58 protein-coding genes and 1 tRNA gene (2 of these 59 only partly in view) are annotated in these 57,671 nt (G+C 39.4%); 28 read left to right on the top strand and 31 right to left on the bottom strand.

Annotated features, from left to right (window positions below; all coding sequences use genetic code 11):
- Positions 1–421, bottom strand: partial view of a murein DD-endopeptidase MepM gene (gene mepM / locus EL121_RS10320; RefSeq protein WP_039196520.1) — the beginning only. 1,046 nt of this gene lie to the left of the window's left edge; only the first 421 of its 1,467 coding nucleotides appear in the window; its start codon is at positions 419–421; its stop codon lies off the left edge, out of view.
- Positions 422–631: 210 nt separating this feature from the next.
- On the opposite strand from mepM, the gene znuC reads away from it, so the two are divergent.
- From znuC to sucD, 6 genes are all read left to right on the top strand, one after another.
- Positions 632–1,432, top strand: coding sequence for a zinc ABC transporter ATP-binding protein ZnuC (znuC, locus tag EL121_RS10315; RefSeq protein WP_039196519.1), 801 nt, complete (start codon positions 632–634; stop codon positions 1,430–1,432).
- A 249-nt stretch (positions 1,433–1,681) separates the two neighbouring features.
- The gene (sucA, locus tag EL121_RS10310) at positions 1,682–4,492 is read left to right on the top strand and encodes a 2-oxoglutarate dehydrogenase E1 component (RefSeq protein WP_039196518.1); all 2,811 of its coding nucleotides are present in this window, start codon (positions 1,682–1,684) and stop codon (positions 4,490–4,492) included.
- 116 nt (positions 4,493–4,608) lie between these two features.
- A complete protein-coding gene (gene odhB / locus EL121_RS10305) occupies positions 4,609–5,838 on the top strand; it encodes a 2-oxoglutarate dehydrogenase complex dihydrolipoyllysine-residue succinyltransferase (protein ID WP_039196515.1) in 1,230 nt (409 codons plus the stop codon).
- A 134-nt stretch (positions 5,839–5,972) separates the two neighbouring features.
- The gene (locus EL121_RS10300) at positions 5,973–6,839 is read left to right on the top strand and encodes a VirK/YbjX family protein (protein ID WP_039196514.1); all 867 of its coding nucleotides are present in this window, start codon (positions 5,973–5,975) and stop codon (positions 6,837–6,839) included.
- 170 nt (positions 6,840–7,009) lie between these two features.
- Complete coding sequence (gene sucC / locus EL121_RS10295; RefSeq protein WP_039196512.1) at positions 7,010–8,176, top strand: ADP-forming succinate--CoA ligase subunit beta; 1,167 nt, start codon at positions 7,010–7,012, stop codon at positions 8,174–8,176.
- A 1-nt stretch (position 8,177) separates the two neighbouring features.
- Complete coding sequence (gene sucD, locus EL121_RS10290; RefSeq protein WP_039196510.1) at positions 8,178–9,050, top strand: succinate--CoA ligase subunit alpha; 873 nt, start codon at positions 8,178–8,180, stop codon at positions 9,048–9,050.
- Positions 9,051–9,196: 146 nt separating this feature from the next.
- Here sucD and pckA read toward each other — a convergent pair whose 3' ends face one another.
- On the bottom strand, positions 9,197–10,807 hold the full coding sequence (gene pckA / locus EL121_RS10285) for a phosphoenolpyruvate carboxykinase (ATP) (RefSeq protein ID WP_039196508.1): 1,611 nt from the start codon (positions 10,805–10,807) through the stop codon (positions 9,197–9,199).
- A gap of 275 nt (positions 10,808–11,082) precedes the next feature.
- Here pckA and ftsB point away from each other — a divergent pair, with 275 nt between their 5' ends.
- Genes ftsB through ispF form a run of 3 tightly spaced genes read left to right on the top strand, consistent with a single transcriptional unit; the run spans position 11,083 to position 12,530 of the window.
- Positions 11,083–11,361 (top strand): cell division protein FtsB, encoded by a 279-nt coding sequence (gene ftsB, locus EL121_RS10280; protein ID WP_039196505.1) that lies wholly within the window; start codon positions 11,083–11,085, stop codon positions 11,359–11,361.
- A gap of 9 nt (positions 11,362–11,370) precedes the next feature.
- Entirely contained in the window at positions 11,371–12,051 is a 681-nt protein-coding gene (gene ispD / locus EL121_RS10275; protein WP_197050933.1) for a 2-C-methyl-D-erythritol 4-phosphate cytidylyltransferase, read from the top strand.
- Positions 12,052–12,053: 2 nt separating this feature from the next.
- Entirely contained in the window at positions 12,054–12,530 is a 477-nt protein-coding gene (ispF, locus tag EL121_RS10270) for a 2-C-methyl-D-erythritol 2,4-cyclodiphosphate synthase (protein ID WP_014991338.1), read from the top strand.
- 354 nt (positions 12,531–12,884) lie between these two features.
- Here the strand turns inward: ispF and EL121_RS10265 are convergent, their stop codons facing one another.
- The 7 genes from EL121_RS10265 to gap form a co-directional block, all read right to left on the bottom strand.
- Complete coding sequence (locus EL121_RS10265; protein WP_039196501.1) at positions 12,885–13,685, bottom strand: class II glutamine amidotransferase; 801 nt, start codon at positions 13,683–13,685, stop codon at positions 12,885–12,887.
- Positions 13,686–13,879: 194 nt separating this feature from the next.
- A complete protein-coding gene (gene znuB / locus EL121_RS10260) occupies positions 13,880–14,665 on the bottom strand; it encodes a zinc ABC transporter permease subunit ZnuB (RefSeq protein ID WP_039196499.1) in 786 nt (261 codons plus the stop codon).
- Between the two features lie 90 nt (positions 14,666–14,755).
- Positions 14,756–16,096 carry a replication-associated recombination protein A gene (locus EL121_RS10255; protein ID WP_039196497.1) on the bottom strand — a complete coding sequence of 447 codons (1,341 nt, stop codon included), beginning with the start codon at positions 16,094–16,096 and terminating at the stop codon, positions 14,756–14,758.
- Between the two features lie 11 nt (positions 16,097–16,107).
- Positions 16,108–16,596: a rod shape-determining protein MreD gene (gene mreD, locus EL121_RS10250; RefSeq protein WP_039196495.1), complete on the bottom strand. Its 489-nt coding sequence runs from the start codon at positions 16,594–16,596 to the stop codon at positions 16,108–16,110.
- Positions 16,596–17,648, bottom strand: a complete 1,053-nt coding sequence (gene mreC, locus EL121_RS10245) for a rod shape-determining protein MreC (protein ID WP_039198960.1) — start codon at positions 17,646–17,648, stop codon at positions 16,596–16,598. The genes mreD and mreC overlap by 1 nt, the downstream gene beginning before the upstream one ends.
- Positions 17,649–17,752: 104 nt before the next feature.
- On the bottom strand, positions 17,753–18,805 hold the full coding sequence (locus tag EL121_RS10240; protein ID WP_039196493.1) for a rod shape-determining protein: 1,053 nt from the start codon (positions 18,803–18,805) through the stop codon (positions 17,753–17,755).
- Between the two features lie 245 nt (positions 18,806–19,050).
- Positions 19,051–20,055: a type I glyceraldehyde-3-phosphate dehydrogenase gene (gene gap, locus EL121_RS10235; RefSeq protein WP_039196490.1), complete on the bottom strand. Its 1,005-nt coding sequence runs from the start codon at positions 20,053–20,055 to the stop codon at positions 19,051–19,053.
- Between the two features lie 222 nt (positions 20,056–20,277).
- On the opposite strand from gap, the gene msrB reads away from it, so the two are divergent.
- On the top strand, positions 20,278–20,673 hold the full coding sequence (gene msrB / locus EL121_RS10230) for a peptide-methionine (R)-S-oxide reductase MsrB (protein WP_018652265.1): 396 nt from the start codon (positions 20,278–20,280) through the stop codon (positions 20,671–20,673).
- Positions 20,674–20,795: 122 nt separating this feature from the next.
- Here the strand turns inward: msrB and leuB are convergent, their stop codons facing one another.
- Complete coding sequence (gene leuB, locus EL121_RS10225; protein WP_039196487.1) at positions 20,796–21,878, bottom strand: 3-isopropylmalate dehydrogenase; 1,083 nt, start codon at positions 21,876–21,878, stop codon at positions 20,796–20,798.
- Between the two features lie 114 nt (positions 21,879–21,992).
- On the opposite strand from leuB, the gene EL121_RS10220 reads away from it, so the two are divergent.
- Positions 21,993–22,223 carry a YceK/YidQ family lipoprotein gene (locus tag EL121_RS10220; RefSeq protein WP_039196486.1) on the top strand — a complete coding sequence of 77 codons (231 nt, stop codon included), beginning with the start codon at positions 21,993–21,995 and terminating at the stop codon, positions 22,221–22,223.
- 91 nt (positions 22,224–22,314) lie between these two features.
- Here EL121_RS10220 and EL121_RS10215 read toward each other — a convergent pair whose 3' ends face one another.
- The 16 genes from EL121_RS10215 to EL121_RS10135 form a co-directional block, all read right to left on the bottom strand.
- Positions 22,315–23,094, bottom strand: a complete 780-nt coding sequence (locus EL121_RS10215; protein WP_039196485.1) for a factor H binding protein domain-containing protein — start codon at positions 23,092–23,094, stop codon at positions 22,315–22,317.
- 1,450 nt (positions 23,095–24,544) lie between these two features.
- Positions 24,545–26,716 carry a DUF927 domain-containing protein gene (locus tag EL121_RS10210; RefSeq protein WP_039196484.1) on the bottom strand — a complete coding sequence of 724 codons (2,172 nt, stop codon included), beginning with the start codon at positions 26,714–26,716 and terminating at the stop codon, positions 24,545–24,547.
- Complete coding sequence (locus tag EL121_RS10205; RefSeq protein WP_039196483.1) at positions 26,694–26,918, bottom strand: hypothetical protein; 225 nt, start codon at positions 26,916–26,918, stop codon at positions 26,694–26,696. Before EL121_RS10205 ends, EL121_RS10210 begins: the two co-directional genes overlap by 23 nt.
- Complete coding sequence (locus tag EL121_RS10200) at positions 26,911–27,252, bottom strand: hypothetical protein (protein WP_039196482.1); 342 nt, start codon at positions 27,250–27,252, stop codon at positions 26,911–26,913. Before EL121_RS10200 ends, EL121_RS10205 begins: the two co-directional genes overlap by 8 nt.
- A gap of 10 nt (positions 27,253–27,262) precedes the next feature.
- Positions 27,263–27,487: a hypothetical protein gene (locus EL121_RS10195; protein WP_039196481.1), complete on the bottom strand. Its 225-nt coding sequence runs from the start codon at positions 27,485–27,487 to the stop codon at positions 27,263–27,265.
- Positions 27,480–28,112, bottom strand: a complete 633-nt coding sequence (locus tag EL121_RS10190) for an ash family protein (protein WP_039196480.1) — start codon at positions 28,110–28,112, stop codon at positions 27,480–27,482. Before EL121_RS10190 ends, EL121_RS10195 begins: the two co-directional genes overlap by 8 nt.
- A 142-nt stretch (positions 28,113–28,254) precedes the next feature.
- Complete coding sequence (locus EL121_RS10185) at positions 28,255–28,638, bottom strand: hypothetical protein (RefSeq protein ID WP_039196479.1); 384 nt, start codon at positions 28,636–28,638, stop codon at positions 28,255–28,257.
- A gap of 17 nt (positions 28,639–28,655) precedes the next feature.
- Positions 28,656–29,357 carry a Rha family transcriptional regulator gene (locus EL121_RS10180; protein ID WP_039196478.1) on the bottom strand — a complete coding sequence of 234 codons (702 nt, stop codon included), beginning with the start codon at positions 29,355–29,357 and terminating at the stop codon, positions 28,656–28,658.
- Positions 29,358–29,644: 287 nt separating this feature from the next.
- Complete coding sequence (locus EL121_RS10170; RefSeq protein WP_039196476.1) at positions 29,645–30,025, bottom strand: hypothetical protein; 381 nt, start codon at positions 30,023–30,025, stop codon at positions 29,645–29,647.
- A 9-nt stretch (positions 30,026–30,034) separates the two neighbouring features.
- Positions 30,035–30,253, bottom strand: a complete 219-nt coding sequence (locus EL121_RS10165; protein WP_039196475.1) for a helix-turn-helix transcriptional regulator — start codon at positions 30,251–30,253, stop codon at positions 30,035–30,037.
- Between the two features lie 155 nt (positions 30,254–30,408).
- The gene (locus EL121_RS10160) at positions 30,409–31,449 is read right to left on the bottom strand and encodes a hypothetical protein (RefSeq protein WP_052190376.1); all 1,041 of its coding nucleotides are present in this window, start codon (positions 31,447–31,449) and stop codon (positions 30,409–30,411) included.
- A gap of 291 nt (positions 31,450–31,740) precedes the next feature.
- Positions 31,741–32,685 carry a hypothetical protein gene (locus EL121_RS10155; protein WP_039196474.1) on the bottom strand — a complete coding sequence of 315 codons (945 nt, stop codon included), beginning with the start codon at positions 32,683–32,685 and terminating at the stop codon, positions 31,741–31,743.
- A 468-nt stretch (positions 32,686–33,153) separates the two neighbouring features.
- Positions 33,154–34,371 (bottom strand): tyrosine-type recombinase/integrase, encoded by a 1,218-nt coding sequence (locus EL121_RS10150; protein ID WP_039196473.1) that lies wholly within the window; start codon positions 34,369–34,371, stop codon positions 33,154–33,156.
- Positions 34,372–34,567: 196 nt separating this feature from the next.
- Positions 34,568–34,644 (bottom strand) — tRNA-Ile (locus EL121_RS10145).
- 96 nt (positions 34,645–34,740) lie between these two features.
- Positions 34,741–35,478 carry a peptidoglycan editing factor PgeF gene (pgeF, locus tag EL121_RS10140; protein ID WP_039196472.1) on the bottom strand — a complete coding sequence of 246 codons (738 nt, stop codon included), beginning with the start codon at positions 35,476–35,478 and terminating at the stop codon, positions 34,741–34,743.
- A gap of 27 nt (positions 35,479–35,505) precedes the next feature.
- Positions 35,506–35,895 carry a RidA family protein gene (locus EL121_RS10135; RefSeq protein ID WP_039196471.1) on the bottom strand — a complete coding sequence of 130 codons (390 nt, stop codon included), beginning with the start codon at positions 35,893–35,895 and terminating at the stop codon, positions 35,506–35,508.
- Positions 35,896–35,986: 91 nt separating this feature from the next.
- Between EL121_RS10135 and yejK the strand changes: the two genes are divergently transcribed.
- From yejK to EL121_RS10115, 4 genes are all read left to right on the top strand, one after another.
- A complete protein-coding gene (yejK, locus tag EL121_RS10130; protein ID WP_039196470.1) occupies positions 35,987–36,988 on the top strand; it encodes a nucleoid-associated protein YejK in 1,002 nt (333 codons plus the stop codon).
- Between the two features lie 70 nt (positions 36,989–37,058).
- Entirely contained in the window at positions 37,059–37,406 is a 348-nt protein-coding gene (bamE, locus tag EL121_RS10125) for an outer membrane protein assembly factor BamE (protein ID WP_039196469.1), read from the top strand.
- Positions 37,407–37,735: 329 nt separating this feature from the next.
- Positions 37,736–39,076: an NADP-specific glutamate dehydrogenase gene (gene gdhA, locus EL121_RS10120; RefSeq protein WP_039196468.1), complete on the top strand. Its 1,341-nt coding sequence runs from the start codon at positions 37,736–37,738 to the stop codon at positions 39,074–39,076.
- 99 nt (positions 39,077–39,175) lie between these two features.
- The gene (locus tag EL121_RS10115) at positions 39,176–39,631 is read left to right on the top strand and encodes a DUF5358 family protein (RefSeq protein WP_039196467.1); all 456 of its coding nucleotides are present in this window, start codon (positions 39,176–39,178) and stop codon (positions 39,629–39,631) included.
- Between the two features lie 138 nt (positions 39,632–39,769).
- Here EL121_RS10115 and purF read toward each other — a convergent pair whose 3' ends face one another.
- The 4 genes from purF to argG all read right to left on the bottom strand — a co-directional run bounded on the left by purF (position 39,770) and on the right by argG (position 43,863).
- On the bottom strand, positions 39,770–41,287 hold the full coding sequence (purF, locus tag EL121_RS10110) for an amidophosphoribosyltransferase (protein WP_039196466.1): 1,518 nt from the start codon (positions 41,285–41,287) through the stop codon (positions 39,770–39,772).
- A gap of 13 nt (positions 41,288–41,300) precedes the next feature.
- Complete coding sequence (locus tag EL121_RS10105; protein ID WP_039196465.1) at positions 41,301–41,804, bottom strand: CvpA family protein; 504 nt, start codon at positions 41,802–41,804, stop codon at positions 41,301–41,303.
- Positions 41,805–41,960: 156 nt separating this feature from the next.
- Positions 41,961–42,422 (bottom strand): ribonuclease HI, encoded by a 462-nt coding sequence (gene rnhA / locus EL121_RS10100; protein WP_039196464.1) that lies wholly within the window; start codon positions 42,420–42,422, stop codon positions 41,961–41,963.
- A gap of 109 nt (positions 42,423–42,531) precedes the next feature.
- Positions 42,532–43,863: an argininosuccinate synthase gene (gene argG / locus EL121_RS10095; RefSeq protein WP_018651803.1), complete on the bottom strand. Its 1,332-nt coding sequence runs from the start codon at positions 43,861–43,863 to the stop codon at positions 42,532–42,534.
- Between the two features lie 245 nt (positions 43,864–44,108).
- On the opposite strand from argG, the gene EL121_RS10090 reads away from it, so the two are divergent.
- Both EL121_RS10090 and EL121_RS10085 read left to right on the top strand, forming a co-directional pair.
- Positions 44,109–45,146, top strand: a complete 1,038-nt coding sequence (locus EL121_RS10090; RefSeq protein ID WP_039196463.1) for a glycosyltransferase family 9 protein — start codon at positions 44,109–44,111, stop codon at positions 45,144–45,146.
- Positions 45,147–45,223: 77 nt separating this feature from the next.
- Complete coding sequence (locus EL121_RS10085; RefSeq protein ID WP_039196462.1) at positions 45,224–46,054, top strand: D-alanyl-D-alanine carboxypeptidase family protein; 831 nt, start codon at positions 45,224–45,226, stop codon at positions 46,052–46,054.
- A gap of 60 nt (positions 46,055–46,114) precedes the next feature.
- Here EL121_RS10085 and EL121_RS10080 read toward each other — a convergent pair whose 3' ends face one another.
- On the bottom strand, positions 46,115–46,873 hold the full coding sequence (locus EL121_RS10080; RefSeq protein WP_039196461.1) for a glycosyltransferase family 2 protein: 759 nt from the start codon (positions 46,871–46,873) through the stop codon (positions 46,115–46,117).
- A gap of 120 nt (positions 46,874–46,993) precedes the next feature.
- Here EL121_RS10080 and yhbY point away from each other — a divergent pair, with 120 nt between their 5' ends.
- From yhbY to fabZ, 11 genes are all read left to right on the top strand, one after another.
- Positions 46,994–47,311 carry a ribosome assembly RNA-binding protein YhbY gene (gene yhbY / locus EL121_RS10075; RefSeq protein ID WP_005622694.1) on the top strand — a complete coding sequence of 106 codons (318 nt, stop codon included), beginning with the start codon at positions 46,994–46,996 and terminating at the stop codon, positions 47,309–47,311.
- 87 nt (positions 47,312–47,398) lie between these two features.
- Entirely contained in the window at positions 47,399–48,103 is a 705-nt protein-coding gene (locus EL121_RS10070) for a phosphatase PAP2 family protein (RefSeq protein ID WP_197050942.1), read from the top strand.
- A 2-nt stretch (positions 48,104–48,105) separates the two neighbouring features.
- Entirely contained in the window at positions 48,106–49,023 is a 918-nt protein-coding gene (gene nagK, locus EL121_RS10065; RefSeq protein ID WP_039196459.1) for an N-acetylglucosamine kinase, read from the top strand.
- 58 nt (positions 49,024–49,081) lie between these two features.
- Positions 49,082–49,789, top strand: a complete 708-nt coding sequence (gloB, locus tag EL121_RS10060) for a hydroxyacylglutathione hydrolase (RefSeq protein ID WP_039196458.1) — start codon at positions 49,082–49,084, stop codon at positions 49,787–49,789.
- A gap of 172 nt (positions 49,790–49,961) precedes the next feature.
- On the top strand, positions 49,962–50,675 hold the full coding sequence (gene uppS / locus EL121_RS10055) for a polyprenyl diphosphate synthase (RefSeq protein WP_039196457.1): 714 nt from the start codon (positions 49,962–49,964) through the stop codon (positions 50,673–50,675).
- Positions 50,676–50,695: 20 nt separating this feature from the next.
- Complete coding sequence (locus tag EL121_RS10050) at positions 50,696–51,565, top strand: phosphatidate cytidylyltransferase (RefSeq protein ID WP_039196456.1); 870 nt, start codon at positions 50,696–50,698, stop codon at positions 51,563–51,565.
- A 6-nt stretch (positions 51,566–51,571) separates the two neighbouring features.
- Positions 51,572–52,885 carry an RIP metalloprotease RseP gene (gene rseP, locus EL121_RS10045; protein ID WP_039196455.1) on the top strand — a complete coding sequence of 438 codons (1,314 nt, stop codon included), beginning with the start codon at positions 51,572–51,574 and terminating at the stop codon, positions 52,883–52,885.
- A gap of 62 nt (positions 52,886–52,947) precedes the next feature.
- Positions 52,948–55,329 carry an outer membrane protein assembly factor BamA gene (gene bamA / locus EL121_RS10040; protein ID WP_039196454.1) on the top strand — a complete coding sequence of 794 codons (2,382 nt, stop codon included), beginning with the start codon at positions 52,948–52,950 and terminating at the stop codon, positions 55,327–55,329.
- 113 nt (positions 55,330–55,442) lie between these two features.
- Complete coding sequence (locus EL121_RS10035; RefSeq protein WP_039196453.1) at positions 55,443–56,219, top strand: OmpH family outer membrane protein; 777 nt, start codon at positions 55,443–55,445, stop codon at positions 56,217–56,219.
- Complete coding sequence (gene lpxD, locus EL121_RS10030; protein WP_039196452.1) at positions 56,219–57,244, top strand: UDP-3-O-(3-hydroxymyristoyl)glucosamine N-acyltransferase; 1,026 nt, start codon at positions 56,219–56,221, stop codon at positions 57,242–57,244. The genes EL121_RS10035 and lpxD overlap by 1 nt, the downstream gene beginning before the upstream one ends.
- A 100-nt stretch (positions 57,245–57,344) precedes the next feature.
- A protein-coding gene (fabZ, locus tag EL121_RS10025; protein ID WP_039196451.1) for a 3-hydroxyacyl-ACP dehydratase FabZ crosses the window boundary here: on the top strand, positions 57,345–57,671 show its 5' portion. The gene runs 138 nt beyond the window's last position; 327 of the gene's 465 nt are visible here — the first part of the coding sequence; its start codon is at positions 57,345–57,347; its stop codon lies beyond the right edge, outside the window.

Genomic DNA, 57,671 nt, shown 5'->3' with positions numbered 1-57,671 from the left:
CTTGAATACGTAATGCTTCATCTGCAACTTCTAAGATCTCATCTAATAACTTCTCAGCTTCCGGCGATAATTTTTCTTCTGGCTTTTCAGGTTCTTTGCTAACGGTTGTCCCTTCTTGTCCTTCAACCTCATCATCTTTTTCATTCAGCAAATCTTCATAAGAAGTTGCATTAGCATCCTCTTCTGCGCCCTCTGCCACACTAGAATCAACCTCTGTTGATTCATTTTCTATAGTTTGCTCTGTAGAAGCTTGCTTTATCTCATTTTCAGCCGGTGTAACTTCTGCTTGTTCCGGCTCGTCTTTATGTTCCTCTGTTTGCTCATCCAGTACAATATATTGTTCTTGATTTGTTGTACTGCTAATAGAGGGTTGATTTTTTAAAGCAAGTACAATACCGATAAAAATCGATAACAACGCCATAAGGAAAAACAATCCCTTTAAACGAGATTTCTTCCGGCGGCGATCTCTTGCTAGAATAACGTGTTGCAAAATATGTCCTATCTATCTTTTATTTATTACAGAAAATTCGACAAAGTTTCTTTTAGAAAATTCATTCTTGTCAGCGCCATAAAAATCAGCTAACTTGTTCACCTTTACATTATACCCTTAATTTTTTTAATTTTTAAAATAATGCAAATAAAACAACTTACTCCCGTACCACAACCGAGAAAAAAAGGATTACCTCTTGTAGAACTTCAACAAATTGAAGTAAGTTTCGGCGGTCAAAAAGCTTTGCAAAATATCAATTTAACGGTATATGCGAATTCTATTACGACGATTGTCGGTCCAAATGGCGGCGGAAAATCGACGTTACTTAAAGTATTACTCAAATTACTTGCTCCAACCAAGGGCAAGGTTATTCATCAAAAAGGGCTTAAAATCGGTTACGTACCACAAAAATTGCATCTGGATCATTCCATGCCGATCACGGTACAAAAATTTTTATCATTAAAACCGCATTGTACTGCGCAAACAATTCAAGAGGCTCTCGCACTCTTTTCTATTACACACTTAGCGGAAAATAGTATGCAGAAATTATCCGGCGGTGAATTGCAGCGCGTTTTACTTGCCCGTGCCATTTTAGATCGCCCGCAATTATTGGTTTTAGACGAACCGATGCAAGGGGTGGATATTACAGGGCAAACCGAACTCTATCAACTATTAAATAATACTCGTTCGTGGTTAAATTGTGCAATTTTAATGGTTTCGCACGATTTAAACATCGTAATGGCAAATACTGATGAAGTTTTATGCGTAAATAAGCATATTTGTTGTGCCGGCACGCCGGAAATGGTGACCAATGATCCGCATTTCATCCATTTCTTTGGTGACCAATTTGCCAAAAATGTTGCCTTTTACTCTCACCACCACAATCATCATCATAACTTACACGGTGATGTCTGCAGCGGACAATGCCATTGCAGCCATTAATGCCAAATATAAGCGGTCTTTTTTAGCTAAAAATTTGCAAAATAAATGCTAAAAAAGACCGCTTATTTGTTATCAATCTGTTAAAAATCTGACGTAGCTCACATTCTTCTCTTAAATTTTCAGGCATAATAGCATCATTGATTTATAAATCGCCTAATAGAATGGTGTTTTAATCCATTTTATTTACATTAGCGTATATAATATTCGTCATAACTCAATAAACACACAAATATACAAGGTTAGGTCTGTATGCAACATAAAAATTTTGAAGACTGGTTAGCCTCCTCGCCTTTCGGTGGTTCAAATCAGGCTTATGTTGAAGAAATCTACGAACAATATCTTGAAGACCCAACTAGCGTTGATGCTAGCTGGTGTGCCATTTTTGATACCCTTCCGAAAACACAAATCGTAGAACAACCCCATTCACAAGTACGTGATTATTTCCGTAAACTCGCCCGTGAAAATGTCCCTGAATCCGTTACTGTTATCGATCCTGAAGCAAGTGCTAAACAAGTTCGTTTATTGCAATGGATTAATGCTCACCGTTTCCGTGGCTACCTTGAAGCAAAGCTCGATCCTCTTGGTTATTATCGCTGGAAAACCTCTCAAGTACCTGAATTAGATTATCGTTATCACGGTTTTACCGATGCGGATCTGAATGAAACCGTTACGATCGGTAAATATGTTTATGGCAAAGAAACGATGAAATTCAGCGAACTTGCCGATGCATTAAAACAAACCTATTTAGGTACAATAGGTTTAGAGTTTATGCACGTGCAAGATATGGAACAACGTAACTGGCTACAAGCAAAAATTGAAAGCACCTTAAATAAACCGTTATTCTCGCACGAAGAAAAAGTCAATTTACTCACCGAATTAACCGCCGCAGACGGTCTTGAACGTTATCTCGGTGCAAAATTCCCCGGTGCAAAACGCTTCTCACTCGAAGGGAGTGATGCGTTTATTCCAATGATGAAAGAAATCATTCGTCATGCAGGCCGCCAAGGTATGAAAGACGTGGTGATGGGTATGGCGCACCGAGGTCGCTTAAATATGTTGGTAAACGTATTGGGTAAAAAACCGACGGAATTATTTGATGAATTTGCAGGCAAACACGCCGATGATAACCGTACCGGTGACGTGAAATATCACCAAGGTTTCTCATCTGATTTTGATGTGGACGGCGAACGTGTACATTTAACCCTTGCATTTAACCCATCGCATTTAGAAATCGTAAGTCCGGTGGTTATCGGTTCGGTACGTGCACGTCAAGAACGTATGCGTGATACTGAGCATAATAAAGTATTGGCCATTACCGTACACGGTGATTCTGCAGTAGCTGGACAAGGCGTGGTGCAAGAGACATTAAATATGTCAAATGCTCGAGGTTATAAAGTCGGCGGTACGATTCGGATCGTGATCAATAACCAAATCGGTTTTACCACCTCTAACCCGAACGATACTCGTTCAACCGAATTCTGTACCGATATAGCGAAAATGATTCAGGCGCCGATTATTCACGTTAACGGTGATGATCCTGAAGCGGTCGCATTTGCCGCTCGTATGGCAGTGGAATATCGTACCTTATTCAAACGCGATATTTTCATTGATCTGATTTCTTACCGTCGTCATGGTCATAATGAAGCGGATGAACCGTTAGCTACACAGCCGATGATGTATGGCATCATCAAAAAACACCCGACACCACGCAAGGTGTATGCAGATCGTTTGGTTGCTGAAGGCGTATTAAACCAAGATCAAGCCACTGAAATGATGAATAACTATCGTGATGCATTAGATAACGGCGATCGTGTTGTACCGGAATGGCGTGAAATGGATATGGCAGCGGTTGATTGGTTGCAATACCTCAATTATGACTGGACAGCACCGTATGAAAGTAAATTCCCGTTAGACCGTTTCCAAACTTTGGCAAAACGTGTATGTGAATACCCTGAAAGTTTACGTCCACACTCTCGTGTTGAAAAAATCTATAACGACCGTAAAGAGATGTACGAGGGCAAAAAATTATTAGATTGGGGTATGGCGGAAACGATGGCATACGCAACCCTACTAGATGAAGGTACGCACGTGCGTTTGTCAGGCGAAGATGCCGGTCGTGGTACATTCTTCCACCGCCATGCGGTTGTACATAACCAAAATGATGGTACAGGTTATGTGCCGCTTGCTCATTTACACGCAAATCAAGGGCGCTTTGAAGTGTGGGATTCGGTACTTTCCGAAGAAGCGGTATTAGCCTTTGAATACGGGTATGCGACAACTGATCCGAAAACTCTCACTATTTGGGAAGCGCAATTCGGTGACTTTGCAAATGGTGCCCAAATTGTGATCGACCAATTTATCAGTTCCGGTGAGCAAAAATGGGGCAGGATGTGTGGTTTAGTGATGTTGCTTCCTCACGGTTATGAAGGTCAAGGGCCGGAACACTCATCAGCGCGTGTAGAACGTTATTTACAGCTCTGTGCTCAACAAAATATGCAGGTTTGCGTACCAAGTACACCGGCACAGGTTTACCATATGTTACGCCGCCAAGCGATTCGCAAAATGCGTCGTCCATTAGTTGCGATTTCGCCTAAATCGTTATTACGCCATCCATTAGCGGTTTCTTCCTTAGCAGAATTGGTTGACGGTGAATTCCAAACCGTGATCGGTGAAATTGACAGTAATATCAAGGCGAAAAAAGTAAAACGTGTGGTGATGTGTTCTGGTAAGGTTTACTACGATTTGCTCGAACAACGTCGTCAAAATGAACAAACTGACGTGGCGATTATTCGTATCGAACAACTTTATCCATTCCCATATGAGGATATGAAAAAAGTATTGGAACCTTATGCGCACGTAAAAGATTTCGTTTGGTGTCAAGAAGAGCCGCTTAATCAAGGCGCATGGTATTGCAGTAAGCACAATTTTGAAGCATCAATCCCTGAAAAGGCAAAATTAACTTATGCAGGTCGTCCTGCTTCCGCATCACCGGCAGTAGGCTATACCTCGTTGCATACTCAGCAACAAAAACAATTAGTGGTAGAGGCTTTAACGCTTTAACAAATAAGCGGTCAAATTTCAGCAAAATTTTGCAAAAAAATCATCAAATCTGACCGCTTGCTAAATTATCGGCACAGCTAAAACGCTGTGCGAGCGAATATAAAGGAACATAAATCATGACTATTGAAATTTTAACGCCGGACTTACCCGAATCTGTAGCAGATGCAACCGTTGCTACTTGGCACAAAAATGTAGGTGATGCGATTAAACGTGATGAAGTAATCGTTGAAATTGAAACGGATAAAGTCGTATTAGAAGTACCAGCGCCACATGACGGTATTTTAGCCGAAATCACTCAAGCGCAAGGTGCAACGGTAATTTCTAAACAATTACTCGGTAAAATCTCAACTGTTCAAGCAGGCGATTTTACCCAAGAAACGATTAAACCGGCTAATGAAGCAACACCGGCGGATCGTAAATCTGCCGCTATCGAACATGACCATTCCGATGCGGATTCTCAAGGCCCGGCGATTCGCCGTTTACTGGCTGAACATAATATCGAAGCTCATCTCGTCAAAGGTACTGGTGTAGGCGGTCGTATTACCCGTGAAGATATTGAACATTATCTTGCCCAGCAGGAACCTCAAGCGAGAAAACAAACTACGGTTAGCGAGCAAAATACGGTAAGTACCGTCGCTTACTCAGCTCGTAGCGAAAAACGTGTTCCAATGACACGTTTACGTAAACGTATTGCAGAACGCCTGTTAGAAGCGAAAAACACAACGGCAATGTTAACCACATTCAATGAAGTGGATATGCAGCCGATTATGACACTACGTAAAACTTACGGTGAAAAATTTGAAAAACAACACGGCGTACGTTTAGGCTTTATGTCGTTCTATATTAAGGCGGTTGTTGAAGCGTTAAAACGTTATCCGGAAATCAATGCTTCGATTGACGGTGATGATGTGGTATATCATAACTACTTTGATATTAGTATTGCGGTCTCAACCCCTCGCGGCTTAGTCACACCGGTTATCCGTAACTGCGATAAATTATCGATGGCGGATATTGAGAAAACGATTAAAGAGCTTGCTGAAAAAGGTCGTGACGGTAAATTAACCGTAGAAGATTTAACCGGTGGTAATTTCACGATCACAAACGGCGGTGTATTCGGTTCATTAATGTCCACTCCAATCATCAATCCGCCGCAAAGTGCGATTTTAGGGATGCATGCAATCAAAGATCGCCCTGTAGCAGTAAACGGCCAAGTGGTTATTCGACCGATGATGTATCTTGCCCTCTCTTATGACCACCGATTAATTGATGGACGTGAATCTGTTGGTTTCTTAGTTGCAGTAAAAGATTTATTAGAAGATCCGACACGTTTATTACTTGAAATCTAAAAACAACAACCTTAATAACCAAACCGCTTATAACTCGTTTTATAAGCGGTTTTCTAATAAAGCCCATACAATTTTTGTAAATTAATTGTTCCTGATATATCATAATGTCATTATTGAGCAAACCCTAAAAAAATATGACTGATTATAATTACCCGAGTGCATACCAAATATATCCGGATACTCCTCAAAAATCTTATCGTCTTAAGCGCTTACGCTTCTGGCTACGTTCTCGTTTACATCAAAAACAAATTAATCTATTTACGCAATTTGTAAATAAGAATCCATCTCTTATTCCGTTACTGAATCAAAGAGCTAACTATAGCTATCCTCTTGTTCATCGTTTCTTGGATAAGCGATTTAATGCTACACAACGTTTCCAAGCAATTTGTGATAACTTAACTTTTCTCCCTCATGCATTATCTCAATACCAATTACCCCCGTTATGGGAAAAATCAATAAGCTTTGGCGAAATCACACCCGATTTTGAACTTCGCTTAAATATTAATGAGCACCAACCGATGGAAGGTTTTTGGGCATTAGAGCTATATCAAAAAAGTTCACAACAGCTTGTGTATCTATTAACCTTCGGCCTGGTTGCAAATGCACTACTTATCGGTGTAATTCAAGGTTCTAACCAAGAGAATGCAAAAGAGTTAATGAAACAATTGACCAAACAATGTTATGGCTTACGTCCCGCTCATTTGATGGTTGAAAGCATGAAGCTACTTGCTTCGGTACTTGGTTATAACCAGTTACTTGGTATTCCGCATAAATATCAAAATAAATCACGTTTTATTCAAAGCAAACGCTATGTAGTCGATTATGATGCAATCTTCAGTGAGAGTGGCGGTATTCTGAAAGATTACTGGCAAATGTCTGTTATTATGGATAAATCACTTGAAAGAATCCCTAGCAAAAAACGTTCTATGTATCGCAAACGCTTTGCATTACTTGAGCAAATAGAAATCAATATCCGAACAGCGTTTGGAATAAACACATAAATTCTTATCTAAACATCCTTTCATTCTGAACCGCTTATAGCATTTATTATAAGCGGTTAAATTTGCTATTTTTTTGCATTTTTCCTCTATCTTCAATTTGCTTTTTTAGCTTAGATCCATTAAATTTTTGGGACAATTTCTAACAAAAATTATTCCATACAGGAAGCTATATGAACCTACATGAATATCAAGCAAAGCAAATTTTTACACAATATCGACTCCCTGTGAGTAAAGGTATTGCATGTGCTAACACGAATGAAGCGATTGCCGCCATTCAACAATTGAACGGGGATGTTTGGGCGGCTAAATGCCAAGTCCATGCAGGAGGAAGAGGTAAAGCCGGAGGAGTTAAACTAGTCCGCAATGAATCGGACGTTCGTGAATTCTGCAATAAATGGTTTGGGCAACGTTTGATCACCTTCCAAACCGATGCTCATGGACAACCGGTAAATACGATTTATATCGAAGAAACTTGCCAAATTGAGCGTGAATTATACTTGGGCGCAGTAATTGACCGTTCATCACAAAAAGTCGTTTTTATGGCATCCAGTGCGGGCGGTATGAATATTGAAGATGTCGCCCAGCAAACACCCGAACTTATCCACAAAGTAGCTATCGATCCACTTACCGGCGCTCAAGCGTTTCAAGGCAGAGAACTCGCCTTCCAACTAGGGCTATCCGGCGATCAAATCAAACAATTCGCGCATATTTTTATACAGCTTGCCAATCTCTTTATCGAAAAAGATCTTGCTCTAGTTGAAGTAAATCCTCTCGTACTAACCAAACAAGGTCAATTACTCTGCTTAGATGCTAAAATGGTTGTGGACACCAATGCGCTTTATCGTCACCCTGAACTCAAATCCCTACAAGATCCAAGCCAAGAAGACTCTCGAGAAGCTGAAGCGGCAAAATGGGATCTCAATTACGTAGCACTAGACGGTAATATCGGCTGTATGGTTAACGGCGCCGGTTTAGCAATGGGAACGATGGATATCGTTAAATTATATGGCGGTCGTCCAGCAAACTTTTTAGATGTCGGCGGCGGCGCAACCAAAGAACGTGTTGCGGAAGCTTTTAAGTTAATCCTTTCAGATCACAATGTTAAAGCAGTATTAGTCAATATCTTCGGCGGTATTGTCAGATGTGATTTAATTGCAGAAGGCATTATTGCAGCAGTTAATGAAGTCGGAGTCAATCTTCCTGTGATTGTGCGTTTAGAAGGGACAAATGCTGAATTAGGTCGTGACATTTTAGCCAAAAGCGGCTTAAGTCTCATTGCGGCAACGACATTAACTCAAGCAGCACAACTTGCAGTCAAAGCAGCGGAAGGAAAATAGTATGGCGATTTTAATTGATAAGAACACTAAAGTGATTTGCCAAGGCTTTACCGGCGGACAAGGCACATTTCATAGTGAGCAGGCGTTAGCATACGGTACAAAACTTGTTGGTGGCGTTTCACCCAATAAAGGCGGAACAACCCATTTAGGCTTACCGGTATTTAATACCGTGCGTGAAGCTGTGCAACAAACGGGAGCAACCGCAAGTGTAATCTATGTACCAGCCCCCGGCTGTAAAGATGCTATTTTAGAAGCAATTGATGCAGGCATCCAACTTATTGTTTGTATTACCGAAGGTATTCCAACCTTGGATATGCTGCTTGTTAAACAAAAATTAAAAGAAAGCGGTGTACGAATGATTGGCCCCAATTGCCCGGGAGTGATTACGCCTGAAGAATGTAAAATTGGTATCATGCCAGCCCACATTCATAAAAAAGGTAAAATCGGGATCGTTTCTCGTTCTGGCACTCTCACTTATGAAGCAGTCAAACAAACGACAGATGAAGGCTTTGGACAATCAACCTGTGTCGGTATCGGAGGAGATCCGATTCCCGGCTCAAGTTTTATTGATATTTTAAAATTATTCCAAGCCGATCCGGAGACCGAAGCAATTGTGATGATTGGCGAAATCGGCGGTACGGCAGAAGAAGAAGCGGCTGAATTTATCAAAATGCACGTCACAAAACCCGTTGTCAGCTATATTGCCGGAGTGACTGCACCAAAAGGAAAACGTATGGGCCACGCTGGTGCTATCATTAGCGGGAGCAAAGGCACGGCAGATGAAAAATTTAAAGCGTTAGAACAAGCCGGTGTAAAAACGGTGCGAAGTTTAGCAGAAATAGGTTCAGCCCTACGCGAATTACTTAATAAATAATAACAAGCGGTTATTTTTTATTGCCTTTTTGCAAAAAAAGAATGAAATTTAACCGCTTTCATATTAGTTCAATACAAACCATATAAAAAGCGCTAAGTTTTCACTTAGCGCTTTTCTTCTTTCTAACAAACAGGAATCATTTCATTTTAAAGTTTTGGGCCAGCCGCAACTAAAGCCTTACCTTCATCATTTGTGGTATATTTCTCAAAGTTTTTCACAAAACGACCGGCTAAGTCTTCAGCTTTAGTCTGCCATTGTGCTTTATCCGCATAAGTATCACGTGGATCTAAAATCGCAGTATCTACGCCCGGTAATGCATCCGGCACAGCTAAATCAAAAATCGGTAATTGATGCGTTGTCGCCTCTTCAATTGAACCGTCTAAGATTGCATCAATAATACCACGTGTATCTTTGATAGAAATACGTTTACCTGAACCATTCCACCCCGTATTTACTAAGTATGCTTGAGAACCTGCTGCTTCCATACGTTTCACTAATACTTCCGCATATTTGGTCGGATGAAGAGATAAGAATGCCGCACCGAAACAAGCTGAGAAAGTTGGTGTCGGTTCGGTAATACCACGCTCTGTACCCGCTAATTTCGCTGTAAAGCCGGATAAGAAATAATATTTGGTTTGTTCCGGTGTTAATTTAGATACCGGTGGTAATACACCAAACGCATCCGCTGTTAAGAAAATAACTTTTTTCGCATGACCCGCTTTTGATACCGGTTCCACAATATTATCAATATGGTAAATCGGATAAGACACACGTGTATTTTCTGTTTTTGATTTATCCGCAAAATCAATTGAACCATCTTCACGAACAACCACATTTTCTAATAAAGCGTCACGGCGAATCGCACGATAAATATCCGGCTCATTTTCTTCCGAAAGATTAATGGTTTTCGCATAGCAACCACCTTCGTAGTTGAACACGCCTTCATCATCCCAACCGTGCTCATCATCACCGATTAATTTACGTTTCGGATCGGTTGAAAGTGTTGTTTTACCTGTACCGGATAAACCGAAGAAAATTGCTACATCACCTTCTTCACCTACGTTCGCCGAGCAGTGCATTGATGCAATATCTTTGAAAGGTAATAGATAGTTCATCATAGAGAACATACCTTTTTTCATTTCACCGCCGTACCACGTACCGCCGATTAATTGCACAGCTTCAGTTAAGTTAAATGCCACAAAGTTCTCTGAATTTAAGCCCTGCTCTTTCCAATTCGGATTGGTTACTTTAGAGCCATTCATCACCACGAAGTCCGGTACGAAATTCGCCAATTCTTCTTCAGAAGGTCGAATAAACATATTTTTCACAAAGTGCGCTTGCCATGCCACTTCGGTAATAATTCGTACCGCTAAACGGTGGCGAGGACTTGCACCGCAAAATGCATCAATCACAAATAAACGTTTATTTGATAATTGGTGAGTCACTAACTCTTTTAAACTTTGCCAAGTTGTTTGACTCATTGGTTTATTGTCATTTTTAACCGCGTCTGATGTCCACCAAACGTGATCTTTTGATGTTTCATCATAAACAATATATTTATCTTTCGGCGAACGACCTGTAAAAATCCCCGTATCTACGGCAACTGCACCGGAATTCGTCAGTACGCCTTTTTCAAAGCCCTCTAATTCCGGCTTCATCTCCTCTTCAAATAATTGCTCATAACTAGGGTTACGTACAATCTCTTTTACGTTAGTAATACCTAGTTGTGCTAGTTCTTGTTCAATACGGCTTAACATAGAATCACCTCTTTATGATTGTAAAAGTTGAAAATTAATAACTGTGGCGATTCTAACTAATTCGAGGAATAAAAAATGTTAACTACTTCAAATTTTGAAGATTTACTCTAAAATTACTTGAAAAATTTGCGTGAAATCAAAGAAAAACCGCACTCTTCCTTAATTTTTCGTACTTTTTATGAAGTATCCACGCAGCAAGCGGTAAGATTTTTTTATTTTTTTGCAAAATAAGGTAGAATTCGACTTTACTCTATTAACCCATCAAGAGACATAGAATGCGATTACTAATTATCTTTTTTACCGTGCTACTGGCATTTTTTCAGTATAGTTTCTGGTTCGGTAAAAACGGTTGGAGCGATTACCAAGACGCACAAACGTCAGTGGAAGTTCTTACGGAAGAAAATGCAAAATTAAGCGCACGTAATAGCTTAATAGCGGCAGAAATCCATGACCTGAAAAACGGCGTAAATGCATTGGAAGAACGAGCACGTTTAGAACGTGAAATGGTAAAAGATAGTGAAACATTCTATCGTATCGTCCCTCGCTCACAGTAAGGAAACTCATTGATGCGAAAAATTGTTGCTGTAATCCCAGCCTCCGGTGTCGGAAGCCGTATGAATGCCCCCCTGCCGAAACAATATCTAAAATTACAGGGAAAAACTATTTTAGAACATACGCTCAATATTTTTCTTGAACATCCCGATATTCAGAAAATTGTAGTAGCAGTCTCTGAAGCTGACCAATACTACCCGGAACTTTCCGTATTAAACACCCCTAAAATTCAAATTGTTTTTGGTGGTGAAACTCGGGCCGATTCTGTTTTTAACGCACTGAAAGTTATTGATGAAGATGCTTGGGTACTCGTACATGATGCGGCAAGACCTTGCCTCAAGCGGTCGGATTTAGACAAACTTTTACAAGTCAAAGAGCCAAATGGCGCAATTCTTGCTACACCGGCTATTGATACAATGAAACGAGCAAATGGCAATAAAATCATTGCAACGGAAGATCGTTCTACACTATGGCATGCTCTTACTCCTCAATTTTTCCCTGTTAACACGCTAAAACAAGCAATTGAAAGTGCATTGACACGAGGATATACGATTACTGATGAGGCTTCGGCCATGGAAATGAGTGGCTATACACCATTATTAATAGCGGGACGCAGCGATAATCTGAAAATCACTCGCCCGGAAGACTTAGCTTTAGCTGAATTTTATTTGACCCATTATATGGAGAACTAGAAATGTTACGAATTGGACATGGTTTCGACGTACACGCATTCGGGCAAGATCGCCCGTTAATGATCTGTGGCGTTGAAGTACCTTATCATACGGGTTTTATCGCTCATAGTGATGGCGATGTCGCTTTGCATGCGCTAACTGATGCTTTATTAGGTGCTGTAGCGCTAGGCGATATCGGCAAACTATTTCCGGATACCGATATGCAATATAAAAATGCAGATAGTCGTAAGCTACTCATTGAAGCATATCGCCAAGTTCGCGCACAAGGCTACAAAGTCGGAAATGTTGATGTTACCATTATTGCCCAAGCACCTAAAATGCGTCCGTATATTGATCAAATGCGTCAAACCATTGCAGATGATTTACAGTGTGATGTGATGCAAGTGAATGTGAAAGCGACTACAACAGAGAAATTAGGTTTTACCGGACGAGGCGAAGGTATTGCTTGTGAAGCTGTCGCATTATTGATTAAAGCATAATCAAGACTTTAGCATAAATAAAAAAGGCTAGACATCATGTCTGGCCTTTTTGATAAGCATAATGAATAAAATTTTTTGTCTCTACGACTGCCTAAAACACTTCTTATTAGCCTGAAGAATTTTAGGTCTTACATTGTAAACTTATTATAGAAAAAAGCAATCATTTATACTGAACATTTGTTCATAAAATAGCAAATTAATTACTTTTATAAAATTTGTTGATAAACCTTAAAATAATTTAGTAGCAAATAGATTACTTTTAGGCACTACTTGTACGATTTTTATAATGTAAAGATTGCAAACAGCCACCGTACTATCAACAAAAAAATAAAGTTTACACCAGTCTAATCAACATCACACATGTGATTGATTATCCGGTAATGTACCTTCAATTTCATTAAATAGATCACCGTCTTTAAACATCACATAGCCACCATTTTTCATTTTGGTCCACTTCTCATTTTTAGTTAGTGGCTGGGTTGCAATAATAGTCACTTTATCATTTGGCGTCGTATATTTACTAAAATCAATTTCTACATCGTCATCACGTAATGCTTTACTAAATGGTGCTTTACGAGTTACATAGAATAGATTTGTTGAGCAACGTGCGATCATCCAATGCCCATTAGATAAGATAAAATTAAATACGCCGTGAGTTGCAATATCTGAGGTAATTTCAACTACCGCATCAAAAATCTGTTGTTCTGAGGGTTTTGCCGGATATTTTTCTTTTAGGCGGGATACGATACAACAAAATGCAGCTTCAGAGTCTGTTGTTCCGATTGGTTGATAATGACAGTCAGGGCAAGGACGCACATCTTCTACCGTACCATTATGCGCAAACACCCAGTTTTCCCCCCATAATTCACGAATAAACGGATGGGTATTTTCTAAATTAATATCACCTCGGGTCGCCTTACGAATATGCGAAATAACATTATAAGACTTGATACGGTATTCACTGACTAAATCTGCCATTGGAGAAGATGCGCCCGGATGATTATCTCGAAAAATTCTCACGCCCTTGCCTTCAAAAAAGGCGATGCCAAAGCCATCAGTATGATGGTCTGTCAAGCCGGCACGGCGGCGAAATCCTTCAAAGGAAAAAGTAATATCTGTTGGGGTGTTGCAATTCATTCCGAGTAGTTGACACATATATTTATTCTTCGTTAGGAGTAAAAGTAGGAGAAAAAAGAAAGACCGACTGACAAGTCGGTCAAACATTGACTATTTTCACAAATCTTAAAAATAATTCAATAGAAGTAGATCAAAATTCTTATAGCTTATCGTGCTATTTTATATTCATTTAACCATAAAAAAACCGAACTACGTCCGGTTTAGTTATACATTTATTCTGATTCCTTTTTAACTAGAGAGAGTAAAAATAACGCCCCTGCACAAATGACCACTGAAGGTCCTGCCGGTGTATCTTTCCAGCCGGAAAATAACAATCCTCCTGTGACTGAAAATATACTAAAAAGAATCGCATATCCCACCATTGCTTCAGGTGTTCTGGCAAAACGTCGTGCAATCGCCGATGGAATAATTAACAAAGAGGTAATAATCAATGCTCCGACAAACTTCATACTTAATGCAATGGTTAATGCGGTAAGCACCATCAAAAGTAAACGTAAACGAGCAACATTTAAACCTTCAATTTGCGCTAATTCCGGGCTTATCGTAATCGAGAGTAATTTTTTCCAAAAATATGCCAATACTGAAGCAATTAATACTGAGCCGATACCGATAAAAATAACATCATTAAAATCAATTGCCAGTAAGTCGCCGAATAAGTACGACATCAAATCAACTCGTACATTATCCAATAGGCTAATTGTAATCACACCGAGTGACAGGCTACAGTGAGCAATAATACCCAACACCGTATCTAGAGAATAAGCGGTACGATGTTCTAGCCAAACGAGTAATAACGCTAAAATCAGCGTCATGATGATGACCGCAATATAAGGATCGACCTGTAGAAAAATCCCTAAAGCCACACCTAATAGTGCCGAATGAGAAAGCGTATCGCCAAAATATGCCATTTTACGCCATACGACAAAAGCGCCTAATGGTGCGGTAATAACCGCTAGCAATAGACCGGCTAACCAAGCTGGAAACAAAATATCAAACATATTTTCTCTTTCTTAAACTATAAATTCGTATTATTTAACCAAAACAAGCGGTCAAATTTCGCTAAAATTTTGCAAAAAAACTCAAAAATCTTACCGCTTATAACGTTGTTGTGTACTCGCCACATCCTGTGCTTTCAGCCATAACATCTTCTCTTTTATCTGTTTTTCCATACCTCTTTCCGTCGGATGGTAAAACTGCGTGTCTTTCAGTTCCGGCGGAAAATAATTCTCACCAGCGGCATAAGCGTTAGGTTCATGATGCGCATAACGATATTCGGCACCATAGCCTAAAGACTTCATTAATTGCGTCGGTGCATTACGTAAATGCTCCGGCACATCATAATCTTTTGCCTCTTTGGCTAATTGCTTCGCTTGATTAAAGGCGTTATATACCGCATTACTTTTAGGTGCGACAGCTAAGTAGATAATCGCTTGGGCAATTGCTCTTTCGCCCTCATAAGCGCCGACTCTGGTATAACAATCCCAAGCGTTAATTGCAATTTGCATTGCTCTTGGATCTGCATTACCGATATCTTCGGAAGCTATCGCCAGTAATCTACGTGCAACATATAAAGGATCGCCTCCCGCCGTTAAAATTCTGGCATACCAATACAATGCACCATCCGGTGAAGAGCCTCTTACCGACTTATGTAATGCAGAAATTAGGTCATAAAAACGATCACCGCCTTTATCAAAACGAGCCTGGCGTTCACCCAGTACTTCCGTGAGCAGCGTTTTATTTAGAATTTTGCCTTGAACGCATTGTTCTGCCATATCTGACATAAGCTCTAAACAATTCAAGGCATAGCGCCCATCACCATTTACATAATCAGCCAATAACGTTAAAACATCATCTTCCAGTACAAAAGATTCATTGCCTAAACCACGTTCTTTATCTAATAACGCATTTTGCAAAATTTGGTGAATTTCGACCGCTTGTAATGGTTTTAAAATATAAATTCTGGCTCGAGAAAGCAGCGCATTATTTAATTCAAAGGAAGGGTTTTCTGTTGTGGCTCCGATAAAAATAATCGTCCCATCTTCAATGTGTGGTAAGAACGCATCTTGCTGACTTTTATTAAAACGATGTACTTCATCTACAAATAATAAAGTACGTCTGCCGGTTTGACGGTTCAATTTTGCGCGTTCAATTGCTTCTCGAATTTCTTTAACACCGCTAGTTACCGCAGAAAGACGCCCGACTTCCGCATCAAAATGATGAGCAATAATTTCAGCTAACGTGGTTTTACCTGTACCGGGTGGCCCCCAGAAGATCATGGAATGAGAATGCCCTGCTTCAATGGCACGACGGAGAGGTTTTCCCTCTCCGATTAGATGGGATTGCCCTATGTATTCCGCCAGAGTACGTGGACGCATTCTGGCGGGTAAAGGACGAAAATCTTCAGAAAAATCAAAAGATAAGCTGCTCATTTGTTATCTCCTTAACGGAGTCTCAACTGGCGGCGAATATGGCGCATTAATAAGAAAATCCATGGCCATAAAATACCGCTAATAATTGCACCTAAAATTTCTTGTGAATTAAATTCCGCACTATGTAATACAAGCTCTACGAAATAAATTAAGAAACGAATTGCAATCACATATAACATCACCAAAATAGCCTGTAACCATAATGAGAGATTACGTAGTATTAAGTGATATTTTGCTACAAAATAAATTGCAATCGACAATACTAACGCATGGATACCTAAAATAGACCCTAGCACTAAATCCCAAACAATGCCGGCTACAAATGCAGTACCGACACTCACCTTATTTGGTAATGCCAATGCCCAATAAATAAGTACTAAAATCACCCAATTCGGTCTTAACCCCTGAAAACCAATAGGCCAAGGCATGATCTCTAGTACGAAAGCAATCATAAAAATTGAGATTAACACCAAAATTTGAAAAATTGGATTCGCTCGCACTATTCTGCTCCTTGTTCTGTATGGTGGTTCTCATCGTTATCAACTTCCGGCTGTGAAGCTGGATTTACCGGTTCATCACTATTTTCCAGAACTTCATCTTTTGGCTGTTCATCTCGAATTTGCTCCTTTTTGTTCTTCTTCAGCAAATCTAACGGATTCAAGCTATTACGGCGTTCCTCAACAACTTCTCTTACTTGCTGCGGAGAAAGACTCTGCGCTTTACGTAATTCTTCACTTGTCGGCCATAATAATAATAAATAGCGTAAGCGGTCAAAAGAAGCTAACGGGCGCGCAACAATACGAGCAAACTGGCTCTGAGTATCGTTTTTAACCGCTTCAACAATAGCGACCGGATAGCCCTCAGGAAAGCGCCCGCCTAAACCGGAAGTAACCAATACATCACCTTTAACAACATCCACCGAACGAGGTAAATTATCAATAAATAACTCATCATTATGCCCCGTTCCATTCGCAATACCACGCACATCATTACGCAATACTTGCACCGGCACGGCATGAGTCACATCCGTAATTAATAAAACTCGACTGCTGTTTTCCCCAACAGAGATAACCTGACCAACGACACCTCGCTCATCAATAACAGGCTGTCCGACAAAAGCACCATCACTTTTACCTCGATTAATAATTACTTGTTGGCGATAAGCATCCATTTCGGCTGTAAGTACTTCGGTGATCTTCTTGTATTCATCTTGACGTAGCGGAGAACTTAGCAATAAACGTAAACGTTGATTCTCAACTTTTAGCTGATCCAGTAATAAAAGATCCGCATTTTTCTCACGTAATTGCTCTTTTAAAGCGCGGTTCTCTAATTGTAGCTTGCTGTTATCAATAAAATTATTACTTACGCCGTCAAGTACCGAACGAGGTGTATTTGAAAAATAGTATAAACCGCCAATAGCAGTCTCAAGCATATTTCGGAATTGGATCAGCGCACTACTGCGTCCATCAAAGGCAATTAACGCTATAGAGATTATGATTGCAAGAAATAGGCGAGTACCTAGTGAAGGGGCTTTAGCAAAAATTGGTTTCATTGTTAAATTTTTAAATGAAATTAAGGTGAGTGATAATGAACAATGGATAATGAGCATTTGCTGTCATTATCCATTATGATCGTTCATATCAATTAAAAGCGGAATTACTCGTCGCTGCTAAATACATCACCACCGTGCATATCGATCATATCTAGCGCTTTACCGCCACCACGAGCAACACAAGTTAATGGATCTTCAGCAACAATTACGGTTACACCCGTTGCATCAGAAAGCAATACATCTAAGTTTTGTAATAATGCACCGCCACCGGTTAATACCATTCCACGTTCAAAAATATCAGCCGCTAACTCAGGCGGACACTGCTCTAATACGGATTTAACCGCTTCAACAATACCGTTTAATGGTTGCTCAATCGCTTCTAAAACATGTTTAGAATTTAATTCTAAAGTACGTGGCGCACCTTCTGCAAGGTTATGACCATGAACTTCCATCGTACGAACTTCATCTTCGTCACGAATAATTGCCATTGCAATTTCTTTCTTAATGCGTTCAGCGGTTGCTTCACCGATTGCAGAACCAAAATGACGACGTACATAAGCAACAATAGCTTCATCTAACTTATCGCCACCAATACGTACTGAAGTTGAGAATACGATACCGTTTAATGAAAGTACGGCAACTTCTGTTGTGCCGCCACCAATATCAATAATCATTGAACCGGTTGCTTCATGTACAGGTAATCCCGCACCAATCGCTGCCGCCATTGGTTCTTCAATTAAATAAACTTCACGCGCACCAGCACCAATTGCTGATTCTTTAATTGCTCTACGTTCAACTTGCGTTGCACCTGCCGGTACGCAAACTAATACACGAGGGCTTGGACGCATAAAGTTATGGCTATGCACTTGTTTAATAAAGTGCTGTAACATCTTTTCTGTTACGAAGAAATCTGCGATAACCCCATCTTTCATTGGACGGATCGCTGTAATGCTTTTTGGCGTACGTCCTAGCATTAATTTCGCATCTGTACCTACCGCTGCAATACTTTTTAAAGAGCCAATACGATCTTGACGTACCGCTACAACAGAAGGCTGATCAAGTACAATACCTTGACCCTTAACATACACTAACGTATTTGCTGTCCCGAGGTCGATAGAAAGATCATTAGAAAACAATCCTAGAAATTTTTTAAACATATAAAGTGATCCGTTAAATGAATTTGGTAATTTTTCAAATATAAAAAATAATGCTCATAAAGGAGCGAAAATATTTATAAATATAACAAAAAAGCCTACCAAACTTCAATGACTAATTTTCTTGAATAGCAAAACTGCTTAGTTTTTAACTTAATTTATAACCGAATAACGAAATCTTGCTCACCATAAACAAAAACGCCACTCTTAAACTAAGAGTGGCGCTAACAATATTAAACTAACTAAGATTAACCTTTGTAGTTATAAACGTGAGCTACTAAGTCTAATACTTTGTTTGAATAACCAGTTTCGTTATCATACCAAGATACTAATTTAACAAAAGTATCTGTTAATGCGATACCAGCAGCTGCATCAAATACTGAAGTTTCTGTTGCACCATTGAAGTCTGTAGATACTACAGCGTCTTCTGTGTAACCTAAAACGCCTTTCATTTCATTTTCTGAAGCACGTTTGATTTCTGCACAGATTTCTTCGTATGTCGCAGGTTTTTCTAAGTTAACAGTTAAGTCAACAACAGAAACGTTTGCTGTTGGAACACGGAAAGCCATACCTGTTAATTTACCGTTTAATGCTGGTAATACTTTACCTACTGCTTTCGCTGCACCTGTTGATGAAGGAATGATGTTTTGTGAAGCACCACGACCACCGCGCCAGTCTTTAGCTGATGGACCGTCTACAGTTTTTTGTGTCGCAGTTGTTGCGTGAACTGTAGTCATTAAGCCTTCTTTGATACCGAATTTATTGTGGATTACTTTAGCTAATGGTGCTAAGCAGTTAGTTGTACAAGAAGCGTTAGAAACGATATCTTGGCCTGCATACGCATCGAAGTTTACACCGTTAACGAACATAGGAGTTGCATCTTTAGATGGACCAGTTAATACAACTTTTTTCGCACCAGCAGTGATGTGTTTACGTGCTGTAGCGTCATCTAAGAATAAACCTGTTGCTTCAACTGCGATATCAACACCGATTTCATCCCATTTTAAGTTAGCTGGATCACGTTCAGCAGTTACACGGATTGTTTTACCGTTAACAACTAATTGACCATCTTTAACTTCAACAGTACCGTTGAAACGGCCGTGTGTTGAGTCGTATTTTAACATATATGCCATATAATCAACGTCGATTAAGTCGTTGATACCTACAACTTCGATATCATCACGAAGTTGAGCTGCACGGAACACGATACGACCGATACGACCGAAGCCGTTAATACCAATTTTAATTGCCATAGATTTTTCTACCTATATTAAAGTTAAACAAAATTGTTCTTCTAATGCTTTAAGAAGTGCATGGATTATAGCACATACTCCAGTATGACTTACAACTAAAAGAACCGAAACAAATATAACAGATAAATTTTTTGTGATCTATGTCAAAATTTCAAAATTTGTAACGCTAAAGTGGTAAAAAAACGGTAGAATTGGAGAGAAATTTCTATCTTAGGAGTGAAGATGATTAAAGATATTGATGAATTAACGGAAGAACAAGTTGAGATTCTGATTAATCATGGTACCGAAATGCCGTTTACTGGTAAATTTCTGCATGAAGAACGCATCGGGACTTATCGTTGCGCACGTTGCCACAATGCATTATTTCGTTCTGATACTAAATTTGATGCTGGTTGTGGCTGGCCTAGCTTCTATGAAGCGGTTTCGGATGATGCATTACGGTATTTAGATGATTATAGTTTAGGCCGTCACCGTACCGAAATTCGTTGTGGGAACTGCGATTCGCATATGGGCCACGTATTTAATGACGGACCTCCGCCGACAGGTTTACGCTTCTGCCTAAATTCTATCGCACTCAATTTTAAATGGGATGAAACCGGCGAAGAAATTGATGGTTAATTAATTTTATAAATTAAATATCATTTAATACATTAAACATAATAAAAGCGGTCGAAATTTGAAAAAGATTTGCAAAAATTCTTCAAATTTCGACCGCTTGTTTATGCAAAACAATCTGCTATTTAAGCTAAAATATTTCTCACAATAATATCACCCATTTCACTGGTAGAAACCGGCGTATTTTCATCAGCTAAATCACCTGTACGGTAACCATCCGCTAACGCTTTTTGAATCGCAGATTCAATAGCATCCGCCGCATCATTTAAGTTGAAACTATAACGTAACATCATTGCCGCCGATAAAATTTGTGCGATTGGGTTAGCAATATTTTTACCCGCGATATCCGGCGCCGAGCCGCCCGCCGGTTCATATAAACCAAAACCGTCTTCATTTAAACTTGCAGATGGAAGCATCCCCATTGAACCGGTAATCATTGCTGCTTCATCCGAAATAATATCGCCGAAGATATTCGAACATAATAAGATATCAAAGGTTTCCGGCGCTTTAATTAATTGCATTGTCGCATTATCAATGTACATATGTTCAAGTGTTACTTCCGGATATTCTTTCGCAATTTCGTTTACCGTTTCACGCCATAAAATTGAGCTTTGTAATACGTTTGCTTTATCAATGGACGTCACTTTTTTATTACGTTTCATCGCGGATTCAAAAGCAACACGCGCAATACGCTCAATCTCATATTTATAATATACTTCGGTATCAAATGCTTTGGTTTGTGCCCCTTCACCTTCACGCCCTTTCGGCTGACCGAAATAAATCCCACCGGTTAACTCTCGTACCACGACCATATCGAAACCTTTTGCCGCAATATCCGCACGTAATGGACAGAATTTTTCTAAACCTTTATATAAAGTGGCAGGACGTAAGTTACAGAATAATTTGAAATGTTTACGTAATGGAAGTAATGAACCACGCTCTGGCTGCTCATCCGGTGGTAAGTTTACCCATTTAGGTCCACCTACCGAACCAAACAGAATCGCATCGGCTTCTTCACAGCCTTTTAAAGTATTTTCCGGTAATGCTTTACCTTGTGCATCAATTGCCGCACCGCCGATATTAAAATGATTAAAATTTAATTTAAAACCGAATTTTTGCTGTGTTGCTTCAAGCACTTTGATCGCTTGTGCCATAATTTCAGGGCCGATACCGTCCCCTGCCAAAACTGCAATGTTGTAAGTTTGCATATAAAACCCTCTTATTGTTATGAATTAGGATTCGACATTCTAACTTAAAATTTAGTCTATTGGGTGGGAATTTATCAAATTTAAGCTAGAATAATCAGCAATTAGAGGAACAATATGAAGAGATTATTTTTAAAACTGATTGCAGTGGTAATTTTTAGTCCAAATTTGACCGCTTGCGGCACCATAATCAGCCTTACCGAAGGCGATTACTCCGTTTATGCCGGTGTCAGCAAAGATTTTAAAGCGATCCAAAATGGAGGAATCTTAAGTATTCCGGCCGTGGTTGATTTACCGCTAAGTTTTGTGCTTGATACTTTAATGCTACCTGTTACATTAAGTCAGTAACCCCTTATAGAATAATCCGTTGAATGAAATATTACTTATCCGTATAACCAATTAAAAAGCCTCTTTAATTAAGAGGCCTCAACATTATTAATTATTTCTTACCTGCAAATGCTTCATAAGGATCCGCATTATCATCTGCAATGTAACCTAAAACTTCTTCAGCATTTGGCCCCATAAATTTACCACCATAAGCCGAATGAACATCATAGCCATCAACTTTCGATTTCGCTATTCCAACAAAATGAACTTCTTCCTCTCCGCTACTGATTTGTCTAATACTTGTTTCTAATAAATCAATATCAAATAATGCTTTACCTGTAGACAGTAAACGGCGATTAGTAATTTCACCACTCACTTTTTTATTCGCAAAGTCAGCATCTAAAGATAATTTACCTTCACTATTCGCGCCAAATGAAACACCTGAATAATGATAAACGCCTATTGTCGGCAAGTTCTCAAATTTAGTAATTAAACCAAAGTCACCTATATCATCTGCTGAAGCACGTTCATCAATAACACGCCCATATCGATCTGTTTTAACATTTTTTGGCAAAACATAACCAATAGCAGAATATGTTTGGTTATAAGCTTTACCTTTCATGCCATTTCCAAGATCCTTTTCAACAAACCCTATGTTTTCAAAAGCTAAATCAATAGTTACCCCTTCAACATTTATCTGTTTTAATGCTTTCACTTGCTCTTTTAAATCACGTCTAACTCCAACTAAAGAATTCTGCAAATCTGGAGAAGCGCTTTCAGACCTCGTGGAGCTTGGCTTTGAATTGCTTTTATTTGTCGAAGAAGAGGAACCACCGCCACTACAAGCAGTTAAAGCTAAACCTAAAGTAGTTACTAATAATAATTTTTTCATTTGTATATTCTCCTATAGATAAGACACTATAATTCTGTCATATCTATAAAAGAACAGCCACTACGAATTATGTGATTAACATCACAAAATATAACAAAAAAGTATTGTTAATTTCTCCTCTATCTACTTGCGAAAATGCAAAGCCTTTATATTCAAATAATGTAGCTTAATTTTTAGTCTTGTAGCCCCTATCTTCCTTAACATTTCCGTTTGAATCTCTCCGTGCTTTACGTTATCAAAACATCTGTCTATAGATTAACAATTTTCAATAGGTTTTTTCTCGCTTGTTGTGGAGATATCCAGTAAGTGATTTAGTTAATCTCGCTATTTCAGACCCTTTTAGCTATACATATAACTAAAATTCACAGATTAAACACATGAATACGAAAGAACACGTAAGAAAAAATAATGAAAAAGTGCGATAAAGCTAGTAAAATCAAGGCTTGAGAATAAGAAAACGTAAGAAGACGAAAGAGTAGAAAAGTTAAGTTGGTCCCCCTACCGAGTTTGAACCAATCCACACAAAGCATTGCAACACAACACCCCAAGCAAAATCAAAGTTATTCCGTATAACTAAACGTATAACTAAATCAAAAAGTCACCCACCAATTAGCCTACTTTACAACCAATTCTTTAGCGTAAGAAAGTTAGTTCTTTGTTTGTATCCTAACATCCTCTAACTTAGGAGAGGTGTCAGCCAACGGCTTATACCTAATTCGACATCAATCGCCATCTTTTAAGCCTTTGTGCTGAATGGAAGGTTTCTTATAAAATGAGGTAAAAGCCTTATGCCGGCTTGTTCCTAGAGTGTAGTAGCTTATTGCTCAATGAAAATATTTTTAAATGATGATGATGCCTAAAAATCGTAAAATCTGCCGAAAACCGCGCGGCCCCAACCCCGTGGAAAGGGTATCCCCTCAGGAGTACCTTTTATACTAAAAGCTTTGTAGTGGCAGTCATAAAACCACTGTATAAGATTTTCACACCTTCCACCCTCTCTATTATATAAGGAAAAATTCGTAGTCCAATAGTCCAATTAGTCCCAAAACTAACTTTTCTTTTTACATTCAATAAGTTATGGAAAATTTTTGGGACTATTTTTTCCCGTTTGGGACTATTTTAGGTGTTTTTTGGACTAAATACTTTTGAGTGTTTTCATTTTTTTAGCTTAAGCATTTAGTCCCAAAAGGGGGTATTTTAGTCCCAAAATGGCGATTTTAGTCCAATGATAGTCCAATAATTTTACGTCTAACTTATTGATATATAATGACTTCATGCCTTAAAAAGGGTGTTTGGGACTATTGGACTATTAAAAATATGCTTCCTAATAGAGAGGAGAGAATAAATTTATATAGGCTGTATAAAAAGTACATTTTATAAGCGCGAAGCATAGCAAAAGATAACAAAAAACCGCCAATAGTGGCGGTCTGAATGTAGTTTTATAGCATGGCTATACTTCGCTGTCTTCGTTGAGAATCTCGACAAGATACGCCCGTGTTCTCTTTGGATTGATCTTGCGCGGCATTCGTTGAAGATATGCGTAGCCGTTGCCTTCTCCCTTGTGAAGAATTCCCGCTTTTAAAAGCACGGGTAAAGCAACCTCTTTAGTTTGCCCTTGTAAGGCTTCATCTTCAAATACGCTTTTGAAGACAAAATAACGGTCATCTTCTACCAGTCGATAACCGGCTTTATTGCTGATAGGCTTCTGTGTGCCGTCCGGTGGAAACTCTTCAAAACGAGTATCAGCATTTACTAGTAGCCAACCGTTCACTTGTTCAATGATTTGGGTATGCTTTTTCGAGTGCCAGCCATAAGCATTTACCCATTCATTGAAGTTAGCCGTGATAGCGTTTGATATATCCTGTTCCGTCCATTGTAAGATATCCTTAGCCAATAATAGGGCGGTTTCAATGAGGGCGAATCTATCCGCCATTACTCGCTTAATTTGAGGTTCTGAATTATCCGGCAAGCTCTTTAATCGAGATTGTTTTACTTTGTCGTATAACGCTCTTAATGCGCTTTTTTCCGCTTGGACTAGATAAGTGAGCCAATCTACGCCCACCGCACCAAAATAGCGCATGACGTTCGCATTGAGCGCGTCAGCGTGCGTTTTACCGTCCGCTAGGCCGTGAAACTCTGTCGCTCGTTTCATCGGGATATTGAGCAAGCGGACTAATTGACCGGCATTGACCTTTATCCCTTGTTGCTTGAGGTAGCTCTCTAAACCTTCCTCACCGGTGGAGAGATTCGCTACTAGCCATTTAATCGACTTGCGATTCCCACCTTCTTTCGCACCTTGTAACTTCCCTTGTCCGTTAAACAAGCTATAAGCGGTCTGTGCGACGGCTTTCGGACTGGCTTCGCTGATTTCATCTAACGGCATAAATAGCCCGTTACGGCTAAAGGCTTCGTTCTGTAAGGCTAACGGTGTAGCGTTCCATGCTGTACGGGTTTCTCTTGGGTGTCCGTAAATTGAAGCGGCAATATTTAAAGCGGTTGTTTTGCCGAATGTTGAATCTTCGTAGAGGTGTACGCCGTAGCCGTCCGCCTCTAAAGGTTTCAATAATGGCGCACTTAACGCCACGCCAACTGATAACATCATCGACGGATTACCTACGCAATAACGCCCGATATTCTCCACCCAGTCCGCTGTTGTTCCGCTTACTCTATATCCTTCGATATTCTGCGTTAAATTGCGGAAAATAGTCGGGGTTTGCGGTTGCCCTAGGGTTTCCCCGTTTGGCAAGGTAAAAGCGGTTAAATCGTCATTCCAGCCGGTTTTGTCGGTAATGTAATACTGCTTGGCGGTTCGGCTTTTAAATTGCAAATAATCGGCTAATTCTGCCCGCAATGCTTGCTTAGTAGTTACCGTCACATCATTACGTTTCAAATACTGCCAGCCGTCACGCTCACCAATATCTTTTAGCGGCATAACAAGCGGTCGTTCTTGCTTCTCTTTTTGCAAAATAATGAAATGTTCACTTTCTCCTTTGCCTAGTCCGATTACCTCGACAAAATCGGATAACCATTTTTCGCTTTCGACTTTCTCACCATCCACAATACGAGTAGTAACATAGTACAAGCCTTTTAATCCGCCACGCTTACGCATTTCTACCCGTGGGGCAGTATCATCTTCGGGGTTAAGTGTGCGTTGCTCTAAAAGCTCTGCGGTAGCGTGCTGTCCGTTCTTAATGCGCTGATATTCGCTGGTTAGGTTTTCCGTATTAAAGCCTTCATCCAGCCATTCTACGGCGGTAAGATTCGGGCAATGTTCTGCGAGATTCATCAATACTCGGGTGCGAAAATCGTCTTTATCTTTCGCCAAAGTGGGGAGTTCCCCCACTTGGAATATTTTAATGAATCGTTGTGCTGCCGGCGCAAGTAACAAGCGGTCTAATTGGCTCAATTCTTTGCTATCCAACAAGCACGGAATTACATCATTGCCTAGCTTGAAGCTATCACGAATTAACGCCCATCTTTCTCCCTTGCCAGCTTCTGAGCGGCTCATCGTACTATTCCATCGGTAATAGGCTTTGTGTGCGTCTTGACCGGCGAGAATAATCCAATCGTTGAAAGCGTTCGCTTTTGCTAACTGGTCATCATAAAAGCGGATTTTGTTCATACTCCACCTCTTCGATCACTTCCTGTAAGTAAGTGTGCGCTTCATCTAAGTATTGGAAGGCTTCCGCCAGTATTTCATCTCGGCTCATCAGCGTGCCGTTTTCACGCCTTACCGCACCGTTGCCGGTTAAAGCAATCTCAAAGAACATCTTCGCCATATCTAATGGTTGTTTAATTGTTCGGAGGGTTTCTAAATTATTCATCTTTTGCTACCTCCACCGCTTTTCGTTCACACTCCGCCAATTTGTAAGCGCTCAATACTTCGGTCTGTGCTTCGTGAGCTTTGATTAATTCATAAATCTGTTTATTACGTTGGCGGTGTGCCTGTTTAATCTGCTCGATAAGGTAATCATTAAGCGCAAGTAAGCCGTCGGCAATATCGTCGCTATAAGTAAATCCGCCTTCGCCATCTGCGTTTAGGCACTCAGAATGATCGACACTAATCGCACTTGATAAACTGCTCGCATAGGTAAGGAGCATATCGAGGTTGTCGGTTTGCTCACGAATATCTGTTATCAATTTATTTGTGTTACGCATAAACCACCTCCTAAAGATTAATCTCTTCAAAATCAGCGAGAGTGTCGCACATTAACTTAGCCACGCCTTCAAGTGCTACAGCATAATCCATAGGCTCATGGTGTTCTGATTGGCTCATTATCTTAATGACAGCGAAAGCACTCCATAATTGCTTACGTGCCTTTTTAATCGCTTGAATATCTTCAGCAGTTAGGGTAGTGGCTTGAACTGGCTGTTTGATTGTTTGGTTACGCATAAACCACCTCCTTAACGGCAAAGAAAGGGCAAACAATCGCTTTGGCTTGCTCTAAGCTTTCGGCTTTAATACGCACGGTATAGCAAGGGAATGATGAAATCGGTTTTGAAGTATTGCGTAAGTCTAAACGGCTTACGGCTTTGAATAGATAGATCATGGCTGATAGCTCCAAAGTTAAATAATTGAAGGCTACCGCTAAACTTTCCACGGTTTGGGCGGTAACGTGTAACGGGGTGGAAAACTGCGAACTTTGGAACACAGCAAAGGGCGAACCTTTCCCATTACACGCTACCATTGAGAGAAATGTAACGAATCCATTTTTGGACTGGTTATTTTCTTTAGGTGTGCGTGTGCTACGAACAAAAAAAGCACGGATTAAAGGCGTGCTAGTGTTCGCCAAAGTTTTATTATTCGAGTTTCCACGCTCGGCTTCCGATTTTGCGAAAGCGAGAATAGCATAAACCTTATTCGCTAAACTTGTAAAGCAATTCTTTTTACAAGCGGTCGAATTTTCTCTATTTTTTGCAAATTCCGCCAATAGTACGGAATGAACCATATCTAAATAACCTTGTTGATTATTGTCGATTGTGTCGCTATTTGTTGTGATGTACTGTAAAATATTCATCGGTTAAATACCTTTTTTAAATTTTTGTTCTTGCCCTCTTGGTGTCGCTTTGAGGGCGTTTTTATTTGCTAATAAAGTCAAGTTTTACTAGTGGAACTTTTGAAAAAATGTTCCGCATCTATTCCATATCGTTACCGTTTTGTTACCGTTTCTGTCCTCGTTTTGTTGCTCGTGATAACTGTTTCAATATTGTTTTAAAACCTCTGATTTCTTGTAGAACGACTGTCGGTTGTGATGGTGTCCGCTTGCTGTATTCACTCATTCCACTTACTAAATCCGTGCGATAAGTTCGCTTTCTAAATCTTGGCAACCGTTCCCCTCGTTCCGCCATTGCTTGCTTTTCTTGCTCGATTAGCTCCACGGTGCGATAGTTATTTAACAGTTCGCTTGCTCTTGCTCGTAGCGTTACCGCTTTCATTCGCTCGGCTCGTTCTGTACCTAATACGGCTTTTAAGGCGTGTGTTGCATTGCCCTTGTGGGCGTACTCAATAGCGAACCTTTGCCGGATTTGATGACCGTATCCCATTGCGCTAACCTCCGAACTTAACCGCTAACATTTTGATTCTTCCCTACTGCCAGTTTGCGCCAGTAATGTAATGCACTTGCTTGTAAATGATTTTTACGTACTGTGTACTCCAAGCCTAACTTAATCATTGTGGCGTTTTCCGTAACCAGTAAATGGATTAAATCAAGTTGTTCCGGTGTGAGAAATTGGCGGATTTCAGCATCTGCTGGATAACCATTCTGTAATAACCATTTCTTTTTACTCATGCCCAACGCTACACAATAAACGAGGGTATTTTCGCGGCTGTACGCGTGCGGATCTTCTTTTTCAGAAGTCTGCTGCTTGAAATCAATCGCTTCATTAAGTAAGTGTTGCGTATCTCTTAGGCGGTCTTTGCTATCAAGTTGCTTTTTCATTCGGTTAAATTCGGCGATATACATCTCTTTAAATTGCATTGCTTTTTTACCAGTAAATCCCATAACTAAAAGCGTAAAGCCGTCTTGGGTCATTAAGAACATCTTCCGACTTTCTCCCTTTTGGTCGGTGTACTTAACGGGCTTAAAATTCAGCCGGTTAAATTCTTCTGAACACTCTAAATTTTCAAGACGTTGTAAAATATTTTTATGCTGTTTTCCGAAATATTCCGCTACTTTGAGGGTGTTTGTCATTGCAACGGTTTCTTTACGAAACACTTTAGGAAATACCGCTTCAATCGGTAATTGCTCATTTAATCCTTTCATCTCATTTTCCCCTTTCTAATCGTTTCCAATTGCTTAATTCTTTTCGCATATAGCCATATTGAAGTTTGCCGGCTCTCGGTGTGTTGTATTCGTTGCTCCGCTTCTAAAATCTGAATATGCGTAGCAAGGCAAGTGATAAGCTCCTCAAGCGGGTAGGGTTCTTCATCGTTGTACAGGCTCTTAAACGTGAATACGTTCTTATTGCCGGCAGCGTAGTAATCAAATGCGTGCTGAATTAATACCGTATTCATCTTGGCTATTTCACACTTCATACTGAATCACTCCTGTTACACTCCTTTCACCGGTTTACGTACTTTGTGCTGTAATTGTGCTTCTGTTGGTGCTGCTAACTGATTAAGTACAGATTCCGCCACCGTTGGCGGATAGGGAATCGCTGCGTTACGACTTACTGCTTTTCCATTTAGGAAAGTGATTAATCTCTCCGCTTGTGTCTTATCTGCTAAGAAATAGCGAAAATGCGTACCTCCGTTTTGGTTATGTTCTTGAATACGAATAAATTCAGTCTGTGTAATCGCTTCTAGTTCGCTGATCTCGTTTCGACCGCTGGTGATGCCTAATTCCCTCATTCCGTCCAGTTCAGAAAAACCGTTACGGCTTGCTAATAAATAGCTTCCTAACTTTTCTTTACGTGTAATATTGGCGCTCATAATCTACCCCTACGAATTAATATAGGCTTGAATATCCGCTAAGCGCCAACGTACCGCTCGACCGCCACAACGCTTAGGCTGTGGGAATGAACCGTCTTTAACGTGTTTGTAAATGGTAGTAGTAGAAAAGCCTGTCATTGCTTTTACTTCATCAATATTAAGTAGTAGCTTTGGCGGAGTTGCCGTAGTTTGAAGTTGGTTAGTTTCAATTGATGGGATATGTTCCATTCTTACGCTCCTTTACGATTTCTTGGTTAATCATTCGGGGCGTATTGTGGAAGTGTTTTTGAGGTAAAAATAGACTGAAAGGGTTTGTAAGGTGTGTGGAGTATAGAATGAAATAAGGGCTATACCCCTTATGGAGATATAGCCCTAAAACCTTGTTAAATAAAGCCTTGGAAGGTGTTCACCCCTTTAGGAGTATTCCCTCTTATCTTTACTTTTTCAGGTATAATTATTTGATATAAAGATTCAGCTAACTTTTGATTATCAGTAAGATACTTTCTTACATAATTTATGAAATCCTCTTTTTTAGGGTAAGAATACACATTTTCAGGATCGCATTTAGCGGCAATTTTTTTAGTCATTTCAAAAAGTAGTTTCAAATTCTCACTAGAGTGTCCATAAATCGAAAAATCATCGTGATTTACGGGAATATTTGCAACATTTCCGCCATTTTCTACCGCTTGCGTGTCAGGTTTTGACAGGTTTTCTGTTTTAAGCTGTGCTATTTCTTCATTTTTTTGCTTGATAATAGAATTTAACCGTTCTAATTCAGCAGTTTGATTTATATTGATAGCTTGGATATTATGCTCAATAAATAATTTAGCATTTCTATTTTCTTTTTCTATTATAGTTATAAGCTCCAAAATATCCTTTCTTAAAACAATAATTTTCCCCATAGGAATTATTATCGGATAAGGAAATGCAATATTAAAAGAGTGATTTAAGCTAAAAGGATAATCAACTCCATCACCAGTAGTAACATCCATTTGTTCTTCTTGATAGATTTTTATAGCAGATATGGAAAAAGCCCCATTCTCTAACGTTGTATACTGTCGGGGTAAACAAAAATACCCATGGGCATATAAATAATCATCAAGCAACCCTACTACACTATCATCACCACTAGTTATAGTTATATCACCTTTTATTTCCATATCATCAATAGAATCATACAAAAAACTCTCTGTGGTTATTTGTAGATCAAATAAATTTATATTTCCTTTGTCATTATCTAGCTCTTGAATATGTACTGCTAACCTTAGCTGATCACCTCGATAAAAATTTAAAACATCTTGAATATTGAATAATTTTTTATACTCCAAAGGCTCTATATTTAACTTATTTTGAGAAGCAAAATAATCATTAAGAACACAAACTGTTTCTTCTAATGTATACCATCGTTTAAAAAAATTCCCCATAAACGCCCCTATACGTTGCCCTATTAAGAGAGTGAGCAACAGGAAACTAATAGGGATAGTTTCTTTTCGGCTCGGGTAATTAGTCCGCTCCTAGTTGCTCAAATTGGAAAGCCATTTAAGGCTATGTAATATTGCGTATTATATCGTTTTCTTTCGTGCTAATAAAGGAAAACCTGTTTTTATAAACAGTTATCTAAGCACGTTTTAGACGTTCTAGTAAATCATTGTATAATGGATAAGTGGAATTGCGAGTAGATAAAATAAAACCGCCTCGAGGGCGGTTTAGGAATGTTATCTGAGTTTATGTATAATGATTTTGGTTGCTTTTAAGTCACCTGTTGAAGAGTCTTTTTTCATCTCAATAGACACATCAGCTCGAATTGTTTTATTAATTTTTAGCTTAGTGGTATTTACGCCATTTGCTATTTCTATTTTTACTCGATAGTCAATCACATTGGGAATAATACCTGCCCAGCCTTTCTTTGGGTTATCTAAATCTAGAGCTCGAATTTGAATATCAATATCATCATAATCAACAACATCTTCTATCGAAGAAAATTCAATTTTCCCATGTGGTGTTGCTTGAGCAATCTCCTTTGGAATAGTTGGTAATTCAGCTTTGTGGTCTAATCCAATAAAGAGTTCGGCATTATTGTCATCTTTTACAGGAGACATTACATCTAGTGAACTCTGAGCAACCGCTTTACGATTTCTTACGTTTTGTTCAATCGTTTTCTTAAATTCTTTTGGAGCCATTTTTGCTAATTCAGCTCCTTCTTCCCAAATTCTAGAATCCACATAATAATTATTAATAGTGTTATAACTATCAATAGCTATGGTTCCATTATCCGATCCTGCTGTTGCTGCTTTATACACTCCATAAAGAGTAAAACAAGAAACAACAGCCAATATGATTGCGCCAGTTGTTTTCATTGCTTTGTCTCCAAATTTATCGTGAATCTGTTGTAAGAAGGCATCATATTCAGCTTGTGAATTGAAAAATAATTTTATAAAAGTTTCCTCTAATAAGCTACCTTCTTCGATAGATTTTACATAAAGCTCAATATTATGAATATCTACATTAAATAGTGCATTTAATGTTGGTTTAGTGCTTTTTACTAGAACGTTTAAACCACGTAGCGATTTTATAACATCGTCAACATGTAGTGGCTTTGTTGTTGAATAATATAGATTTTGTGGAAAAGCAATCGATAGTTCTTGTTCATTTAATTCCATTTTGGTCTCCATTATCTCTTTCTACGATAAATACGGCATTTAATTTTTGCAAAAAACTTTTACTCTCAACTGCCACATTAATTTATTTAAAAGCTCGCTGAATCAAGAAGTCTAACTTTTGCTCAATGCGATCAAGCAGCGTTTTAATTGTTGCGTTGTTTTACGCATTATTCCGTATTCATTTGAGTTTGTAAAATATAATTCGCCTTAAAAGTATCCTATTTGCCGTACTAAATTTTCAATAAATAGTCCCAAAAGGGGGTATTTTAGTCCCAAAATGGCGATTTTAGTCCAATGATAGTCCAATAATTTTACGTCTAACTTATTGATATATAATGACTTCATGCCTTAAAAAGGGTGTTTGGGACTATTGGACTATTAAAAATATGCTTCCTAATAGAAAGAGAGAATAAATTTATACAGTATAGGTAAAAATCATTAATTCCCCCATGTTCTGAAAATGCTCTACTAAATCCCAATAGAACATTTCTCTACATAATCTGCCCATTGTTGCATTACTTCCACTCGTTGATCGAGATAATCAGAACGGTTATAAGCCTTTCGAGTTTGGTCTTTGATAACGTGTGCTAAACAAGCCTCTACCACGTCATAATTGACTAATTGTTCATTCAAGTAGGTAGAAGCTATCGACCTTAAACCGTGAGCGGTTAGACGCCCTTCATAGCCTAGTAATTTGATTGCTCTATTTGCTGTTTGGGAGTTCATCGGCTGCTTTGGCTTTATCTCGCTTTGGAATATAAAAGGGCTATTGCCGGTAATCTTTCTCATTTTCTCAAGAATACGTAGAGATTGGTTACTTAGCGGAATTACGTGAGAACGCTTCATTTTCATTTTTTCAGCGGGTAACGTCCACGTTTTAGCCTCCCAGTCTATTTCGCTCCATAGTGCTTCGCTCGCTTCTTTAGGGCGGGTAATTGTGAGTAACTGCCATTTAATTAATAACTTGGTTTGTAGTGATAGGTTGCCATCTCTTAAGGCTTCTAGAAAAGCTGGTAATTCTTTTGGCGGAATGGTTGGGTTGTTCACGGCTTTAGGTGTACTAAAATGCTCACTTACTTTTAGGCATTTGTTGAACTCGATTAAATCCGCATTCACCGCAAAATTCAGCACCTCATTCAATAATCGAATCGCACGCTTGAGTGTATCGCCTAAACCACGCTCTTTTGCCGGTTCTAGCGCATCAATTACAATTCTTGGACTAATCTCAGTTATCGCTAAATGTCCTAGTGCTGGCAAAATATGCCTATCTAATATCAACTTATTCTTCCGTAACGTTTCCGCTTGAATATCCCTGTGCTTTACGTCATCAAGACGTTTGTTGTGCCATAGTTCAACCATTTTCAACAAGGTATTTTCTCTCTTAGCTTGTTCTTCTCTCTCTACCTGTTGGCGGTGTTCCAATGGATCAGCATTTACCGCTAATAGAGATAAGCACTCATCACGCTGTTTTCTCGCTTGTTGTAGAGATATATCCGGATAGCGACCAAAACTTATTAAGGCTCTTTTCTTTATGATTGGCTTATAGTAATTGAATCGCCATAGCTTAGCCCCATTAGGTTTAATAAGTAGATAAAGTCCGCCGCCATCAGAAAGGGTATATTCCTTCTCTTTAGCTTTGGCCCGCTCTATTTCGGTATTAGTAAGTGGTTTAGTTAATCTCGCCATTTCAGCCCTTTTAGTTATACGATTTTTTTAGTTATACGATACATATAACTAAATGTATAACTAAAATTCACGGCTGTAAACGTATGAATACGAAAGAACACGTAAGAAAAAACAATAAAAAAGTGCGATAAAGCTAGTAAAATCAAGGCTTGAGAATAAGAAAACGTAAGAAGACGAAAGAGTAGAAAAGTTAAGTTGGTCCCCCCTACCGGACTTGAACCAGTGACCAAGCGATTATGAGTCGCCTGCTCTAACCGACTGAGCTAAGGGGGGATTAAGAAATGAGGTTGGATTATAGGGAAATTTTGGGTGTTCGTCTAGCATTAGGCGAACACCCGCATAAAAAACATACTTACTATAAATTGTGCTTTATTCAGATCGCCAAATGAGACTTGCCATACGTCCGGTCTGCTTATCTCTTCGGTAAGAGAAAAAGCGTTCTTGCTCCGTAAAAGTACAATGCTCTCCACCGGAAATTTCGGTAATACCAAGTTTACGCAATCGCTGTTGGGCGATTTGATAAAGATTTCCTAAAAATTTACCGCTTGTTGTCAGATCCGCAACAAATGCCTGTTCCGCTTGCGGATCAAACGCACAAAACTGCTCAATCACTTCTTTGCCAACTTGAAAAGCATTCGGACCAATCGCCGGCCCTAGCCATGCACAAATATCTGCCGGTGAACAAGCAAATTCAGCAACCGTATTTTCTAATACACCATCGCATAAACCACGCCATCCGGCATGAGCGGCCGCCAATTCTTTTCCGTCTTTACTATAGAAAAGTACCGGTAAACAATCTGCCGTCATCACTAAACAAACTTGATTCGGTTGATTGGTATAGACCGCATCCGCTTCCAAATTATCTCCGTCATGTGGTAAACGAATCACTCGAGTACTATGCGTTTGCGTTAAAAATAGCGGAAAATTCGGTAACCCGAACCGCTCTACGAGTAGCTGACGGTTACGCTGCACATCCGTAGGATTATCACCGACATGATCACCTAAATTAAAGCTATCAAAAGGCACTTGGCTAACGCCGCCTGTTCTGACGGTAGTAAAGGCATGAATATGCTCCGGTACATTCCAATCTGGCGTAATGTTTTTCATTGCAAAATTTTCTCTAAAAATAACCGCTTATTTGCGTACCGCAATCGCTTCAATCTCTAAACCAACATCTTTTGGTAAACGAGCGACTTCAACGCAAGAACGAGCCGGAAATGCCGGATGATTATTTTCACGGAAAAACGCTTCATATTCAGCATTTACGGTTGCGAAATCATTCAAGTCTTTCACAAAAACGGTTGTTTTAACAATATCCGCCACACTTAAACCAGCTTGTTCAACAATTGCTTTTACATTTTCTAATGATTGACGTGCCTGCTGAGTAATATCTGTTGGAATCTCGCCTGTTTGCGGATTAACCGGAATTTGCCCTGAGGTTAAAACAAGATTACCTAAATCAACCGCTTGTACGTATGGGCCAATTGCTGCTGGTGCTTTTTCTGTATGAATAACTTTAGTCATGGTGAATTCCTTCTTTTAGTAATGAAAAATAGTGCGTTTAATGATAATATCTCCCACCTTTTATTTCTACCCTAATCTCAAGAGAAATAGTATGAGCATTAATGTTACTGAAATCGTCCTTCATCAGATTCATCAAACCGAAAGCGAAACACCGGAACTGAATACGGTACTTCGCGATAATTTACTTGCCATTAGCCCTGAAGTTGAACAAATGATGTTACAGCTTCACCAAGCTTATCAAAGTAAAGCAAAGGCTTATGGTATATTTAAAAATGAATCTATTTTTGCTCAGCAACTTAATCGCTTATTAGAACAAGAAACTGATTTTTTACCGTTCAGTCACAGTTGTGCGAAAATGCTCTCTAGCGAATTAGCGAAATATCCTTTTGCATCAGGCGGAACCTTTATTCTTTGTCGCTATAACTTTTTAGCCACTGATTATTTATTTATCGCATTGATTGATAGTCGTACTTCAATGTTAGTGGACGATCAATTAGACATAAAACGCACCGAATATTTGGATATTACTCAGTATGATATCGCTTGCCGCATCAATCTGACAGAATTAAAAATCAATGCACAATCAAACCGCTATCTCACCTTTATTAAAGGACGAGTCGGACGAAAAATTGCAGACTTCTTTATGGATTTCCTGAGTGCGGAAGAAGGTTTTAACCCTCAATTACAAAATCAAACGCTTTTACAGGCGGTGAGCGACTACTGTGATCAAGGTGAATTATCTGCCCCGCAAACTCGAGAAGTTAAAAAGCAAGTATTTGAATACTGTAAAGGGCAAATTAATAGCGGGGAAGAAATTGCATTAAGCGAATTATCAGAAGCACTACCAACACTTAACGAAGTTAATTTTGCACAATTTACTCAAGATCAAGAATACGGGCTTGAAGAAAATATTCCACCGGTTCGTAATGCGTTGAAAACCTTAACGAAATATTCAGGCTCAGGTAAAGGGGTAACAATCAGCTTTAATGCAGAATTACTCGGCGAACGTTTAATTTGGGATGAACTAAACGATACATTGACAATCAAAGGGTTACCAGCGAATTTGCGTGATCAGTTAGAACGCAATAAGTAATGGAAAAATTTTATTAGTTTGGGTATTATCTATCCAATCATTTTGAACAATTCAAAGGTCAATAAATATTATGAAAATGAAATCTCTTTTAGCTATCGCACTGCTTGCTGTCGGTGTAACTTCCTGTTCTACCGTAAAAAAAGTAGTGTATCGTATTGACGTTCCACAAGGTAACTATTTAGAACAAGACAAAATTGATCAAGTAAAAATTGGCATGAATAAAACGCAAGTGCAATATTTGCTCGGTACACCTATGCTACAAGATACTTTTGCGCAAAACCGTTGGGGTTATGTTTTCATTAAACGTGAGGGTTATAACGATCCTATTCAACATACTCTCTTTGTTTACTTTGATAATCAGGGTTTAGTCAGCGATATCAAATTAGATAAACCAATTGAAGCAACTAAAGCCGAATAATTTATTAGCCCACATCAGTGGGCTTTTTTATACCCCAAACCAGCCATTAATATTTCTAATCCATACCACAATCATTAGTTTTTATACAAAAGATTTAAATTTACGATCAAATCGTCAGTTTTAACCTTCTTTTTGAGCGTTTTCTTCTATTGACAATCATAAAAAATCAAATAAAGAACAATATCTAATCAAATAACTAAATTTTTGTAATTTATTTGATAAATTTTTCTAATTAAACCTTTTCAAATTAAAAATTGCTTGCTAGACTCCAAGACATAGCAAAACACAACCCATTTCTTACCAAAATTCAAACATAACAGGAGTACTTTATGAGCGACTTAAACGCATTGTTCCAAAAAATCAAACAACGTGATCCTAACCAAGCACCATTCCACCAAGCAGTGGAAGAAGTTTTCGGTTCATTAGCACCATTCCTTGCGAAAAACCCACAATATACTCAACAAGGCATCTTAGAACGTATCGTTGAGCCTGAACGTGTTATTACTTTCCGTGTAACTTGGGTTGATGATAAAGGTCAAGTGCAAGTAAACCGTGGTTACCGTGTTCAAATGAACTCTGCGATTGGTCCTTATAAAGGCGGTATTCGTTTCCACCCAACTGTTGACTTAGGTGTTTTAAAGTTCCTCGCATTTGAACAAGTCTTCAAAAATGCATTAACTACATTACCGATGGGTGGTGGTAAAGGTGGTTCGGATTTCGATCCAAAAGGCAAATCAGACGCTGAAGTCATGCGTTTCTGCCAAGCATTTATGACAGAATTATCTCGTCACATTGGTGCAGATACAGACGTACCAGCAGGCGACATCGGCGTTGGCGGTCGTGAAATCGGTTATATGTACGGTCAATACAAAAAATTACGCAATGAATTTACTTCAGTATTAACCGGTAAAAGCTTAACTTGGGGCGGTAGCTTAATTCGTCCGGAAGCAACAGGTTACGGTGCAGTTTACTTTGCAGATGCAATGTTAGCAACTAAAGGTCAAGGCTTTGAAGGCAAACGTGTTGTTATTTCAGGCTCGGGTAACGTAGCGCAATATGCTGCAGAAAAAGCAATCCAAAAAGGTGCGAAAGTCTTAACCGTATCTGACTCAAACGGTTATGTATTATTCCCGGATTCAGGGATGACTGAAAAACAATTAGCGGATTTATTAGTACTGAAAAACGAACGTCGCGAACGCTTATCAGTATATGCTAAAGAACAAAGCATCCAATACTTTGAAGGTCAAAAACCATGGGGTGTGAAATGTGATATCGCGCTTCCGTGTGCAACACAAAATGAATTAGACGGCGAAGCAGCAAAAGAATTAGTGAAAAACGGCTGTTTCTGTGTCGCTGAAGGTGCAAATATGCCGACAACACTTGAAGGGGTTGAAGTATTTATCGCAGCGAAAATCCTTTACGCTCCGGGCAAAGCGGCAAATGCTGGTGGTGTAGCGACTTCAGGTTTAGAAATGAGCCAAAACGCAATCCGTTTATCTTGGACTCGTGAAGAAGTTGATCAACGTCTATTCAATATCATGACAGCTATTCACGAAAACTGTGTAGAAAACGGCACAGAAGCAGACGGTTTCGTGAACTACGTAAACGGTGCAAATATTGCAGGCTTCAAAAAAGTGGCAACGGCAATGTTAGAACAAGGTATCGTATAACGATTTCCGCTAAAATAAGCCCTCTTCGGAGGGTTTATTTTTTGCGCGAAATAAAAGATTTATGCTATGCTGTCCCAAACAGATATAGGAATAAATACAATGCGAAAAACTTTATTTACCTTGATTTGTGCAGCTTTATGCCATACAAGTTTTGCAAATTCTGCTGAAAATCCGACCGCTTATACAGAACACGCAAAATACAAAATCTCCGCAACCGATATAAAAATTTTGGTTCGCCAATTAAATAATATTGAACAATGCCTTTTCCCTGATCTTGCAAAACCGAATTACCAACAAATCTATGACAATTGGTCTGTTGCCGAAAGCATGACGATGCTTTATTTTCAACAAAATTTATTAAAAGAGTTAATTGGCGAACAAAATGCTCAATTTATCGAAAAAGACGAACCCTCACGTCTTTACTTTGAACAGATGCATGAAAAATACAATCACCAAAAAGCTAATGTTGATAAATCTCGCTGCGAAGACTTCAAGCCAGTCTACGCTCAAATCAAACAACAAATTGAATACTCAATACCGCAGGTGTATAAATAAGCTTTCTTAGTTATTTCATATAGCTACAATTCGACTCTGGTACACGCCTTCGTTAGGAGTCGTTGCTCCCTATATAGCCATTAATACAAAAAGCCCTTGAATCTTCTCAGACTCAAGGACTTGTTTTTATGCTTTAATTTAGTTTTCGTTATGAATTTCTAAATTGGTTGCTTGTTTTGCAGCTTTGGCTTTGGCTTTGTCATTACGAGCGTGTGCAATTGCGTCAAGGTAAGCTTTATCTACATCGCCGGTAATGTATTCGCCGGTAAATACCGATGCGTCAAAATGCTGAATTGTTGGGTTTTCTGCCTGAACCGCTTTGTATAATGCTTCGAGATCTTGGAAAATCAGCTTATCTACACCAATCATTTCCGCCACTTCTTCCACTGAGCGATCATAAGCCACTAACTCTTCACAAGTCGGCATATCAATACCATATACGTTCGGATAACGAATTTCCGGCGCAGCTGATGCAAAGTAGACTTTTTTCGCACCGGCAGCACGAGCCATTTCAACGATCTGTTCCGATGTTGTACCGCGTACAATAGAGTCATCAACTAATAACACATTTTTGCCTTTAAACTCGCTTGAAATCGCATTTAATTTACGGCGTACCGAACTCTTACGTTGCGCTTGCCCTGGCATAATGAAGGTACGAGCAACATAACGGTTTTTTACAAAGCCTTGGCGATAAGGTTTATATAAGACGTTTGCGATACGTACTGCAATATCATTTGAAGTTTCAGGGATTGGGATAACCACATCAATCTCATCAACCATTCTGCCCCATTCACGTTTAATTTTCTCACCTAATAATTCGCCCATATGAACACGTGCGCTATACACAGATACGCCATCAATCACCGAATCCGGACGAGCAAAATAAACATACTCAAAAATACATGGGTTTAATTTCGGATTATCCGCACAAATTGCAGAATGCAATTCACCTTCAAAAGTAATATAAACCGCTTCACCCGGGTTTACATCACGCACGAATTCAAAACCAACAATATCTAAAGCAACGCTTTCGGAAGCAAACATGTATTCTGTTTTGCCTTCCACAACACGTTTACCTAATACTAACGGACGAATACCGAACGGATCACGGAATGCCACCATACCATGGCCGATAATCATAGCGATACACGCATAAGCACCACGAATTACTTCGTTTGTTTTACGTACCGTTTCAAAGATATTTTCAGGAGTTAAATGCGCTGTCGGGTATTGATCTAAATAGTGCGCAAAAATATTCAGTAATGATTCTGAATCCGAATTGGTATTAACGTGACGGCGAGCTTCTTTGAATAAGCGTTCTTTTAATTCAGCATTATTGGTTAGGTTACCATTGTGAACTAAAGTTAAACCGAAAGGTGAGTTTACATAGAAAGGTTGTGCTTCTGAAACACTTGATGAACCGGCAGTCGGGTAACGAACATGGCCGATACCCGCATTACCTTGTAATCTGAGCATATGCTCTTGACGAAATACGTCACTTACTAAGCCGTTAGCTTTGCGTAAGCGGAAGCGGTTTTCATCATCAATTGTAACGATACCTGCGGCATCTTGCCCGCGATGTTGAAGTAATGTTAAACCATCATAAATCGCCTGGTTAACCGGCGATCCCCCAATAATGCCGACAATGCCGCACATATAAAAAACCTCTCTATTTAGTCGAATTTAAAAAGCTGGAATTAGCTTGTAGTTGTTCAAAGAACCATTTCACAATAAAGTCAAAGTGCGGAATGAGTTGAGACTCTTTCCATAATTCCGTTTGGCTTGCTGATGAGAAGGTATCTAAGAAGAATAAGATTGCCGCAACAATCAAAATACCGCGTAATGCACCAAACGCACCGCCTAATACACGATCTGTCGCTGATAGACCTGTTGTATCCACCAATTTGCTTAATAGTGCACTAATAATGCCACATACAATTAATGTGATAATGAAAAGAACAGCAGCGGCGATGCCATTACGTAAATATTCTGAATTTTGAAGATATACCGAATTTACTTGCGTGAGGTAGCTGCTAAGGTAAGGATAAAAATTGCTTGCCACAAAAAACGCTACGACCCAACCGGCAAGTGAAAGCACTTCACTTACAAAACCTCGCCAAAGGCTTACTAAGATAGAAAATGCAATTAATCCGATAATAATAATGTCAACCATAAAAACCTCTAAAGGTTAAGAACCTATATTCTACAAAAAAAGAAAACGTTTGCGTAGAGCAAACTTCGTAAAAAACGCATAATATATGCCGAAAAATTTTACAAGCGGTTCAAATTTGCAAAAATTTTGCAAAATTTGACCGCTTGCCTCTTTTGGCTAATCCGCATTGTACCCCACATCTTCTAATGTGGGGTTATTTGCACCTGCTTTAGCCAACTCATCGCAAATTTCATTTTCACGATGACCTGAGTGTCCTTTTACCCAAGCCCACTCAATTTTGTGGCGCTGACTCTCTTGATCTAGCGCTATCCACAAATCTTTATTTTTAACCGGCTTACCGTTTGCGGTTTTCCAGTTATTTTTCTTCCAGTTGAAAATCCATTTAGTGATGCCATCCTTCATATATTGACTATCTGAATTTAACTGTACTTGGCAAGGCTCTTTCAACATTGCCAACGCGTCAATCACCGCACGCAATTCCATCCGGTTATTGGTGGTTTGCAAGTAGCCTTTGCTGACCTGTTTCTCATGTCCATTGTAACGCAACACGATACCAATGCCACCTTTACCGGGGTTACCCAAGCACGAACCGTCTGTAAATATTTCAACTAATTTCATTTGCAAAAAATTCTTCAATTTTAACCGCTTATTAAAAAATTAAAGCCCCAAAGCGTAAACTATTGGGGCTTTTGTCTGATTCTAAGTTTTCTAAAGCATTAGATCAAGATTACTTTTTACCAAGTTGCGGTAATACGTTGTTTTGAACGGATAATAAACCTGTCTCAGTATAGATACCTAATTTACCGCGTGTATCCACGATATCTAAGTTACGCATGGTTAATTGACCGATACGATCCGCCGGTGTGAACGGTGCATCTTCTACTTTTTCCATACTTAAACGTTCTGCTTCGTAAGTTAAGTTTGGTGATTCAGTATTTAAAATGGTGAAGTCATTACCACGACGTAATTCTAAAGTTACTGTACCGGTAATCGCTTTCGCCACCCAACGTTGAGCCGTTTCGCGTAACATTAACGCTTGTGGATCGAACCAACGACCTTGGTAAAGTAAACGACCTAAACGTAAACCGTTAATACGATATTGTTCGATTGTATCTTCGTTATGGATACCGGTTACTAAACGCTCATAAGCGATGTGTAATAACGCCATCCCCGGTGCTTCATAGATACCGCGAGATTTTGCTTCAATGATACGGTTTTCAATTTGATCCGACATACCTAAACCGTGACGACCACCGATACGGTTTGCTTCTAAAATTAATTCAACCGCATCTTCGATACGTTTACCGTTTAATGCCACCGGCACACCTTCTTCGAAAGTCACTGAAACGGTTTCAGGTTTAATTTCTACACTTTCGTCCCAGAATGCTACACCCATAATCGGTTTCACAATTTTCATACCGGTGCTTAATTCTTCTAAGTCTTTCGCTTCGTGAGTCGCACCTAACATATTCGAGTCTGTTGAGTATGCTTTTTCTACCGACATTTTGTAGTCGAAACCGTTAGCGATTAAGAATTGCGACATTTCGAAACGACCACCAAGCTCATCAATGAAAAGTTGGTCTAACCAAGGTTTGTAAATTTTTAATTTTGGATTGGTTAATAAGCCGTAACGATAGAAACGTTCAATATCGTTACCTTTAAAAGTTGAACCGTCGCCCCAAATGTTTACGTCATCTTCTTTCATTGCCGCAACAAGCATTGTACCGGTTACCGCACGACCAAGTGGCGTAGTATTGAAATATGGAATACCACCGGTTGAAATATGGAAAGCACCACATTGAATTGCTGCGATACCTTCGTGTGCTAATTGTGCACGGCAATCGATTAAACGTGCATTCTCCGCACCGTATTCCATCGCTTTTTTCGGAATTGCGTTGTAATCGTCTTCATCCGGCTGACCTAAGTTTGCAGTGTAAGCATAAGGTACTGCACCTTTTTTACGCATCCAAAGTAATGCGGCTGAGGTATCTAAACCACCTGAAAATGCGATACCTACTTTTTGACCTAATGGGAGAGATTCTAAAATTGTTGCTGACATACGAATTCCTATAAATTTTCACAATAAAAGACAACTGACGCAAACGGTTGCATTTGTGTCATTCCGTCTATTCTAGTTCAATTTTGTAAAAATTACATCTAAAATTTAGAGGGAAATCTCGTAATGATTTTTAATCTAACGTTTAACACTAAACAAGCGGTCAAATTTTCATAATTTTTTACCAAAAATTCCACTTAAAAAATGCTAAAATAGTACGTAATTCGTTTTAAAAGGTTAAAAATATAATGAAAAAAATTCTCGTCATTCGTAATGACAAAATCGGTGACTTTATGGTGTGTTTTCCAGCATTTGCGATGTTGAAACAGTCTATGCCAAATGTAGAAATTACGGCGCTAGTGCCAAGCTATACCGCCCCGCTTGCCAAACTATGCCCTTCGATTGATAACGTTATTATCGATACGCCGAATAAAAAAGACAAAACTGAGTTCAACCGTGTTTTACAAGCGGTCAAAAATGCGCAATTTGATGCGGTAATCTGCTTTGTTTCCGACTGGTACAATGCCAAACTGACTTGGAAAAGCGGCATTAAACATCGCCTTGCACCGGCAACCAAAGTCTTTCAATTTCTATATAACCAACGTTTAACGCAACGCCGTTCGCAATCGGCAAAAGCGGAAAGCGAATATAATCTAGATTTAGCTCGTGCCTTTCTGCAAAAGCACCATATTGCAGTGGTTGAGCCTAAGCCGCCTTACTTACAATTCAGCGAAGAGCAGATTGCACAACAAAAAGCAAAATTAGCAAAAAATCTGCAAATTTCGACCGCTTGTAAATGGCTGTTTGTACATGCGTCCACCGGTGGTTCGGCAACCAGTTTATCCATTGAACAATATGCGCAAATGCTTAACTGCATTGCAAATGAAACAAATTGTGAAATCGTGCTGACAGCAGGTAAAGGCGAAAGCGAAAAAGCCCACCAATTAGCCGCACAAATTACTGCAGCCAAAGCAGTGGTGTACGATAAGAATGACGGGTTACAAGATTTTGCCTGTTCGATTGCTTGTGCCGATCTGTTTATTGCCGGTTCAACCGGACCTCTGCATATCGCTGGCGCACTGAATGTCGCAACTATCGGTTTTTATCCGAGCCGTTTATCTGCGTTACCTCGCCGTTGGCGTCCGATCAATGAAGAAGGTAAACACTTAGCCTTTATGCCGCCCGAAGCAAAAGAAAAAGCGCAACAAATGAATTTAGGCTTAATTTCGATCTCAGAAGCGCTTAAAACCATCGTGCCTTTTGTAAAGAACATTTGGCATTCCTAAGAATTGTTTAATCCATAGCGAGCATACTAAAAGCCTGTTAGAATAACAGGCTAATTTTTAACTCGATGAATCATAATATGTTTAAGAAATTTCTCTCCGTTTTTTTCCTTTTCCCGACCCTTAGTATTGCCCAATCTTACGTGGTGTATGATTTTACCCACGATAAAATTCTAGAAAGCCGCTCAGCAAATAATGTTCAGCCGATCGCTTCTGTTACCAAGTTAATGACAGCGAATGTTTTCTTAGAAAATAATAAAAATAAAAACTGTAGCGCTTCAATTTCGGACGAAGATTTCGATTACATCAAAGGCACCGGCACTAAACTGCCGAAATATACGCCGATTGCGTGCAGCGAATTATTAAAAGCGATGTTAGTCCATTCAGATAATTATGCCGCTCACGCACTCTCTCGTTCTGCCGGTATGAGCCGGGCGCAGTTTATCCAAAAGATGAATCAAAAAGCGCAGCAATTAGGTATGCGTTCTACTCGTTTTAGCGATAGTTCAGGTTTATCTAGCACCAATATTTCAAGTGCGATGGATTTAGTTAAACTGGCAAAATATTCGCTGAATAATGCCAAAATCCAAGAGCTATCTAATACGAAAGCAACATATATTCGTGCCGGCAAACGTAACGTATTTATGCAAAACACCAGTGCATTAGTACGAGAAGAGATTTTCGATGCGGCGATTAATAAAACCGGTTATATCCGAGAGTCCGGCTACAATCTCGTTTTTATCAATAAGCACCAATGTAATAACGCAACCATTGGCGTGATTAGCTTGAATAACAATAGCTCGGCATTCCGTTCTAACTTTACCAAAAATAAATTAGAGCAATATGGCTGCGCTTCATTAGCCAATGATGACTTTGAATATGACGGCTATGATGAGGAAGAAGATATTTAATTAAAAAGACCGCTTGTTGCTACACACAACAAGCGGTCTTTTTTTCACGATTTTTTGCAATTAGTTGCGCGTTCTGTTCCAAAGATCCGCATATTTCACAAAGGTTGAATGCGCTGAAAGTATGGCTAACAAAAAGCCTTGTTTGCCGTCTAAGAATCCGGCTTTCAACAAGTACATTTTCACAAAACAACCTAAAGCGTGCGTTACACCGTCTAATAAACTCGCCTTTTTGCCCGCATTCGCACGTTGAATTGCCCATGCTTTTGCATAGCTTGCCGATTTCACTAAATAGTGATGAATATCTTTATAAGTAAAATGCAGTAAATCACCGGTTAATTTTTTCACCGTGGCATTTTTCGGATAATGGACTTTTTCATGTACCAATTCTTCACCGTATTGAGCAAAATCAGTACGATACAAACGCACCACATAATCAGGATACCACCCCGAATGGCGAATTTGTTTGCCGAATACTTCGCTTAAACGGCTTACTTGATAGACGGTATTTTTTTCATCTTTTTCGACCGCTTGTAAAATGCTCTGTTTTAACTCAGGCGTTACACGCTCATCCGCATCCAGCCATAAAACATAATCGCTTGTGATATATTGCTGGGCTAACTGGCGCTGTTTGCCAAAGCCTTGCCAGTCGGAATTCACATACACTTTCGCACCGAAACTTTCAGCGATTTGTACGGTTTCATCGCTACTGCCACTATCCAGCACAATAATTTCATTCACCCAACCTTGCACGGTTTCAAGGCATTTCGCTAAATCCTGAGCCTCGTTTTTTACAATCATCGCAACACTTAACGTTGGCATAATCTGTCCTTTTCTGGTTTATTTTGTTTGTTGTTCATTGCATTTTACTTTAAAATTCGCCCCTTTTGTGCTATTTTCTACGCCAAATTTTATTCTCAACAAACCACAGGTTTAAAAACAATGTCTATTACATTAACAACGAAACAAAAACAATTTTTAAAAGGTTTAGCACACCACTTAAGCCCGGTTGTCATGCTTGGCGGCAACGGCTTAACGGAAGGCGTGTTAGCTGAAATCGAAAACGCATTAGATCACCACGAATTAATCAAAGTAAAAATTTCAGGTGCGGAACGTGAAACCAAACAATTAATCATCGATGCGATCGTGCGTGAAACAAAAGCAACTAACGTGCAAACTATCGGTCACGTTCTTGTTCTTTATCGCCAAAGCGAAGAGAAGAAAATCAGCTTACCAAAAGCAACGAAAGCAATTTCGTAATTTATTAGCCAAATCTGACCGCTTGTAAGCGGTCTTTTTTATAAGGAAATTTCCGTGATTAAAAAACTCTCGATTTTCACTTTTTTGATGTTACTTGTGCCGTTATTTACTTGGGTGACAGGTTGGAAATGGACATTTGGAGGAATGGATTACCGTCTTTACGATCTTGATTTCTGGTTATTTTTCTTAACCGAAACGGGTTCGACTCCTTACGCATTAATTACCTGCGTACTCTTTATGCTTTGGTTAATGTGGCTCACTCGTAAACGTCATGCGTGGTTTTTAGTCGGTTTTATTTGCGCAAGCTCCGTTGTCGGCACACAAATCATTAAAGAAGGGGCGAAAGCGGTGTTTAAAGAGCCTCGTCCATTTGTGACGGAAATGTTCCAAACACAAACAGAACAATTTTACGCATTACCGGAAGAAGAACAAGCTCAAGCGGTGTTAACGCTTGCAGAAAAAACGCATCCGGCTGATGCTGATTTCGTTGCGGAACATCAAGCGGGTGAATTAGGTTATTCATTCCCTTCAGGTCATACCATTTTTGCCGTTTCTTGGTTATTGGTATTCGGCGGGTTGCTATTCGGTTTAAGCGGAAAAGCGGTCATTTTTGCCCAAATTTTTGCAATTGTATGGGCGGGTCTCATGCTCATCAGCCGTTTACGTTTAGGTATGCACTACCCTATCGATTTATTTGTTAGCACGTTAATTTCTTGGGTATTCCACATTATCGTGTTTGTTTGGGTGATTCCTTTCTTAGAAACTTTCAAAATCTTTCAAAAGCGAGGCTAATTATGGCTATTTATTACGGTTTAGATATCGGTGGGACAAAAATTGAGTTGGCGGCATTTAATGAGCAGCTTGAAAAGCTGTATAGCGAACGTGTGCCGACACCGCAAACCAATTATGAGGAATGGCTTGATACGGTGGAAACCTTAGTACGTAACGCCGATCACAAATTCGGCGAAAAAGGTTCTGTCGGTTTAGGCTTACCCGGCTTTGTAAATCGTGAAACCGGTATTGCGGAAATTACGAATATTCGAGTGGCTGACGGCAAAGCGATTTTAAAAGATTTAAGCGAACGTTTAGGCCGTGAAGTACGCGCAGAAAACGACGCAAATTGCTTTGCCCTTTCGGAAGCTTGGGATCCGAATAACCAACAATTCTCAACCGTACTCGGTTTGATTATCGGTACCGGTTTTGGCGGCGGTTTTGTGTTTGACGGTAAAATTCATTCCGGCAGAATCGGCATGGCGGGTGAAGTCGGTCATATGCAGCTCAATTATCATGCTTTAAAACTATTAGGCTGGGATAATGCACCGATTTATGAATGTGGTTGTGGAAACCGCGCTTGCTTAGATACTTATATTTCCGGTCGTGGCTTTGAGATGCTATTTAGAGATCTGGTCAGCGAAAGCCTATCAGCAAAAGAAATTATCGAACGTTTCTATCAAAAAGAGCCGAAAATTGTCAAATTTGTGGATAAATACATCGAATTAATGGCAATCAGTATCAGTAACCTCATTACGATTCTTGATCCGGATATGATCGTTTTCGGTGGCGGTTTATCTAATTTTGATCATATTTATGACGCTTTACCAAAAGCGCTTCCGCCTCATTTAATGCGTAGTGCTAAAGTACCAGTCTTCAAAAAAGCAATTCACGGTGACTCAGGCGGTACACGTGGTGCGGCGGCACTCTTCCTAAAATAATTCGTTTTTGATGAATACATGGGATTTCCCCATGTATTCTTTTATAGAGGAAAGTATTATGCTAAACATTACCCCCATTCCGGCACTCTCCGATAACTATATTTGGGCAATCCAAAAAAATGATAATGTGATTATTGTCGACCCGTCAGATGCTGCGCCCGTATTAGCGTTTCTTGCAAAAAATCAGCTAAATTTGACCGCTATTTTATTAACACACAATCATCATGATCATACCGATGGTATGCCTGAACTGCTCTCTCGCTACCCTCAAATACCGGTTTATGGGCCACAAGAAGTTGCTCAGTTCGCTAACCGTATTGTTCAACCTGAAGATCATTTCACTTTATTTGATTATGATGTCCGAGTGATTGAAAGTGCCGGTCATACCGCTCAACACATCAGCTATTTATTCGGTAATGAATACCTGTTCTGTGGTGATGCGTTATTCTCCGCCGGTTGCGGACGGGTCTTTACCGGTGATTATCAAGCGCAATTTGACGCGCTACAACGCTTTAAAGCATTGCCTGAATTTGTCGAAATATTCCCAGCGCATGAATACACGTTAAGCAATCTAAAATTTGCGGAAGCGGTCTTGCCGCCAAGTTGCGGGCTATTTGAAATTCAAGAACGTGCGGAGATTCTTCGTTCTCGCAAGCAACCGACTCTGCCGACAACTTTAGATAGAGAGCTGCAAATTAATCCGTTCTTACAAGCAGTCGATTTAGCTCAATTTATTGCATTACGTCAGCAAAAAGATAACTTCTAACCTATTTTATGCAGGAAGTACTTACTTCCTGTCTGTCTATTTTACTTATCCGCAAACTTTTTAATTTTTATACTGTCAATTCTCCTAGCGTCTATCTTAGAACGTCATCCTATGATATAGTTGTCTTCATTTATGTAACCTATCAATTAACTTTCTAAAAGCGAGAACTTCTGTGAATTTTGATCCTCAAAAAATGCCTCAACACGTTGCAATTATTATGGACGGCAACGGGCGTTGGGCAAAGCAACAAGGAAAATTACGCGTTTTTGGTCATCAAAATGGTGTAAAAGCGGTACGTTCTGCGGTAAGTTTTGCAGCTAAACACGGAATTAAAGTCTTAACACTTTATGCCTTCAGCAGCGAGAACTGGAGCCGACCTGAAGCAGAAGTTTCAGCGTTAATGTCACTCTTCATGCGAGCATTAGATTCCGAAGTAAAAAAACTGCATAAGAATAATATTCGTTTAAAAATCATTGGTGATAAAAAAGGCTTTAGCGAAAGTCTACAAAAACGAATTGCGGAATCTGAAGCATTAACCGCAGAGAATACCGGATTAACCTTAAATATTGCGGCAAATTACGGTGGTTATTGGGACATCACACAAGCAGCGCAACAACTTGCAGTTAAAGTCAAATTAGGTGAAATCAGTATTTCCGATATTACGGCGGAACGTTTTCAGAATGCGTTAGTGACCGGAGATCAGCCGCAAGTTGATCTATTGATCCGAACCAGTGGGGAGCAGCGTATTAGTAACTTCTTGTTATGGCAAATTGCCTATGCAGAACTCTTTTTCAGCCCGGTTTTATGGCCTGATTTTAATGATGAATCTTTCAGCGAAGCCATTATCGCTTATCAACAACGTGATCGCCGTTTCGGTGGTTGCTAATAATTATAAGGATTTTATAAATGCTTAAGGAACGTGTACTTTCTGCCATTGTCATGATTATTGCGGTATTGGCAGCAATTTTTCTTCTTTCTCCCCTTCCACTCACGCTTGCGCTTGCAGCCGTCATTACGGCAGCAATGTGGGAATGGGCTCAATTTGCCGGCTTAAAACGCGCATTGCCTCGAGCAATCGTTGCCTTTGTGACTGTTTGTTTGTTCATTTTGCTTATTTTTGCCAATACCGATTACATTCGTGCGGCACGCTTCTTAACGGATGAAACTACGCCGTTATTGTTTATTTCTTGTATTTGGTGGTTTATCGCTTTCCTTTTAGTCGTAAGCTATCCTAAATCTGCAAACGTCTGGGCAAAATCGATTATTGCCAAATTTAGCTTTGGCTTTTGTACTTTAGTTCCGTTCTTTATTGCAGCTCTTGCGCTACGTTTTAATAACTATGCGGTAAATGAGTTCCAAGGAACATATTTATTACTTTATGTTTGCTTATTAGTTTGGGGTGCAGACTCGGGGGCTTACTTCTTTGGTCGTGCATTTGGAAAACGTAAATTGGCACCTAAAGTTTCACCGGGGAAATCTTGGGAAGGTGCAATCGGCGGTTTAATTACCTCATGTGTCATTGCTTTCCTATTCTTAGAACTTGCACCGCATAACGTATTTGGTCGTGAATTAGCAACATTACCGTTTATTTTAGTTTCTGTGACTACCGTTGCTATTTCCGTATTAGGAGATCTCGCGGAAAGTATGTTTAAACGCCAAGCGAATATTAAAGACAGCAGTAATTTGATTCCGGGGCACGGCGGTATTTTAGATCGTATTGATAGCTTAACTGCTGCAATTCCGTTCTTTGCAACTTTCTTTTTCTTTGTACTATAGGATGTTATGACCTCTGTTATTGCATTTTTTATCTTAATTTGCGTACTGGTTTTTGTACATGAATACGGTCACTTTTGGGCGGCACGTAAATGTGGCGTAAAAGTGATTCGTTTTTCTATCGGTTTTGGCAAAGTACTATTCAAGAGAACCGATAAGCAAGGAACAGAATTTGCTTTCTCACTGATTCCACTCGGTGGCTATGTGCAGATGTATAACGGTGAAAGCGAATACCAAGCGCCTAAAGAACAGATGTTGGAAAATAAATCTGTTTTGCAACGAGCTTTCATTATCGTTGCCGGTCCGATGGCGAATTTTTTATTTGCGATAATGGCTTATTGGCTAGTATTTAGCTATGGTATGCCGACACTAAAACCGGTTATCGGAGAGGTGTTGCCGGATACCATTGCCGCACAAGCTAAACTGCCGACAGAATTTGAATTAAAACGAGTTGCCGAACAAAATGTCCAAGATTGGGAAGAAGTGACACTTGCTCTCATTGGTTCTATCGGTAAAGAATCGGTTGAAATTGAAGGCTCGTTAATTGATGAAGATAGATTGCAACGCTTCCAATTAGATCTTTCAAATTGGCATGTGGACGGTACGAAAGAAAATCCGTTAACTACTCTGGGTATTCGCACTAAAAGTGGCATTGTAAAACCGGAAATCAAACAAGTTGCAAAAAATTCTCCCGCGCAAAAAGCCGGGCTAAACACCGGAGATAAAATTTTAACGGTTAACCAGCAACCATTTAACTGGCTTGATTTAGTTAAACAGGTTCAAACTGGAAACCCGATTGTTCTGACAGTTGAACAGAATGGCAACGTAAAACAACTTACGTTGCAACCGGAGAAAAAAGATGAGCGCTATTTAATCGGTATTATTCCAAGCTATGAGCCACTTGCGGATAAGTATCGAACAGAATTAAAGTATGATATTCTTAGTGCTTTCTGGAAAAGTTTGGAGAAAGTAGCGGGTTTAGTGAAAACTATCTTGCAATTTATCGGTAATTTACTCACCGGCGAGCTTTCTTTAAAAAATATGGGTGGTCCTATTTCTATGGCAAAAGGTGCCGGGGCTACCGCTGAAATTGGTTGGATCTATTATGTAAGTTTTATGGCATTGATTAGTGTCAATTTGGGCGTAATGAATCTTTTCCCAATTCTGCCGCTTGATGGTGGACAACTCATTTTACTTGCGGGTGAAGCGGTAAGAGGTAAGCCGATACCATCTGTGATTCAAATGCGATTCCAACAATTAGGTGTCGTATTTGTTCTCGGTTTAATGGCTTTTGCCTTTATAAATGATCTCATTCATTTTTAATTCATAGGTTATAAGCGGTCATTTCCGCTCATAATTTTGCAAACATTTATAGGATAATTTCAATGAAAAAATTATTACTTTCTTCACTTTTACTTGCAAACGGTGTTGCAGCGGCACCTTTCGTTGTAAAAGATATTCGTGTAGATGGCGTTCAGCCTGAAACTGGGCAAGCGATTATTTCTAGTCTTCCCGTTAAAGTAGGTCAAACCGCAACCGATAACGATGTAGCAAATGTGGTAAGACAGCTTTTTGTGCAAAATCGCTTTGAAGACGTACGTGCAACTCGCGAAGGTAATACCTTAGTGATTAAAGTTGCGGAACGTCCTTTAATTAACAGCGTAGATATTGAAGGTAATAGTGCAATTCCTAAAGATCCGCTACAAGATAACTTAAAAGCTAACCTTATCAGTAAAGGCGAAGTTTTTGATGCTGCAAAATTAGAAGGCTTCAAACAAGGTTTATTAGAACATTACCATTCTATTGGCCGTTATGAAGCGAAAATCGACACGACAACGACTCGTGCTGAAAACGGTGGTGTAAACGTAAAATTAAACATTACTGAAGGTGATGTTGCCTATGTAAAAAATATCAAATTTGAAGGCAACCAGGCATTTAGCTCAAAAGAGTTAACAAAACGCTTAGATATTCAACCTGACGTTTCATGGTGGAATATTTTTGAAAGCAGTAAATTCGAACAACAAGCGTACAATAAAGATTTAGAAACATTACGTGATTTCTATATGGATCGCGGTTATGCGCAATTTGCATTGCAAGATACGGCGGTAAACTTTAACGATAAAAAAACTGAAGTTGATTTAGTTTATACGCTTCGTGAAGGTGCTCAATACAATATCAGCGAAATTCGTATCATCGGCGACACAGCCAAACTAGATAATGAGCTTAATGCATTATTAAAAGATTTCACACCGGGCCAATTATTCCGTAAGAGTGAATTAGCGGCAATCGAAGAAGGTATTAAACAAGTTTTAGGTGATCACGGTTACGGTTCAGCTAAAGTAGATTTATATCCGAAATTTAACGAACAAGATCGTACCGTACAAATTAACTTTGTGGTTGATGCCGGTCGCCGTATCTATGTGCGTAAGATTCGCTTCGAAGGTAATGATGTAACAGCAGACTCAACTTTACGCCGTGAAATGCGTCAGCAAGAAGGGGCTTGGTTATCAACAAGTGCGGTTGCATTAGGTAAATCTCGTTTAGAGCGTACCGGCTTCTATGAAACAGTCGATATGACAATGCCAAACGTTCAAAATACCGATGACCAAGTGGATGTTGTTTATAAAATTAAAGAACGTAACACTGGTTCGATTAACTTTGGTATCGGTTATGGTACGGAAAGTGGTATTAGCTACCAAGCAGGTATCAAACAAGATAACTTCTTAGGTATGGGTTCAACCGTAAGTCTAAGCGGTACACGTAATGACTACGGTACTAGTGTAAACTTAGGTTATACCGAGCCGTACTTCACAAAAGACGGCGTGAGTTTGGGCGGCAACGTATTCTATGAAGATTACGATAACTCAGATAATGATACTTCTGCATCATATAAACGTAAAACTTACGGTATTAATGGTACATTAGGCTTCCCTGTAGATGAAAATAATTCATACTACCTAGGTTTAGGTTATACTCACGACAAATTAAGTAACGTAGAACGTGAATTTACGCGTGAAAAATACGTGAAATCGATGAATTTCCCAATCGTAGACGGAGGAAATCTATATCCTCGTATTAAAGCGGATGACTTTGATTTCTCATTTGGTTGGAACTATAACAGCCTCAACCGTGGCTATTTCCCAACACAAGGTACGGTAGCAAGCTTAGGCGGTAAAGTAACCATTCCGGGTTCGGATAATAAATACTATCGTTTAAATGCAGACTTTAGAAATTACTATCCGCTTAATCGCGAACATAAATGGGTAATCTCAACCAAAGTAGGCGCTGCATTTACTAATGGCTTTGGCGGTAAAGAAGTGCCGTTCTACCAATTATATTCAGCCGGCGGTATCGGTTCGTTACGTGGATTTGCATACGGTGCGGTAGGCCCTAAAGCGATTTACTACGCTGCACAAAATAAAGGGTTTACTTCTGCAAGCGACGATGTCGTAGGTGGTAATGCAATGGCTACGGCAAGTTTAGAGTTAATTACGCCAACTCCGTTTGTAAGCGAGAAATACCAACACAATGTACGTACTTCATTATTTGTTGATGCGGCAAGTGTATGGAATACGAAGTGGAAAAAATCGGCATACCCTACGTTACCTGACTATAAAGATTATAAACGCGTGCGTGCCTCTGCTGGTATTGCATTCCAATGGCAATCACCGATTGGTCCTTTATCATTCTCTTATGCTAAACCAATCAAGAAATATGCAGGTGATGAAATTGAGCAATTCCAATTTAGCATCGGTAGCTCATTCTAATATATAAAATAAGCGGTCGGATTTTGTAACTTTTTTGCAAATGTTACGAAAAATCCTACCGCTTATACCACTTAATCAGTCATGATTAATTAAAAACATTAAAGGATATTTAAATGAAAAAATTATTCAAAATTGCTGCAGTCACTGCAGCATTAACGACAGCAGGTCTCGCTCAAGCAAGTGATACTATTGGTTTTGTTGATCCGAACTACTTATTACAAAATCATCCGGTTGCTATTGATGCGGCACAAAAATTTGACAAATTCATGAAAGAAGGCAGAGACAAATTTGCCGATGAAGATAAAAAATTAGCGGATGAAAACAAAGCATTAACTGCCGAAAGAGACAAGTTAGAAAATGATGCTAAAAAATTACAAGCTGAACAAGCTAAAGTAGAAGCTTCTCTTAAGAAAAAATCTGCCGCATTAGAAAAAGATGCGCCGCGTTTACGTTCAAGAGAAATTCAAGCACGTCAAAATGCAATTGAAGCAGAATATAAAGCATTCCAAAACAAAGTTGCTGCAATCCAAAAACGTGAAGCGGAATTCGGTAAAAAAGCGGAAGCATTCCAGAAAAAAGCAGACGCTTTCCAAGAAAAATTAAATAAAGCACAGCAAGAAGCTGGTGGTATGGATCCACAAACAGTGCAAAAACAAGTAGTAGAAGAAATCAATACTACAATTAAAGAGGTCGCAAAATCTAAAGGTTATACTTTAGTATTCCCACCTTCAGTTGCACTTTATGCGGAAGATGAAAGCAAAGACATTACTGAAAAAGTATTGGATGCATTAAAAGCAAAACATCCGAACATTAAAATTGAACAACCGGCAGCAAAAGCAAACGAAGCTAAACCTGCTAGCGAAACTAAACCAGAAGAAGCGAAAAAATAATGGCTAATTTCCGTTTAATTGAATTGGCGGAGCAAATCGGCGGTACTCTAAAGGGTAACGCCGATTTGGCTATTTCTAGCATCGCCGCATTAGATAAAGCGAATTCATCACAAATTACATTTATTTCCAATGCCAAATATCGCCCTCAATTAGCTCAATCTCAAGCAGGTGCGATTATTGTCAGCGAAGCGGATGTGGAATTTTGTGCGGAATCTCAAAATTTAATTATTGTTAAAAATCCTTATCTTGCTTATGCATTACTTGCACAATATATGGATTCAACCCCTAAAGCTGCAAATCAAATTTCATCCCATGCAGTTATTTCGCCTGACGCTAAATTAGGCAATAATGTTTCGGTCGGCGCAAACGCCGTTATCGAAAGCGGCGTAGAATTGGGCGATGATGTGATTATCGGCGCAGGTTGTTTTGTTGGTAAAAATACCAAAATCGGTGCACGTACCCAATTATGGGCAAACGTATCGGTATATCATAATGTTCAAATCGGTACAGATTGCTTAATCCAGTCTTCTGCCGTAATTGGTTCTGATGGTTTCGGTTATGCGAACGATAAAGGTCAATGGATTAAAATTCCACAAACCGGCGGTGTGATTATCGGTAACCGTGTTGAAATCGGCGCTTGTACTTGTATTGACCGAGGCGCATTAGATCCTACAGTTATTGAAGATAATGTGATTATCGACAACCTATGCCAAATTGCGCATAATGTACATATCGGTTTTGGCACAGCAGTAGCCGGTGGTGTGATTATGGCAGGCAGTTTAAAAGTTGGTCGATTCTGTCAAATTGGCGGCGCAAGCGTAATCAACGGTCATATGGAAATCTGTGACGGTGCGATTATTACCGGCATGAGCATGGTAATGAAACCTATTACCGAAAAAGGTATTTATTCGTCAGGTATTCCGGCACAAACCAATAAAGAATGGCGTAAAACTGCCGCTCTTACGATGAACATCGATGAAATGAACAAACGTTTGAAAGCGCTTGAAAAGCATTTCTCACCATAGTGAATAATTGACTTTCAAGAGTTATGGGCGTTTTTTAGCGTCCATCACTCTTTTGAAGTCTTAGTTAAATTTTTAATTTCCTTATTATGAGGTCAAGTAAATGACAATTGAAGTACAAGAAAATAGAGAACCTAAAGTAATTGAAGTTACCGAAATCATGAATATGTTGCCGCATCGTTACCCATTCCTCTTAGTTGACCGTGTAACGGACTATGAAGAAGGTAAATGGTTAAAAGCAGTTAAAAACGTTACAGTAAATGAACCTTGTTTTACCGGTCACTTCCCTGCTAACCCAATTTTCCCAGGTGTACTTATTCTTGAAGCGATGGCACAAGCAACCGGCGTATTAGCCGTTGCAACGCACGGCAAGATGAGTCCGGATGAACTTTATTACTTTGCGGCGATCGATAATGCACGTTTTAAACGT

The organism is Actinobacillus equuli, from assembly GCF_900636745.1.
GTDB classification, from domain to species: Bacteria; Pseudomonadota; Gammaproteobacteria; order Enterobacterales; family Pasteurellaceae; genus Actinobacillus; species Actinobacillus equuli.
The sequence above is the reverse complement of the archived record's forward strand: the minus strand, read 5'-3'. Positions and strand labels throughout refer to the sequence as shown.

Coding starts and splice junctions, on each gene's coding strand:
- znuC (WP_039196519.1), top strand. CDS start 632: ATGCAAATAAAACAACTTACTCCCGTACCACAACCGAGAAAAAAAGGA.
- sucA (WP_039196518.1), top strand. CDS start 1,682: ATGCAACATAAAAATTTTGAAGACTGGTTAGCCTCCTCGCCTTTCGGT.
- odhB (WP_039196515.1), top strand. CDS start 4,609: ATGACTATTGAAATTTTAACGCCGGACTTACCCGAATCTGTAGCAGAT.
- EL121_RS10300 (WP_039196514.1), top strand. CDS start 5,973: ATGACTGATTATAATTACCCGAGTGCATACCAAATATATCCGGATACT.
- sucC (WP_039196512.1), top strand. CDS start 7,010: ATGAACCTACATGAATATCAAGCAAAGCAAATTTTTACACAATATCGA.
- sucD (WP_039196510.1), top strand. CDS start 8,178: ATGGCGATTTTAATTGATAAGAACACTAAAGTGATTTGCCAAGGCTTT.
- pckA (WP_039196508.1), bottom strand. CDS start 10,807: ATGTTAAGCCGTATTGAACAAGAACTAGCACAACTAGGTATTACTAAC.
- ftsB (WP_039196505.1), top strand. CDS start 11,083: ATGCGATTACTAATTATCTTTTTTACCGTGCTACTGGCATTTTTTCAG.
- ispF (WP_014991338.1), top strand. CDS start 12,054: ATGTTACGAATTGGACATGGTTTCGACGTACACGCATTCGGGCAAGAT.
- EL121_RS10265 (WP_039196501.1), bottom strand. CDS start 13,685: ATGTGTCAACTACTCGGAATGAATTGCAACACCCCAACAGATATTACT.
- znuB (WP_039196499.1), bottom strand. CDS start 14,665: ATGTTTGATATTTTGTTTCCAGCTTGGTTAGCCGGTCTATTGCTAGCG.
- EL121_RS10255 (WP_039196497.1), bottom strand. CDS start 16,096: ATGAGCAGCTTATCTTTTGATTTTTCTGAAGATTTTCGTCCTTTACCC.
- mreC (WP_039198960.1), bottom strand. CDS start 17,648: ATGAAACCAATTTTTGCTAAAGCCCCTTCACTAGGTACTCGCCTATTT.
- EL121_RS10240 (WP_039196493.1), bottom strand. CDS start 18,805: ATGTTTAAAAAATTTCTAGGATTGTTTTCTAATGATCTTTCTATCGAC.
- gap (WP_039196490.1), bottom strand. CDS start 20,055: ATGGCAATTAAAATTGGTATTAACGGCTTCGGTCGTATCGGTCGTATC.
- msrB (WP_018652265.1), top strand. CDS start 20,278: ATGATTAAAGATATTGATGAATTAACGGAAGAACAAGTTGAGATTCTG.
- leuB (WP_039196487.1), bottom strand. CDS start 21,878: ATGCAAACTTACAACATTGCAGTTTTGGCAGGGGACGGTATCGGCCCT.
- EL121_RS10220 (WP_039196486.1), top strand. CDS start 21,993: ATGAAGAGATTATTTTTAAAACTGATTGCAGTGGTAATTTTTAGTCCA.
- EL121_RS10215 (WP_039196485.1), bottom strand. CDS start 23,094: ATGAAAAAATTATTATTAGTAACTACTTTAGGTTTAGCTTTAACTGCT.
- EL121_RS10210 (WP_039196484.1), bottom strand. CDS start 26,716: ATGAACAAAATCCGCTTTTATGATGACCAGTTAGCAAAAGCGAACGCT.
- EL121_RS10205 (WP_039196483.1), bottom strand. CDS start 26,918: ATGAATAATTTAGAAACCCTCCGAACAATTAAACAACCATTAGATATG.
- EL121_RS10200 (WP_039196482.1), bottom strand. CDS start 27,252: ATGCGTAACACAAATAAATTGATAACAGATATTCGTGAGCAAACCGAC.
- EL121_RS10195 (WP_039196481.1), bottom strand. CDS start 27,487: ATGCGTAACCAAACAATCAAACAGCCAGTTCAAGCCACTACCCTAACT.
- EL121_RS10190 (WP_039196480.1), bottom strand. CDS start 28,112: ATGAATATTTTACAGTACATCACAACAAATAGCGACACAATCGACAAT.
- EL121_RS10185 (WP_039196479.1), bottom strand. CDS start 28,638: ATGGGATACGGTCATCAAATCCGGCAAAGGTTCGCTATTGAGTACGCC.
- EL121_RS10180 (WP_039196478.1), bottom strand. CDS start 29,357: ATGAAAGGATTAAATGAGCAATTACCGATTGAAGCGGTATTTCCTAAA.
- EL121_RS10170 (WP_039196476.1), bottom strand. CDS start 30,025: ATGAGCGCCAATATTACACGTAAAGAAAAGTTAGGAAGCTATTTATTA.
- EL121_RS10165 (WP_039196475.1), bottom strand. CDS start 30,253: ATGGAACATATCCCATCAATTGAAACTAACCAACTTCAAACTACGGCA.
- EL121_RS10160 (WP_052190376.1), bottom strand. CDS start 31,449: ATGGGGAATTTTTTTAAACGATGGTATACATTAGAAGAAACAGTTTGT.
- EL121_RS10155 (WP_039196474.1), bottom strand. CDS start 32,685: ATGGAATTAAATGAACAAGAACTATCGATTGCTTTTCCACAAAATCTA.
- EL121_RS10150 (WP_039196473.1), bottom strand. CDS start 34,371: ATGGCGAGATTAACTAAACCACTTACTAATACCGAAATAGAGCGGGCC.
- pgeF (WP_039196472.1), bottom strand. CDS start 35,478: ATGAAAAACATTACGCCAGATTGGAATGTACCGGAGCATATTCATGCC.
- EL121_RS10135 (WP_039196471.1), bottom strand. CDS start 35,895: ATGACTAAAGTTATTCATACAGAAAAAGCACCAGCAGCAATTGGCCCA.
- yejK (WP_039196470.1), top strand. CDS start 35,987: ATGAGCATTAATGTTACTGAAATCGTCCTTCATCAGATTCATCAAACC.
- bamE (WP_039196469.1), top strand. CDS start 37,059: ATGAAAATGAAATCTCTTTTAGCTATCGCACTGCTTGCTGTCGGTGTA.
- gdhA (WP_039196468.1), top strand. CDS start 37,736: ATGAGCGACTTAAACGCATTGTTCCAAAAAATCAAACAACGTGATCCT.
- EL121_RS10115 (WP_039196467.1), top strand. CDS start 39,176: ATGCGAAAAACTTTATTTACCTTGATTTGTGCAGCTTTATGCCATACA.
- purF (WP_039196466.1), bottom strand. CDS start 41,287: ATGTGCGGCATTGTCGGCATTATTGGGGGATCGCCGGTTAACCAGGCG.
- EL121_RS10105 (WP_039196465.1), bottom strand. CDS start 41,804: ATGGTTGACATTATTATTATCGGATTAATTGCATTTTCTATCTTAGTA.
- rnhA (WP_039196464.1), bottom strand. CDS start 42,422: ATGAAATTAGTTGAAATATTTACAGACGGTTCGTGCTTGGGTAACCCC.
- argG (WP_018651803.1), bottom strand. CDS start 43,863: ATGTCAGCAACAATTTTAGAATCTCTCCCATTAGGTCAAAAAGTAGGT.
- EL121_RS10090 (WP_039196463.1), top strand. CDS start 44,109: ATGAAAAAAATTCTCGTCATTCGTAATGACAAAATCGGTGACTTTATG.
- EL121_RS10085 (WP_039196462.1), top strand. CDS start 45,224: ATGTTTAAGAAATTTCTCTCCGTTTTTTTCCTTTTCCCGACCCTTAGT.
- EL121_RS10080 (WP_039196461.1), bottom strand. CDS start 46,873: ATGCCAACGTTAAGTGTTGCGATGATTGTAAAAAACGAGGCTCAGGAT.
- yhbY (WP_005622694.1), top strand. CDS start 46,994: ATGTCTATTACATTAACAACGAAACAAAAACAATTTTTAAAAGGTTTA.
- EL121_RS10070 (WP_197050942.1), top strand. CDS start 47,399: ATGTTACTTGTGCCGTTATTTACTTGGGTGACAGGTTGGAAATGGACA.
- nagK (WP_039196459.1), top strand. CDS start 48,106: ATGGCTATTTATTACGGTTTAGATATCGGTGGGACAAAAATTGAGTTG.
- gloB (WP_039196458.1), top strand. CDS start 49,082: ATGCTAAACATTACCCCCATTCCGGCACTCTCCGATAACTATATTTGG.
- EL121_RS10050 (WP_039196456.1), top strand. CDS start 50,696: ATGCTTAAGGAACGTGTACTTTCTGCCATTGTCATGATTATTGCGGTA.
- rseP (WP_039196455.1), top strand. CDS start 51,572: ATGACCTCTGTTATTGCATTTTTTATCTTAATTTGCGTACTGGTTTTT.
- bamA (WP_039196454.1), top strand. CDS start 52,948: ATGAAAAAATTATTACTTTCTTCACTTTTACTTGCAAACGGTGTTGCA.
- EL121_RS10035 (WP_039196453.1), top strand. CDS start 55,443: ATGAAAAAATTATTCAAAATTGCTGCAGTCACTGCAGCATTAACGACA.
- lpxD (WP_039196452.1), top strand. CDS start 56,219: ATGGCTAATTTCCGTTTAATTGAATTGGCGGAGCAAATCGGCGGTACT.